Here is a 57,671-nt window from a genome sequence, read left to right on the forward strand (position 1 = left end):
ATCATTTTTTACTTTTTTTTAAAATAAAATAACATAAACAACTGGTTGTATTTCAATACATTACACTAAAATAAAAAGCGTATAAAAAGTTCCTTGCTAGATAACAGCGGCTTTCAGATTATAATACCCCTCCCCTCACAACGATTGCAACTTTTCTTACATATCACAATAAGGCTAAAGATAGAGTACATATTCTATAATCACCATTGCATAAACCTCTTACACGCTTTATGCTTTGCCATAAGAGCAAAAGGAAGATGTCAATGTCATCTAAACTGACGCGTAACCAAACATTGGTTTTAAACACTTTAAAAAAAGCAAAAGGGCCTTTAAGTGCTTATGCGATTCTCAATCACTTACGCGAAGAAGGTTTTCGTGCACCTCTCCAAGTTTATCGTGCGTTAGAAAAACTCGTACAGTTAAAGTGTATTCATCGTCTTGAAAGTGTAAATGCCTTTATGGTCTGTTTACACCCTGAAAACTGTCAACATGAACTTACAACGTTTATAATTTGCGAAAACTGTGGTACAGTCAATGAAATACAAAATCAAACGATTGTATCGAGTTTAAAACAGATGGTTCAAGCTGTTGACTTCCAAGCCCACAAAAGCACCCTAGAAGTACGAGGCCTTTGTAAAAAATGCGTAACAAAATAAGACCTTGAACTTGCAAGTTCATATTTTTAGCATTATGTTTCAAAAATCATCTTATTGCTTGAAAAGCTCTTATCGTCCTTGCATGTATATCACCCTAGTCTATAGTGATGGGTTTATTATACTCAGTGGAACATAAATATTGAAAGTATAAAATCATGTCCGTAACTGAGACAATTTTTTCAACCAAAAACTTCAATAAAACGCAACAAAAGAAAGTAATCAAAGCTCTTCTTATTGTCTTTGCACTTTCTGTGCTTTGGTTTAGCTATAAGTATATAACGCAATGGCGTTATATACTCTCCACTGACGATGCCTACGTGCAAGGGGATATAGCAGCTATTGCGACTAAATTAAATGGATATATTGAAAAAATTGCCATTAAAGCCAACCAAGTTGTAAAAAAGAACGATGTTTTATTTTACCTAGACAACGGTGATTATCAAATAGCCTTGGATCAAACAGACGCACATCTTAACACACAGAAAAAAACACTTCTACGCATTGATGCACAAATCACAGCCGCTCATAGTGCTTTAGATGATGCAAAAGCACAAAAAGCAGCCGCTTCAGCCATAGCAACCAATGCACAACTCACCTTAAAACGTGTAACAGAACTGAAAAAAAATCGTTATGCTCCTCAATCCGAGGTTGATGATGCCAAATCAGCTTATGAACAAGCCGTTGCGAATGTTAACAGAGCGGACGCACAAATGGCTGCAGCACGTGCGAATATCCGAGTGCTAGAAGCGCAACGAAGTGAAATAGAAAGCCAAACAAAGAGTTTAGAACTCACGCGTGAAAAAGCACAACGTGATCTTGATTCGACCGTTATACGAGCGCCATTTGATGGCGTTATAGGAAATTTAACAGCAAAAACGGGAGATTTTGTTGTAAATGGCCAACGTCTTGCGGCGTTAGTCCCCATACATGCACTTTATATTGAAGCCAACTATAAAGAAACACAGTTGCAAAATATTCACGCAGGACAAAAGGCTTATATTGCTATTGATGCATTCAAAAAGGAGTTTTTTACAGGAAACGTGCTTTCTATTTCGCCCGCAACAGGCGCTGTTTTTTCTCTTTTGCCTCCACAAAATGCTACTGGTAACTTTACAAAGATTGTCCAGCGCATTCCCGTACGTATTTCTATTCCAGAAGAAGTCTTAAAAACCGGACATATCCGAGCAGGGATGAGTGTTTCAGTGAAAGTTGATACACGTACAAAGCCACAAGATAAAAGTCTCTTATAACAAAAAAGTAGAAGATCTTACTATGACATCTTCCATACCAGAGCCCATACAATCTCAAGAACGCATCGGAATGCACAAAATTATAGTTTTTATTGCTATGTCTTTTGGCATGTTTATGGCAATCTTAGATATCCAAATCGTTTCCTCTTCTTTAGCTGAAATTCAAGCGGGTCTTGCAGCAAGCTCTGAAGAAATTTCATGGGTTCAAACTTCCTATCTCATCGCTGAAGTCATCATGTTGCCGCTTTCTGGATTTTTAGGACGATTGCTTTCAACACGTGTTTTCTTTACCTTATCAGCTATCGGTTTTACGATTACTTCTGTTCTTTGTGCAACGGCAACATCTATTGGAGAGATGATTTTGTATCGCGCACTACAAGGTTTTATTGGTGGTGGAATTATCCCTAGTGTTTTTGTTGCCTCCTATGTCCTTTTTCCTCCTTCCAAACGTCCCATTGTTACCCCTATCGTCGGACTGGTCGCAACATTAGCCCCCACCATTGGTCCAACCGTGGGAGGCTATATTTGTCATCTCTCATCGTGGCATTGGCTCTTTCTCATCAATGTGCCCTTCGGGATTATCATCTCAATTCTCGCTTGGAAATTAATTGATTTTGATAAAGCTGATCCTTCTTTAATGAAGAAATTTGATTGGTTAGGCCTCATTTCTATGGCTACTTTCTTGGGAACTTTAGAGTATGTTCTAGAAGAAGGAGCTCGTCATGATTGGCTGAGTGATAGGCTGATTCGGAATTTTTTCATTATCATGATTCTTGCTGCAGCCTTATTCTTCTGGCGTGCTTTTACAGCAAAAGAACCCATTGTAGATCTCTCTACTTTTTCTAATTTTAATTTTTCTGCTGCATCCATTTTTTCCTTTGCACTGGGAATAGGTCTTTATGGACTCACATATCTTTATCCTGTCTATTTAAGCCAAATCCGCCATTATGATGCCCTCATGATTGGAGAAACATTGTTTCTTTCAGGATTCGCCATGTTATTAACTGCTCCGCTTGCTGGATTTCTTTCAGCCCGAATGGATGCACGTTTAATGATGGCAATAGGACTTTTGGGTTTTGCAATAGGCACTTGGATGGCGAGCTCTATCACAGATAACTGGGATTTTTGGCAACTCTTTTGGCCGCAAGTTTTCCGTGGTGCTTCTGTGATGTTATGTATGGTTCCTGTTAATAATATTGCCTTGGGAACACTCCCGCCAGAACGAATGCAAAATGCTTCTGGACTCTTTAATCTCACACGGAATCTAGGTGGTGCTGTAGGGCTTGCGATTATCAGCACTCTCATGACAAAACGCACAGACTTCCATTATGAACGAATAGCCGAAACGCTTAACCACGCAAACAGACAAGCAACTGAAATGCTTTCAAAGCTTACTTTATTTTTCAAAACAGAAACCTTTGATTCGTATACTCTTGCTCTTTCTCAATTGTTTGGTATGGTACGCATACAAGCAACGATTATGGCTTTTAGTGATATTTTCTTTATTATGACCATTATCTTTGTTATTTTGACATTTATGACCATTTTTCTTAAAAAAATACCACCTCTCATGGATGCACCACCAAGTCACTAAGCTTAATTAAAATTGAGAAATATTTTTTATCTTTATCACCTTCCTCGCTTCCTATGCACTTTATCTCTTCTCAAGAGACAGTATAAATCAACATATGATTCTAAATGATTCTTCTGATAAAAATTCTTTTCAATGCGGGCTCTTTACGCACTTAAAAATAACTTCTCGCATACAAGAATTGTTTTGGATGATAATAAACAAAGAGCTTATCTAAAGTGCTCCACACCATAAAGATAAAGCAGCTATTTCTATAGGATTTTTGATTTACCACCGTAGGGCAAAAAACATTAAAACAATATTTGCGCCTGTCATTAAATCTCTCATCTATCTACCCCCCCTTTTACGCTACTATCCTCATAAAAACTATTCTGTAAGATTCTTTGCCCTTCACTCTTTTGATTCTCACAAGAATATTCATAAAAGATTGATGATTCTTGTGATTTTTATTCATTCACCTATTTCCCTTATAATATGTAGGAGAACATTTTTTTGATTCTGGATACAAAATTTTACATGAGAAAATCATTTTGTATTTGATACTCTCATGCCAATTGCAAAACGATCTACCTTTATAGCAAAAAAAAATAATGATATATTTTTTTCAAAAAAGTTGCTTTTGAACATATAATTTTATTTTTTATACTCTTTGAACAAGCGCTAAAATTGTATAAAATTTCTCAAAATGTCTCTCTATTGAATCAATCAAAACTATTCCCTTGCACATAAAAAGCAAAGAGATAAAAACTGCTTAAGAAAAAAGTAAAATATCCAACCGTTTCGATGCATGATCTACCAACGATATTGAAAACTGGAAAACTGCATGATGATACCGGCTTTAAAAGAATACAAGACCACTCAAAAATCCGGTTCCTTAATATTATAAAACAGGACGCTATTCCAAAAAAATGAGCTTTAAATATATTCCTACTCACTTAACTGAAATTATCAAAAATAAGAAACCAGCCACATAAAGAAAAAGCCATATAATAAAATCGCAATACAACTCCCCAAAACTTTGTACCGCTAAATACTTTGGCACTAGTCAGAATAGTATGCTCTCCTCAACGCCAGCTGTTGAAAAACAAATTTAAACACTATCTTCAAGCCACTTTATGATGCTGAAAACGATTCGAAACTTCTCGTTCTCCACTAGGAACTAAAGTGCCATAACACCCAGAAAGATAATGTGGTATCAGTTCCAACGCTTGAAAGCGATGCTTTTCATAAGGACCAGGCATTGCCAAATTTTCTGTTAAACTATTTGAAAAGCCAAAACGTTGATAAAATTCAAAATCCCCTACCAGCAAAATGGCGCCATATCCCAATTTTTTTGCTGTTTCAATTGCGTGGCGGACTAAAATTGATCCTATTCCCAGACCAGCACATTCAGATGCGACAGCCAAGGGACCCAAAAGTAAAGCATGTTGTGTTTTATTTTTTCCTTTAGAAAAAGAAACATGCCAAAGACGGACACTTCCCACAAGCTCTCCAAGCGCATTTTTAACCACAAAAGAAAGTCCTTGAGCAGCTAACCGACCACGACGTAAAGCCTCTGATGATTTACGTTTACGTCCATACCCCATCGTTGAATCAAGCAAAATTTCTCGATAAGGCTTATCTGCTTCTTGCTCCAATAAAAGTGTAAAACATGCCCCATCTTTTGTTTGAAAATTCATCATGTTCATCTCAATGACCGCCCTCTTATAGCGCCATGACGAGCATAGCAAAAAATCTAAAAAACCTATAGTTAAAAGGAAACCTCAGATCACATATGATCGTAAAGGCTCAAAACCATTAAAAGCAACCGATGCGTAAGTTGTTGTGTAAGCACCCGTCCCATGAATCAATATTTCATCTCCTATCGTTAGGGATAGAGGAAGCGGATAAGGTGTTTTTTCATAGAGAACATCTGCCGAATCGCATGTTGGTCCAGCCAAAATACAAGGCTCCATAACCTTATCATCATGAGGTGTCTCAATAGGATAACGAATGGCTTCATCCATAGTCTCAGCAAGACCATTAAATTTTCCAATATCAAGATAAACCCATCGTACATTATCATTATCAGCTTTTTTAGATATCAGAACCACTTCTGTACGAATAACACCAGCATTACCAACCATCGCACGCCCAGGCTCAATAATCGTCTCAGGAATACGATTACCAAAATGCTTTTTCAATGAATCAAAAACTGCTGTACCATAAGCTTGTTCTGTAGGGACATCTTTCAAATAACGCGTTGGAAAACCGCCCCCCATATTCACCAACCTCAACGAAATGCCTTCTTGTTCCAAACGCTTAAAAACTGTAGCAGCATCCGATAAAGCACGATCCCACGCACTCAGATCAACCTGCTGAGACCCAACATGAAAAGAAACACCATAGGCTTGCAAACCCAATTGGTGTGCCCGTCTTAGAACATCAACCGCCATAGCAGGGACACAACCGAATTTGCGTGACAATGGCCACTCTGCACCTTTTCCATCGGTAAGAACACGGCAAAAAACACGTGCTCCTGGAGCAACACGCGCAATTTTTTCCACTTCTTCAACACAATCAACTGCATAAAGTGAAACACCCAATGCATATGCTCGTGCAATATCACGTTCTTTTTTAATCGTATTCCCAAAAGAAATACGCTCTGACGTTGCTCCTGCTTTTAAAGCCATTTCAATTTCTGCAACAGAAGCCGCATCAAAAGAAGATCCTAAAGAAGCAAGCAAACGCAAGATTTCAGGTGCTGGATTTGCCTTTATTGCGTAAAAAATACGCGACTGCGGCAGAGCTTTTTCAAAATTTAAATAGTTGTCACGAACAACATCAAGGTCAACAATTAAGCATGGACCTTCAGAACGATGTGTTGCAAGAAAATCGCGAATACGTTGCGTTGCCATCTGCAATTCTCCTTGAGGGAAAGCTCCCCCACTCTATGCTTGGACAGCCAAAACTGCCAAAAGCTAAAGGACAAAAAACACACAACAACTATCCCCATTCTGATTACAAAAAACCAGAAATTAGCATTGTATGCAGCGAAAGAACAGCGCGAAGCCGCGTCATTCTATTTTATCTGCCTTTTTGATTGGAGTTGAGAAAACCACTTCCGCACTGAAGGCAATGAGGTGTGCCTCTATAGTTATCCCAGTATTTAAAACTGGAAGACACCAGAAAGGCCCGCACCGTCGTTGCTTCAAGATGTCCTCATTCTTGCAATTGGCTGTAAGAATGACTGGAGCGGTTAGTTCCAGGTACCGTACCGGTTAATCTCACCATTTGAGAACCAGCGGACACCCACAGGCACGTGCGACTTTGGGCAATGCATCCTATAAAACGAATTCTTGCTCATTTCAATCATTTTTTTAATTTTAAACATTTTTTAATTCTTAAAGATAAAATGATGCGAAAAAACAACACTCTCTTCCACCAGACAAAGCTATCCATCCGCTTTCATGAGATGACACCCCTTACATCATCCGTGCAACATAAATCACTGTCTTGCTTTTAAAGCCCCTCATTTCTTTGCCCTATTCTATCTCCTAATATCCGCAGCAGAAAATAACGCAAAGTAAATTACTCAACACATTAATTTATAATGATAATTTATTATTTTGCCCTTAAACAACAATCTCATCATAAAATTCTCTTATTTCAACCCTCTTACAATGAATTCGTTAAGATCATTCTTTTGCGCATTACAAATAAAAAACAACTGAAAAAAGGGGAACCTCTTATATATCCTCTCAAATGCAAGGATGACCAACATTGAAAACTGGGGATAGTAACGACTGAAGCACTATCATTTTTAAAGATAACGATGTCCTTCCTCCAACAAATACCATTATCTTTCTTATTGACATCCTAAAAAAACATCCCTGTTTCCACATTCATTTCACAGCATCGCTTAAGCAAAATATCATGAAAATTCCCCATATAATATAGCTTGTGTAGTATAGATTAACTACATCGCACCCTCTTTATACTTATGAAAGTACAAGCCTGTGCCCCCATTCTATCTGCCAACTCCCAATATTGCAGAAACTCCTACATTGAAATGTTTCATAACACCTTATCTAAAATGATTTTTGTCCACACGTTTCTCCCATTTGTAACGTACAGGTGAATGAGTTTTAGGTGATTTGTTCTCATCTAATTTGAAAGCAATAAAGTTCACAATATTTAACTCTTTTATTCAAATAAAAATAATTTATCATTATAAATTAATGTATTATATTAAACTTTGGAATCATAAACTCCTATTATCATTTTATTTTTCCCACCTAGCATCTGCTTTTTCATCTCCTCTTATTAATCACATCTTATTCATACGCTTTTCTCTTAAGCTATGAATCTCCCTCCCCTGCGCTGTTGGTGAAGAAAGTTTCTATTTTAAAATGAAAAGTATTTAAAAACTCAATCCTATAAAATGTAAGGAGAGCAAACGATCTATAATGATTATTTATAAATCAAATAATTTAACATAGACAAAAAGACCGAATAATATCCGGTCTTATAGAATATTTTTCTACCAATATCAAAAAACTCTTTTCTCTTAAATTTAAGAGAAAAACGCTAAAATTTACAGCCCTACACTGCGCTATCCTTATGTCCCTTGATGAGAATCAATAGCACGCAACTTCAACAATTGAAACTGCCTATGGCGCTCACGAAAGCGCTCTCTATCGGCTTCACTACGCGTGTTATAACAAGCATCACAGGAAACACCTTCCTCATAATGAGACGATAATTTGCTTTCAGCATTAAGAGGAGAACGACACGCGCGACATAATTCGCGTCCACATTCTTCAAGACCATGTTGAACAGAAACACGCTCATCAAAAACAAAACACTCACCCCACCATAAACTTTCCTCTTTTGGAATTTTTTCTAAATATTTTAAAATACCTCCTTTTAGATGGTACACCTGCTCATAACCAAGTTCACGTACATAAGCTGTTGATTTTTCACACCGAATACCGCCTGTACAAAACATAGCAATTTTCTTTTTCTTCTTTAAATCAGCTTCATGTTGACGCACCCATTCAGGAAATTCGCGAAATGTTTTAATCTGCGGATCAATCGCTCCTTGAAAACTCCCAATCGCATATTCATAATCATTACGCGTATCGATCAAAATTGTCTCTTCATCTTGAATAAGAGCATTCCAATCTTCAGGATCCACATAAGTACCAACAACTTTTAGCGGATCAACACCTTCAACCCCCATTGTCACAATCTCTTTTTTCAACCGCACTTTCATGCGATGAAAAGGCATTTTTGATGCCCATGAATATTTAATCTCCGGCGTTTGAAACGCTGGCTCAGCCGTAATAAAATCCACCAATGCCTCAATCGCAGCACAAGAACCAGCAACCGTTCCATTAATTCCCTCTTGTGCTAAAAGCAGAGTGCCTTTGATATCCTTTGCTTGACATAAATCCTGCAAAGGTTTTTGTAATTGATGATAATGCTTCAAATCTGCAAAGCAATAAAGTGCAGCAACTTTAAAATTCTTTTCCATGTGTTTTGCCATAACGCGCGTTTCATTCAATTTCAAGATTTATTCATGTACTCTTTAACATATTGTGCTTAATCAAACGATACAAATAATATCATCTCCAAGAAGAAAAAATATCATGTGCCAAAAAAGAGAAAAGCTTTTAATATATCTCCAAGGACAAACTGTTATACCTGTTTTACTCATTGACAATCTACAAAGTGCTGTACCCTTAACACGTGCTCTTGTCAAAGGTGGATTAAAAACAATTGAGATCACCTTGCGAACACCAAATGCCCTCAAAGCAATTCAGAAAATTACACAAGAAGTCCCTGAAGCAATTGTTGGAGCCGGAACAATTCTCAACACAACACATTACGAAAAAGCCGAACAAGCGGGAGCCAAGTTTATTGTAAGCCCCGGATTATCAAATGAATTAATCAATTGTGCAAAAAATAGTGAAATTCCCCTTCTTCCCGCTGCAATGACCCCAAGTGAACTCATGCAAGCATTAAACAAAGGCTATTCATATCTCAAATTTTTCCCAGCTGAAGCCGCTGGAGGTATTGCCTTCATCGAAGCTTTAGCATCTCCCTTCTCTGATATCCGGTTTTGCCCAACAGGCGGTATTACACAAAAAAGTGCAACACAATGGCTCCAACTGCCTAACGTCTTCTGCGTTGGCGGTTCTTGGATAGCGCCCCAACAACTCATTGCAATAAGTGATTGGGATTCGATTACTGCATTAGCATATACTGCATCACAACTTCCCTCTCCCTCGAAAAAAGCTCTTTCTACAATATAATGTAAAATGCAAGAACATCAGCCCCTTCAACAAGACCAAAGCTTTCACACATCCTTGCGCAATCTTTAACATTGTCATAAAATCACAAATCATCACCCGATCTTCATCGAGATGAATTTAGGAGAGTGCTATTGTTTCAAAGCCGCTTGTTTCAAAAAAGCACCTACTCTCCATAACAGTCGTAATACGCCCCATATGCTCAGAAAGCTCACGAGTGGTCATAAAATAAAATTTCAACTGTTGTGCATATACTCCAATGAGTGGATCTTGTTGCAAAGAGGAAAAAGATCTTTTGCATAAATTAACTCATTCTGCTCACGCATTATTTAAAGTAAGGACAACTTCTGAAAATTTTTCATAAGTGCCAAGATCACGAATAAAGCTTGCAAAAGGAAAAAAACCGTACCGGTTTGAAAGAAGATAAAGCCTCAACTTTTCCACTCATTACTCCACAAAAGCGCGCTCTACAACATAAGTAGCAGGAGCATTATTAGCCCCTTCAACAAGACCAAAACTTTCACACATCCTTGCGCAATCTTTTAACATTGCCATGGAACCACAAATCATCACCCGATCTTCATCAGGATGAATTTTAGGAAGTCCAGTTGTTTCAAAAAAGTCCCCACTTTCCATAACAGTCGTAATACGGCCCATATGCTCAGAAGGTTCACGAGTAGTCATAGGATAGAATCTCAACTGTTGTGCATACTCTCCAATGAGTGGATCTTGTTGCAAAGAGGAAACAAGATCTTTTGCATAAACTAACTCACTCTGCTCACGCGTTGTTTGAATAAGGACAACTTCTGAAAATTTTTCATAAGTTTCAGGATCACGAATAAGGCTTGCAAAAGGAGCAACCCCCGTCCCAGTTGAAAGAAGATAAAGACGTTTTCCAGGAATAAGAGCATCAAGAACCAGTGTTCCTGTAGATTTTTTACGCATGAGAACTGTATCACCAATTTTAATTTTTTGGAGATGCTCGGTTAAAGGTCCCTCTGGAACTTTTATCGAAAAAAACTCAAGCTGTTCGTCCCAAAAAGGACTTGCAATCGAATAAGCGCGATAAATCGGCTTTTCTGCATTTGGCAAACCGATCATAACAAACTCACCCGAACGAAAACGAAAACTATCCGGACGATTCAAACGGAATTTAAATAACCGATCTGTATAGTGACAAACCTCTTGGACAGTAAGGGCGAACACATTCTCAGGAATCGGAAAATTTGCAACGCTACTGATGTTTGACGGAACATTGGTAGCAGACGTATTCATACTCTTCCCCATATCTTTATTGAACGTTAAATTTCGAATCCTTGACGTGATATAGTACTTGCATAACCATCTGCCAACAATTTTCTTAAAACAAAAATCTCAAGATTAACACTTTATTAAACGAATGAGGAAAATACGAATACAAATCACATTCAAAGAAAAACAAAAACATTGAGTATTAAACAATCACGGTACTCTTTTCCCCTTTAACACATAATGCATATTTCCATTGTAACGCTATAACACTCTCTCGCTTAACAAAACTTATGACCTAAAACCTTCAAATAAGAGAGATAAAATTTTTGTTGATTGAACGATAACCGCACGAATCTTCAACAAGATTTCCGGCATTACATCTATTGTTTTCGTTACTGACCTTTTTACACTGCGCTTTCCATAAATATCCATAAATAAAAGAGTCTAACGCGCTCTATAAAGCGATAAAATTGATTTCACTAAAAACCAATCAAACAATAGAAAGTAAATATTGGATACCCAATCCATCTTGAAAATCGACAATATCCAAATCAACGGGCTTTCTAAATCAACAGTTTTTAATATATCAGAAAGTGTTTACACACTGTTTTCTATTTAACAAAAATAACTTTAAGTGCATGAGACGACATCCAAAATTGCACAGATAAGTGATCTTCCCCCCATGATAGAAAACTTGTAATGCATTGATTTAGAGTGGTTAATTTAATCATTTTACCTTCTCTGAATAAGCAGCCAATGCAATGTTTAATCAAAACAATCGCACCAGCAACAACAGCCTAATATTGCACTCTTCAAAATGATACAATACAATAAACTATGTTCTATTTTTATATGCCTCAACTAGGGAAAATAAGTAAAAAACAAAAGTCTATGTCTTACAAATTATTAGAAGATACCGTGTTTCTAACAACACAAATAAAACTAAAATATCTCTTATATCCAGAGTAGCATTTTACATAAAAAAACGACTTTAATGGTGCGTAATTCAGTATAAGCTCCTTATGATTTTAACCATAGAAAGTAGTGTCTTTCCCTATATCGTAAAGAACCTCAATGAAATAACCAAAAAACTCCGTATTTCACGAACACAGATAAGCTTTTAAAATGAAAAAATCCGTTAATGATGAAATCAATACATCACTCTATGTAGCTGTAGCAACCATCAATGTCAGTGCCATTGTTTCCAATTATATCACTTTAGCCAAACGTGTAGCTCCAACACAATGTTCAGCAGTTGTAAAGGCAAATGCCTATGGATTAGGAGCTCACAAAATTGCTCCTGCCCTTTATCAAGCTGGTTGTCGCACTTTTTTTGTCGCCCAAATCATAGAAGCCCTCCAATTAAAAAGCATCTTACCACCACATGTCACGATTGCCGTTCTGAATGGACTTCCACACTTAGCAGAAGAGTTTGTCGCACAATCTGGTATTGTTCCTGTTCTAAACTCTTGGAATGCCATTGAAAATTGGCAAAAAATTTGTCAAAAAAAAGATAAAAAATTTCCAGCAATTGTTCAAATCGATACCCATATGAACCGATTAGGACTGGATCAAAAAGAATTACAAAAACTCATCAAACACCCTACAATTTTCGAAAAAGCAGAAATAAAATATATTCTCAGTCATCTTTCTAACGGAGAAGATGATACCCACCCATCCAATTATGCCCAATTGGCTACTTTAAAAACCATCCTTGCGCAATTGCCTGCTTGCAAAGTTTCCTTTGCCAATTCTGGAGGTATCTTTCTAGGATCAGATTTTTATTTTGATCTTGTTCGCCCCGGCATTGCACTTTACGGAGTTGATCCGCGGGGGAAACACCCATCACCTCTGAAACCTGTTTTAAAACTTGAAGCCCAAGTCATTCAAAACCGCGTTGTTGATATAGGCACACCTGTTGGTTATGGAGAAAGCTTTATAACCAACAGACCAAGCACTCTTGCAACCATTTCTATAGGCTACGCAGACGGCTGGCTCCGTGCTCTTTCGAATAAAGGAACAGTTTATTTCAACGGGTATAAACTTCCCATGGTTGGGCGGGTTTCTATGGATTCCATTATTGTAGATACGACCGATCTTGATCAAAAACCTCAAACAGGTGACTGGGTAGAACTCATTGGACCCCATCAAACACTTGAAAGAGTATCTATAGATGCCGATACCCTTCCCAATGAAATTCTAACATCTCTTGGCTCCCGCTATAAATACATTTACACATAAAAACTCTTTAAAGAAATAAATTGATAAAAATCATCATTTTAGAAAATTGAGGGTTTTTTATGAAAGATTTTACAACAATCAATCACATAGAATGATCATAGACACCGCACATTCACAGAAATCTCAAAATAGACAAGTTGATGAACTGTTTTATGGAAGTAGCTTTCACCCAAAATACAAAAGCTTAGCCTTTTTCCCACAAATTGACAAAAAAGAATCTACTGCAAAGTTTTTAAAATTAAATGCCCAATTAAACTAAAGTATTAATTCTCTATATATCAAACAAAACATCCAGTCTCATAAGTTTCTCTTATTTTCAGTTTTGTTCATAGTGAAGCAATCAAAATCATTCGCTTGCATACCACAAACTGGACTATGTATAGATAAAAATGATTTAAAAAAGGAATAATACCTCTTATGAACCATCTCAAGTACCAAGAGCTATAACATTAAGCGGCTGGCAAAGTGTATGATAGTGCCAACTTCTTCCTTCATAGAGCGTAAAGATTGGGAGCTCTCTCAATAGATTTATCGTTGTACCATTCACGAGCGCCGTCGCGAAATGGGATTGGGAGCGAAATGTCTCTTTAAAACAAACACGTGAATTAACAACCAAAGTATATTCTTTTTGGAGTGTTCTGTTTTACATGAGGGTATCCCATTAAGAACACAATAAATAAAAGCATGGGACAATATGTAATCCCCATTATAAAAAAACATTGCTTTAGATGCTTCTGAAAGCCGTAAAGCTGAATTAAAAGGAGATGACAAACTGAGGATTGAGTTTCACCTTTACGGCTTTATATTTCTCTGAAATTAGATTGTCTTCCAGTTTCAAAGATTACGTCAACAGAAATACGCAATCCCCTCGCCATCATCTGGCATACAAAAGCTTGAACTACTCATAAAGCTCTTTTTTGTCTCAATCTCTGACTTAAAACATGTCGCTGCGTTAAGTTTGGATGTGGATTTACAGGCAACAGCTAAAACACACGGGCTCTTAGGAAAACAACGCCGTAAAGTCACAAACTGACCTACAATGGATTGGAAAGATGTGCCGGCTTTTTATAAGACACCCTGTAAAAAAACAACCATAATACATTTGGTTTTGCATTTACTCATTCTGACAGGTATTCTTACGTATTTTTGCGTCATATTTATAAAAAGCAGATTAAAGAGAAATATTTAGACAATGCTTGACTTAAGAATATGCAACAACAGAGTTTCGCGGGGCTTTATCATCAGATAACACTAAATTTGATTTTATTCTTTCTGCAACCGGTCGTAGTCACCTTAGTGAGAGTCGTATGTCACAACACATGCAACAGACTGGACCCTATCCCCCGTAGGTTTCACTCTCGTTTACGTGAATTAGCTGGCTAGACCGATGCGCCTAGTCACTAAAACCATGTCATACGGTAGAAGGCAAAGGAGAGCATGCCTATTGCCCACAAAACACAGTTTTTTGTCGACTTTTCCGATTTTTCTCATGTTATAAAAAACTATGCAAAATTCTAGAAAATAGACAAATAACTCCATAATAACATGATCAATAAGTAAAAAACCCACACAAAATGTGTGGGCTTTTTTGTTTATGTAAATAAACAAAGTAAATACATATTTGTTATTTAATAGGTATTTCCCAATGGCGGACACGAACAAATGAGCATTCTGTCTCCCGCAACATTATCAATACGCGATACAGGAGGCCAATATTTACTGGCTGGATCAAGAGAACTGTTGGGAAAAGCAGCTTCTTGTCGCGAATAGGGTCGTTCCCAAGCATCATCTAAAGCATCTGCCACTGTATGAGGGGCATTAACCAACGGATTATTGTCTTTTGGCCAAATCCCACGACCAACTTTCTTCGCTTCTTCAGCAATAGAGAGTAAAGCATCACAGAAACGATCAATTTCTGCTTTTGGTTCTGATTCCGTTGGCTCAATCATCAAAGTTCCCGGAACAGGGAACGACATCGTGGGCGCATGGAATCCATAATCAATGAGACGTTTTGCAATATCATCAACACTCACCCCATACTGCTCTTTCAACACACGTGTATCCACAATACATTCATGAGCAACACGTCCATGCTTGCCCCGATAAAGAATGGAATAAGCGGGTGAAAGACGTGCAGCAATATAATTGGCATTTAAAATGGCTATTTGTGTTGCATATTTTAAGCCATCAGCCCCCATCATTCGAATATACATCCATGTAATCGCAAGAATAGACGCACTTCCATAAGGAGCTGCCGAAACCGCATGTGTTGTCCCATCCTGTTCATGCCCTGGTAAGAATGGTTTGAGATGCGCTGCAACTCCAATTGGTCCCATACCAGGACCACCACCTCCGTGGGGAATGGCAAATGTTTTATGAAGATTCATATGACAAACATCAGCGCCAATATCTGCAGGACGAGCAAGCCCCACAAGCGCATTGAGATTAGCACCATCGAAATAAACTTGTCCGCCATTTTCATGAATAATAGAACAAATTTCCTTAATGCTTTCCTCATAAACACCATGTGTTGAAGGATAAGTAATCATGAGAGCAGCCAATTTATCCTTATGCAATTGCGCTTTCATTTTGAGATCGTCTACATCAACATCACCATCGCTTAAACATTTTACCACAACGACTTCCATACCTGCCATATGTGCCGAAGCTGGATTGGTACCATGCGCAGATGCAGGAATAAGACAAACTGTACGTTGATGTTCTCCCCGTGATTGGTAATATCGTCGGATAGCTAAAAGCCCCGCATATTCACCTTGAGCACCAGAATTTGGCTGAAAAGAAACTTGCGCAAATCCTGTAATTTCACACAACCATGCATTTAACTGATTAATCATCTCTAAATAACCCGCTGCATCCTCTTGTGAAACAAAGGGGTGTATATTGGCCATACTAGCCCAACTTACAGGCATCAATTCAGCCGCCGCATTAAGCTTCATTGTACAAGAGCCAAGAGGAATCATAGCACGATCCAGCGCCAAATCCTTATCCGCCAAACGACGCAAAAAGCGCATCATATCTGTCTCTGAATGAACCGCATGAAAAAAAGGCTGGGAAAGAAAAGCAGCATTCCGCTTTTTGCCAAAGAGTCGTGGAGAAACCTGATCGCCTAATTGTGCCCCAAAAAGCTGCGCTAAAGCACAAGCATCTTCTTCTGTCGATAATTCATCAAAATTGATTGCAATGGTGTCATCATCGAGAACACGAATAAGGCGTCCACTCATTTTGGCTTGATGTGCAATCTCTTTCGCTTTTCCCTTCACAACAATGCTTACACAATCAAAAAAAGATTCTCCTTCACAAAAAACACCTGCAGCCTCTAAACCAGCAACAAAACGACATGTTAAATGATGAATTCGCTGCGCAATTTCTTGTAAACCTTTCGGCCCATGCCAAACAGCATAAGCGGTTGCCATATTAGCCAACAAAGCCTGTGCTGTACAAATATTTGACGTCGCTTTATCGCGCCGAATATGTTGTTCACGTGTTTGCAAAGCTAAACGAAAACCAACACGCCCTCTCGTATCCACGGATTGACCAACAATACGCCCTGGAATAAGACGCGTTAACGCATCACTCACTGCAAGGTAACCAGCATGTGGACCACCAAAGCCCATTGGAACGCCATAACGCTGCATAGAGCCAACAACGATATCTGCCCCCCATTGAGCAGGTGGCTCCATAAGGGTAAGCGCTAAAGGATCAGCCACAACGATAACTAAAGCTCCTTTTTCCTTTGCCTCTTTTATGATCTCACTGTAATCATGAAAAGCACCTTTTGTATCTGGCCAAGACAAAACAATTGCCGCTGTATTAGAACAAATTTTCCTCTCTTGGCTGATACAAATACCTTGTGTTTCAGCACGCGTTTGCGCAACACTTAAAGTCTGAGGATGTAAAAGACTCTGAAGAGAAATCTTCGTCTTTTTCTCACGGGAAAAGCGAAAAGCGAGGGCATTGGCTTCAGCTAAAGCTGTTGCTTCATCAAGAAGGGAAGCAGCAGCAACAGGCAAACCTGTGAGTTCACTCACCAATGTCTGAAAATAAAATAAAAGTTCTAAACGACCTTGGCTAATTTCTGCTTGATAAGGCGTATAAGCAGTATACCAAGCAGGATTTTCAAACAGATTTCGTAAAATAACTGGGGGCACATGAGTTCCATGATATCCTTGCCCAATAAAACTTTTGTGCACACAATTACGCTCCATCATCTTGGAGAGTTCTTCCAAGGCTTGTCCTTCACTAGCAGCCTTTGGTAAATTAAGTGAACGTCCCAAATAGATAGAATGTGGAACAGCTTGAGAAATGAGTGTATCAACACAATCAAGCTCTAAAACATCAAGCATTTTTTGTGTTTCATCAGGACGCAGCCCAATATGTCGAGAAGAAAAAGAACGCTCGATCATGATACTCATCCAATCAAAGCCTTATAAGCATCTTTATCCAACAACCCTTCCAGTTGTGTCTCATCCTGCAATGTCATTTTCCATAACCAGCCTTCTGTTTCGGCTTTCTGATTTACCAATTCAGGATTATCAGCCAATGCTTCATTTATTTCGACCACTTCACCATCAAGAGGAGCATAAACATCTGAAGCGGCTTTCACCGATTCCACAACAGCAGCTGCCTCTCCTTTGGAAAGTTTTGTCCCACTTTGTGGTAAATCAACAAAAACCAAATCTCCTAATTGCTCTTGCGCATAATGCGTAACCCCAACAGTCACCACTTTTCCTTCAACGCTAAGCCATTCATGGTCTTGTGTAAAATAAGTTTTAGACATAAAAAATCATCCTTTAAAATAACGTTGTTCAACAAAGGGAAGTGAATGAACTGATAATACAATCTTTTTGCCTCGCAGTTCTGTAAAGACTTGTGTCCCTTCAACTTTACAATCAACAGAAACATAACCCATCGCGACAGGACCATCAAAAGAAGGACCAAAACCACCTGATGTTACAACTCCAATCTCATTACCTTGATCATCAAGAAGCACCGCACCAGCACGAATAGGTTGGCGCGTTTGCGGTTTTAATCCAACACGACAACGAGCAGGTCCTTTTTGCAGCGCTTCAAGAAAAGCCTTCGCGCCATAAAATTGTGCTTTTTCTCGAACACTTTTAGGAACAGCCCATGTTAGAGCCGCATCAATAGGTGTCGTATCAGGGGTAATGTCATTTCCATGCAAACACAGCCCTGCTTCCAACCGCAAGCTATCGCGTGCTGCAAGTCCAATCCACTCAACACGAGAATCACTCAGCAATTTTTCAGCCAACATATGCGCATGCCCTATAGGCAAAGCAATTTCAAAACCATCCTCTCCCGTATACCCAGAACGCGTTATAAACCAATCTTGTTGTGGTTCGAATCCTTGCATAAAGAACAATTCATTCCCTGGCAAATCGGCATCAGCAAGAACAGCGGCCGCTTCAGGACCTTGAAGAGCAAGCAATACCCTTTCAAGAGCAATCACTTGACATTCAAAATCAACCGCACGCTTTTCCAATTCTACAAAATCAGCCTGTGCATTCCCAGCATTGGCGACCAACATAAAACGGTCCTCTTCCAAACGGGTAATGATAAGATCATCAAGAATACCAGCCTGCTCATTAAGCAAGTAATTATACCGTGAGTGCCCAATCTTTAAAGCTGCTGCATCAATGGGAAAAGCATAGGACAAAAATTCCACGGCTTGTGCCCCTTCAACGGCAATCAATTTCATATGAGAAATATCAAAAAGTCCCGCATGTGCACGCGTATGAAGATGCTCTTTCAAAACGCCAAGAGGATACGTTAAAGGCATGTTCCACCCCGCAAAAGCACCAAATTTTGCTCCTGCTTTTTCATGCATATCATATAAAGGAAGTGTTTTTAAAAAAGATGTTTCTTGTGCTGTGCCCATAATAACTCCAAAGCTGCGCTAACGCCCACAGAATATGACCGTCTCTGCACCCCTCTGTCATCAACCTGAGAGACTCGCGAAAAGATTTTTCGCTTACACCTTCGGCGCGGGCTCTCCCGACTTTCCAGATCTGCCTTCTTCCTTTTACGGTCCTTAAAGCCTGAGAGATTATGGGCTATTTCCCCTTCGGCGGCAATGCGAAAATTCGCAATCTGCACTCTCCCGCAAAAGAATGAAAGAAACGATAACGCTCTTTCCAGCATGCCCTAACCTATAACCTATCTTTATCACACTGTCATTAGTAAAGTGATGAAAATGTTCTCATTTTAAAACTTGCGTAAGCTGCTTCAAAAGATTTATAATAGTATCCTTTTGAACCTTACAAAAATTGCAAGGAACACATTTTAGGAAATTTAAGACAAAATCAAAAGCTATAAACAAAAATACCTCTTGAAAATCATGCAAAACGTCACACACTAAAAAGATCGCAAAGCAATATTCTTTCTCGCGCAGTTCAACCTTAAAGATAGGGTTTCATATTCTTTTTTTAGAATAAGGACTTCAAGTATTTTATAAGTATGATTTTAATGTACAAGAAGTAGGTTTTCTGCTTTCTCAATAGTGTCATAAATTGCGACTATTTACAGACTAAAACTACCGAACAAAGGTGACAAAATACTCATGAAAGCTGGTAATATCTCTTACAATTGCGAAAATGATCTTCCAAAGCAAATTGCCCTTTTTCCTTTAGAAGGTGCACTCTTACTACCCGGCGGTTTTTTATCACTCAACATTTTTGAACCAGAATCACTTGAAATGATTGAAACCGTTATGGTAACTGATCGTCTATTGGGCATTATTCAACCACTTTCATCGAATACAGACCGCTTTTCTACACAACTTTATAAAACAGGCTGTATAGGACGCATTACAAACTACAGTGAAACAGGAAATGGACAACTGTTCATTATCTTACAAGGTGTTTGCCGCTTCACCTTAGAACAAGAATTGACAAACACAAAATCCTATCGAACAGCTCTCATCCAATCAAACATAAAAGATTTGCAAGAATTTGATGTTGAAGAAAGCATTAACCGAGAGAGCTTACTCGACGTTGTAGAAAAATATCTAACCATACATGAAATGGAATATAATTGGAGCAGTATCATAGAAGCCCCTACACCTATATTGGTTAATGCTTTTTCAGCTCTTATCCCCTTTACACCAGCAGAAAAACAAGCTCTCCTTGAAGCTCCAGATATCGAAAGCCGTGCCCAAACTCTTCTTGCATTAACAGAACGCTCACTCATGAAACAAACAGGTACAGATTACCGTTTAAACTAATGAACGTCCAAACATGAAAAAAATGACCACAGATCCCAAAATGCTCGAATTGCTCGTCTGTCCGATAACGAGAGGCACACTCTCTTACAACCGAAAAAAACAAGAGCTCATTTCTCTCAAAGCCAAACTTGCCTATCCTATTCGTGATGGTGTTCCCATTATGCTTGCCTCAGAAGCACGCCCTTTGCAAAACAATGAAAACGTAGCGTATAAAAAATAAGAAAATTTCGTTCATTTTTTCTGGAGAAAGCTGTTATCAATCACTGCTCTATGAAACGCTCTCTTTTGCTCATGCAATCTTTTTAATATTGGTATTTTAAACGCTAATCCATTACACGCCAGCACCAGCATTCTCTTTACCAACTCCCCTCTTTACCAACTTCCAATGTTATACTTACTCTAAAAAGTCTTTTGTTTCTGAATGCGAAAAGAAGCTTCCGTTTCTATACACAATAAATGGATAAAAGTCATATAGTTACAATTTTAAATATTCCCCATAATGATCACCAAGAAATTGTCCTAAATTTCATCAAAATAAAGGGATGCATTGCAACAGTTGCATGTAAACTTTGCAAAAAACAACCAAACCAACTGCTGTCACTCTGGTTGACGATTTAAAGAAATTATCCTATGAATGAACTTGTGTTTTTGATCGTATACGCAGCGATCAATAGGGCCTGGAAGCCCTAAAACCGAGTATAAAATAAACCCGCTTTTTGCGGATATCCCGGAATTTCCGGGGGCTCTTGTTATGTCCAAGTGCTCTCAGCACTAAAAGCAAGAGGCTGGCTCGGTTTCAGCACTTCCAGACCCCGGAATACTAATGCGAGGGCGCTCGCAACCGGAGGGGGAGCAAAGTGCGAGCCAAAAATTTACATTTTTATGACATTTCTTTAGGCAAAAAAATTCGCTTTAGAAGAAACCTCATGGGTTTTTCTCAAAAACAATTAGGGAGTCATTTGGGCGTAACATTTCAACAAATTCAAAAGTATGAGAAAGGTTTAAATCGCGTAAGTGCAAGACGTTTACAAGAAATTGCTCATATATTAGATGTTCCCGTTTCCTTCTTTTATGCTGATAACACAAAAAAAGAAGATCCCTTCTATCATTGTGATGACAGAGTAGAAAGCAAAGCAGAATATTTACTTTTGCAAAGTTTTAGAATGCTGACCCGCAAAAAACAAAGGGCTATTTTGCAGTTGATTTCTGGTGAAAAAAATGACCCCTTATTTTCATAAATTCACTGAAAGAACAATCAACATCCTTAATAACATTGAAAAGAATTTTGACTGTCTCCCCACACCTCATGAGAACGAAATTTCTTAAATCTAATCTGGTCTGTAAATAGTCCGAATTCTAACGAGTTTAACTTAGCTATAGCGCGTTGATTTATAATGATAATCTAACGTTATGTATATTGAATGAGTGTCTCGAATATCGTAAAATTCTTTCATTTCAAACTTGTTCTATATTGAATCAATCAAAATCACTTATTTGCACATTACAAGCAAAGTTGGCATGTAAATAAACGTGAGAGTAAAAATGTACAAAAAGGCATACCTCTTAATTGAATCGTCTCACATACCAAGAACTGTAGCCACATTGAGTGCTGGAAAATGTATGATGGTGCTAACTTGCTCTTTTATTAAACATTAAACATGGGGGTGTTCAACGGCTTTCCACTCATATAATCCACTTGAAACAAAAAGCTCGCCAAACAAGCCTAAGAATATTCCCACACACTTAAATATATCAAGAAAGCTTAAAGATCACCATACTTCAAATGACGATATTTTATAGCATAACAGGATTAAAGTAAAAATAAGACACGAAAAAACTATATGTATAACTTTCATAAGAATTTATTTATATAATGGATACTTAAGTTTATCTTGTTGTGCCATAAATTCTATCATTTAAGGAATGAGAATATGAAGCATGCATACCTCCTTGAAACATTCAAATGTTTTTTAGGTGCCAAATGTCTTTTTAAATATTTTTAGGCTTGCTTGTTGAGCCTTAAGTTCAAGTGAAAAATGGGAAGTTGCTAAAAGTAACCGCTAGAATCTGGCTGTTTACAGACTGTAATAGGAAGCTTCGCTTTTAAAGGCATAGGGAGAAGATCAAATACTTCAACACTTAACAGATAAGGTATTAAAAGATTCCCCCAACGCAATACGTAATAGCATCCTTAAAAAATTCAAAAGTGTGAAGGTAAACAATTGACAGAAGATATGGAATTCACTTAATTAAAGTGCTCTCTAAAAGAGATAACAGTTTAGCGTACAATATTCAATTTTTCAATTCTGAAAGATTAAAAAGACGTATCATTTGAAATAAAACAACTTATTGTGCTGCTGATGGTGATTGATGTGTACAAAATTGAGTTGTTGAAAATCAAAAATATAATTTAATGATGTTCCTTGACCAACTCACTCTCTCCTGAGTATAGCACGGGGAATAAACGTGGAGAGACATGAGGAGTATATAGAAAATGAGTTTTAAAGTTGCAATTGTCGGCGCAACCGGAAATGTTGGTCGTGAAATGCTTACAATTTTAGAGGAACGTGGTTTTCCTGCGCATGAAATTGTCCCTCTAGCATCACGACGCTCATTAGGACAAGAAGTTTCTTATGGAGATAAAACTTTAAAAGTAAAAGCACTGGATACTTACGATTTTTCTGACACAGATTTTTGTCTGATGTCTGCGGGAGGAAGCATTTCCAAAGAATATGCTCCTAAAATCGCTGCCGCTGGCTGTGTCGTCATCGATAATTCCTCCACGTGGCGCTATGATTCCAATGTTCCGTTGATCGTCCCTGAAGTCAATGCCGAAGCTATAAATGCCTTTTCTAAGCGTAATATTATAGCAAATCCTAATTGTTCAACAATTCAACTGGTCTTAGCTTTAAAACCTCTCCATGATGCTGCAATCATTAAACGTGTTGTTGTCTCTACATATCAGTCGGTTTCTGGAGCTGGTAAAGAAGGAATGGACGAACTTTTCGAACAATCACGTGCTGTTTTTGTTGCTGACCCAATTACATCAAAAAAATTCACTAAACGCATTGCCTTTAATGTCATTCCTCATATCGATGTTTTCATGGAAGATGGTTATACAAAAGAAGAATGGAAAATGACTGCTGAGACGAAGAAAATTCTCAATCCGAAGATTAAATTAACAGCCACTGCTGTTCGTGTCCCTGTCTTTATCGGTCATGCCGAAGCTGTCCATGTTGAATTTGAAAAACCACTAAGCGTATCTGAAGCACGAGCGCTTCTCCGCGATGCTCCCGGTTGTCAGCTTATCGATAAACACGAAGATGGTGGCTATACCACACCTTATGAATGTACCGGAGAAGATGACACCTTTATTAGCCGTATTCGTGAAGATATCACCGTTGAAAATGGTTTAGCTTTCTGGGTTGTCGCCGATAATTTAAGAAAAGGAGCAGCATTGAACGCAGTTCAAATTGCTGAATTGCTCATTTCTCGTAATTTGATAAAGCCTAAGTCCGTAAATTAACGCCCTGTCCGAAAGGATGAAGAGCCCTAGCCGGTCTGTCAAAAGTCCGGCTTCTCTTCAGCAGGATCTTCCCCTGCTGGGGATTCATACCGCCAGTCTAAAGGACTGTAATTCGGGGTATTGACCAATTTTACTCTGAATATCCATGAATACCTCGCCACCTTAATTAATCATCGCAGTCTTAATGCCATTTTACGGTACAATAGGATCGGCAGCATAAGCATTTTTTGCTTCATGCTGCTGATCCTTTTTGTCATTCCGGTTGTGAAATTAACTTTACCCTTATCGAGCAGGATAAGTCACAACACGGTAACGTGTTTCATTACGTTCAAAATTTTTGTAATTGACATTATCAGGAAAGAAGGGGTTATAAGCATTTACGTGCTTTACAGAAACTCCTTGTGCTTTGGGCGAAGGATTTAAAATTGTCCGTTCATCTCTTTTTTTGACACCTGTAGAATCGATAATCATATCTGTTCTGTAGAGTTTTTGTATGTTTTTCCGTGTTTTTTGAATCGCCGGAAGAGCTTTAAAACCAGAAACAACCTGTTTTACTTTTTCTTTTTTTACTTTTGGCGATTTTCTCATAGCATTTGGCTTTACTGGCATCTTTGTAAAAGCAACGGTAGGAACATTGTTGACATTGACATAACGTGCAGATGCCCAACCAACCTTTCCGTGATAACCAAGAGAACACCAAGTTTTATTGGATAGACAGCCATAAATTTGCACTTTTGCTCCCATTGGAACCATTGAGATCACTTTGTAAGCTGTCGCAGGACCTGTGCGTAAAGATACCTGACCTGAAGTAACACGAGCAACTGTTCCTGCAATGGTTCCAGCTTCCGCGTGAGAAGCAGTCACAGCCACCCCCGACGCTCCCAAAGCCCATAAAATCATTGTTGTTGATAAAAATTTCTTTCTTAACATTATTTTTCTTCCTCTCTCAAAACATGTGAAAGGCAAAATTTCGCCTTTGCAAAAATTTGCCGCGTTTAAATCCAATGATCCGCAACTTTTATTTCCCGCCCAAAAGACCCCACAACATTGTAACAAAATCTCTCTTTATTCCCCCTCTACACGAACACGGACTTTTGATCTTGATTGCGCAGTATGCTCCTCATAAATTTACAGCTAAAGCATCATCTGATTGTCTGGTTCTTCAACCAATCGTCCCTTAAAGAAGTTTTTCAAGTGTTATTGGTTCCCTCAACAAATGATTACAATAAAAGAATTGATTTCCTGAATTTCAGAGAATTACTGAGAATGAATGATGATAAGCCCCCAAAATACTAAAAATAGAAGGAAAAATAATACTCTTTTAAAAATAAAAGTGATTGAATATTCTCTAAAGCTTGTATAACTTTAAATCTCCTTAGAAAAATACAGAGTATATTGAAACTTCCCTCAAAAAATCTCTTGGAAAAGAAAGTTAAAAGCACATGACATTAAAATTTTTTTCTCGTAGTCGGATTATAGGATTATTCCTCTCTCTCTTTGCACTTTTTTTATCTACGGTTTTTGTCATGGCTACAGACAAATCAAAAATCAAACTTGGTATTATGGAAGGGCGGGATGCGATTATTTGGAAAACTGCTGCTGAACAGGCTAAAAAGGCCGGCTTAGATATTGAACTCGTTTATTTTTCTGATTACGCTTTGCCTAATGACGCTGTTAACGCAGGAGAGATCGATGCGAATGCTTTTCAGCACGCTCCTTATCTTAATGAACAAATGAAACAACGTGGCTATAAACTTTCAATTGTCGGCTATACATTTATTGCTCCAATCGGTGTTTATTCGCACAAAATCAAAGACTTAAAAGATCTACGTGATGGTGCACATGTTGGTATTCCAAACGACCCATCTAATGGTGGAAGAGCCTTACTTCTTCTCAATTCTTTAGGTCTCATTAAGTTAAAAGACCCCCATAATATTCTTGCATCTCCACTTGATATTATCGAAAATCCTAAAAACCTGCAAATTCGTGAGCTCGATGCTGGTATGTTAGGGCGAGCTATTGACGATTTTGATCTTGCAATTATAAACACAAACTGGGCTATTGTTTCCGGATTAAACTTCGAAAAAGATGTCGTCGCATGGGAGAGCGCAAAAAATAATCCTTATGATAATATCATCGTTGTACGCACGAGCGAAAAAGATGAGCCATGGGTTAAAAAATTAGTTGCCGCTTACAACAACGATCTTATCCGTGCAAAAATCAAAGAGATTTTTGGCAAAACCGCCCAAACTTCTTGGTAATTGTGCCAAATATCCGAGTAATTGTGAATGGAAAAACCTACCCTTATCTCCTTAAAAAACATCAGCCGTTGTTTTAACAAAACGGCTGGTGTTCCGGTAATTAATAATCTCTCTTTAAATATCCATGCTGGTGAAATCCTTGGGATTATTGGGCGCAGTGGAGCAGGAAAATCAACACTTATCCGCTGTTTAAATGGGTTAGAGAAGATTGATGCAGGGTCCATTTTTTTTGAAGGTGTTGATATTTCAAATCTATCAGAGATAGAGTGGGCGCCTTACCGTCAACGAATTGGGATGATTTTTCAACATTTCAATCTTCTCTCATCGCAAAATATTCTTGATAACATTGCATTGCCGCTTAAATTAAGTGGTGTAAGTAAAAAACAACGCCACAAACGTGCCCTTGAACTGATTGAATTGGTTGGGTTATATGGAAAAGAATATTGCTATCCGGCACAATTGTCAGGGGGGCAAAAACAACGCGTTGGCATTGCTCGTGCGCTCGCTGCTAATCCTAAAATATTGTTATCAGATGAAGCCACCTCTGCTCTTGACCCTGAAACAACACAATCTATTCTAGAGCTCCTTGCTGATATTAATAAACACCTCAATCTCACGATTGTGCTCATCACCCATGAAATGGAAGTTGTGCGCACCATAGCGCATCGCGTTGTTGTTCTTAATCAGGGGAACATCGTAGAAGAAGGACGTGTGAAAGACATCTTTACATCACCGCAAGACGATACAACCATAGCCATGCTCAAGCTTGTCACCCCGCAACTTCCTGAAAAATTTGCGAAAAATCTCAAACCAATCGGGCGAGAAGCTGTCATTGAAATCAATATTGCCGGTGAAATTGCCCAGCAGCCTTTTCTTCATCTTCTAGAAAATGAGAGTGGTTTAAAAGCACGTATTTTGCATGGTGGCATTGATACAGTTCAAGATGAAACCATCGGGCGACTCTTCTTGGCTCTTCCTGGAGAAGATAAAGAAGCTTTAGAAAAAGCTGTTCAATGGTTAACGAAAAAAGGACGATATTGTGAGGTGTTAGGCTATGTTTAATGTTCTGTCTCATGAACTTCCCCAAGCTGTTATTGATACAATATTGATGACACTTAGTGCTTCTTTTATGGCATTTATTATAGGACTTCCCCTTGGTCTTCTTCTTCACACAACAGCACGCGGGGGGATTTTTTCCTCATCTCTCATCAATCGCCCTTTAAGCATGATCATTGACAGTATTCGTGCCATTCCCTTTATTATTCTTGCATTTTATCTTCTTCCCGTTACGCGTATCGTTGTAGGAAGAGGGATAGGAATGCCTGCTGTAATTTTTATACTGACCATTTCAGCTATTCCTTTTTATGCACGCATGGCGGAACTCTCTTTTAAAACCGTTGAAAACGGTCTCATTGAAGCGATCCGCTCTATGGGTGCAAGCCGTCTTCAAATTATCAGACATGTTCTTATTCCTGAAGCTCTCCCTAGCCTGATTACAGGTTTTACAGTCATGGTCATTTCTCTCATAGGAGCCACCTCACTTGCTGGATATCTTGGTGGAGGCGGTTTAGGGGATATGGCAATCCGCTATGGCTATCAACGCTATAATACCTTCATCATGACCATTGTCATCATTCTTTTGATCATGCTCAATATTATAACCCAATGGACTTCTGATAAAATCGTACAAAAACTTGATAAAACAAAACATTAAAAGACTTAGAATTTCACATACCAGTATCATCATCCTCTTTGCCACTTTCCAAGTGCAACAACCCTTGGTTATCGAAAACGTTCATAAGAGATTAGGAACTTTTTTCTTAAACCGTTTTTATCTCTCCCCATCCGTTTGTAACATGAAAGAAAATAGTTTTAACTGATTGAATATAAAAGGAAATGAAATGAGAGATCTTACAATATTTGAAACTCTCTCTTAACATAAAAATGATAAATTATCATGTCAAATTAAGACATTGGTCACGACCTTTCCCAACCTTAGACAACATATTGAATAAGAACTCTGAATACCGTAAGGTCCTCTCATTCCCAATTTGTTCCATATCGAATTAATCAAAATCTCTCGCTTGCATGTTACAAGCAGGAAGAGCCGTGTGAGTAAAAACTATACAAGCAAGGAAGGCGTGCCTCTTATGAATTGTCTCAAGCACCAAGACCTGTCTTAACATTGGGTGCTAGCATATAAGGTGCTAGCATATAATATGATAGTACCGGTTTTCTTCTTCACAAGCATAAAGATATGGGGTGCTCAATGGCTTTACCGTTATACTATTCACAGGCGCCATTGCGAAATGGGTGTGACGAGCGTTGAGAGATGTTTCTTTAAAATAAGCCCGTGAATTAGCAACGCAAGTATATTCCATTTGAAACATTCTGTTTATGTGAGGGCTATGATCCCATTAAAGAATGCTATAAACAAAAGCGTGAGGCAATGCACTATCTTCACCAAGAAACTCCTCTTCAAAAAGATCTAGGAAAGATAGCAATCTGCTATAGCTATCAACGCTATGATAGCTCCAGCATATCTATCACCCTATAGATTATTCTCAATATTATCATTGAAGAAACTTCTCATAGAATTGTACAAAAATTTTATAAAATAAAGTACTCAAACTAATCTAGATATTGGAAGATTTTTCCCCCATCACTGCCACAATAAGCCACTGAGCCGTAAGAGCTGGTTTTTTTAACTGTTCAATTTCTACCGTAACCCCATAATGGAAAACCACTCGACCAGAAGGGCGAATTTCTGCATCATCTAACACAAAACGCGCACGTACCCGTACCCCTGTTTTCACAGGACTCATGAAGCGTACTTTATCGAAACCATAATTAATCCCCATTGTGCTCCCCTCCAACTCTGGAAGTGCCTCATAAGCGAGCGTAGACAAAAGCGATAATGTTAAAAACCCATGAGCAATTGTGCCTCCAAAAGGTGTCTTTTTAGCCTTTTCCTCATCAACGTGTATCCATTGATGATCATCTGTAGCACATGCAAACTGATTAATCATATCCTGTGTAACAAGACGCCACCCCGATAATCCCACTTCTTTCCCAATAAAACTGGTGACATCTTGTACTGCTATTTTTTGCTGCATAACGCTATTCCTATTTTATTTGATAAAAACAACCACCCCTCTTGCTTTTATAAAATCCATTGATTAGAGCATCAAGAATAAAAGATTAATTGTCTTAAAAACAAATGCACCTTATGAATGAGAAAAGCTCTTTAGCAGAATAGTTTTCAAATGGGAAAAAAGAATGGCAAGCAATGTGAACCTAACAGGTTTAGCGCATGATTTGAAACAACGTGCAGAAAAGCATCCCCCCATCCGTATTGGACTGATTGGTTGTGGTGAAATGGGCACAGATTTATTATCAAGTATTGCGCATATGGATGGTATAACAGTCGCTGCAGTAGCCACTAGGACGCCGTCACGTATTTTTGATGCCGCTACAATGGCCTATGGCGAGGATGGACATGTCTGTGAAGTTGAAAATACTTATGCTCTCACGCAAAGCATTGAAAAAAATTTGATTGCAGCAACAGATGATATTAACCTTGTTTTACGTCATGAACAAATTGATATTATCGTTGATGCAACAGGCTATCCCGAAGCAGGAGCAGAAATTGGTATCAAAGCGCTTGAGAATAACAAACATCTTGTCATGATGAATGTTGAAGCAGATGTTACAATTGGCGCTTATCTCAAACATGAAGCAGAAAAACGAGGGCTCATTTATACACTTGGTGCCGGAGATGAACCAACTTCTTGTATGGAACTCATAGAATTTGTTTCAGCCCTTGGACATAAGATTGTTGCAGCAGGTAAAGGAAAAAATAATCCTCTGCGCTTTGATGCTACACCTGATGCTTACGAAGAAGAAGCATTCCGGCGTAATATGAATGTGCGCATGTTGGTTGAATTTATTGATGGTTCCAAAACGATGGTTGAAATGGCAGCAATTGCCAATGCCACTGGACTTCTCCCCGATTGCCCAGGAATGCATGGACCACAAGCGGCGCTGCAAGATCTAAACAAAGTGCTTATCCCAAAACAAGATGGAGGCATTTTGCAGCGATATGGTATTGTAGATTATTCAACAGGCCAAGGTGTTTCCCCAGGTGTCTTTGTCATTGCAGAAATAGCGCACCCACGTTTACGCGAACGTATGGAAGATTTAAAAATTGGTCAGGGGCCTTATTTCACCTTTCACCGTCCCTATCATTTAACAGCAATGGAAGTTCCCCTCACCTGCGCACGCGCTATGCTTTATGGCAAAAAAGATATGGTTCCTCTTAGCCATCCCGTAGTAGAAGTCTGTGCTGTTGCTAAAAAAGATTTACATCCAGGTGATCAGCTAGACTTTATCGGTCTTTATACTTATCGCGCTTGGATAATGAACATCGCAGAAGCACGCGCTCACCACGCCATTCCTTGTGGTCTTTTAGAAAAAGCAACAGTAACAGCTGCAATTAAAAAAAACGAACTCATTACAATACATAATACTGCTATTCGTGAAGATCAATGGATTGCGCGTCTTCGTGCTAAACAAGACCTTTTACTTCATGTCCCTTCTTCCGCTAAGCTATAAACACTCCTTAATTACCTTACTTAACAGCATCTTTCCCTGACACGACAGAACAACCCAGAATACACTTGTATCGCAAATAAAAGTATTTATCTTTTAATAAAGGCATTTTCAACGATGCATATCACCACTTCCTTCTCACAATATGGCGCGTAAATGCTACAATATAAACCACCCCATGAGATGGCATAAGATTCATTGTGTATCACTATCTTTACTCTATAAAGATACAAACCGGCATCATCATTTTATTTGTCAATATTACGACAGCCCTTGAGCCTTTGAGATGATTCATGAGAAGAATTTTTACTCTTTTTTTGATAATCTTATCCATACACGAACGCAACTTGTTCTATGTAAAAAATACTTTTGATGGATTTAACATAAACAAATTTGAAATAATAATTTATCATTTTTCTTATTGCATAAGAGCCATGAATAAGGGATATTTTTTATTTTATCCTCTTATAAAAGATAAAAAATTTTAAAAAGGATAAAATATGCCTTTAATGAATAATCTTCATATGAGAGAAGGTAAACAATATTAAAAGGCTGATAAAGATAGTAAGTATACTAGCCTTATTACTAGGAAATAACCATAAACTGTAAAAAATGAGGTTACACTATTTTGTAAAAAAACATAAATGTAGGACATTGAACTTTAATAATGTTAATAAAAGCTACATTTGGTATTAATAATAGTGATTTTTCCATCCAATACAGTATAAATAAGTTCAAATATTTATTTTTTCAAAATCATGAAATGAACAAAAAAATCATCGACTTTGTCGATGAGCTTTCTACTAAAGTGTAGTGAATATTCCCCAAAGAGATACAACAGCACCTAATACATCCCCAATACATAAAGAAGCAAGAAGTGATATAATACCTATTCCCCCCCAAAAAGCTGCACCTGAAAAGGCAGCAGTTTTTTCAGCTTTCCCCAAAGCAATAGCATTTTGTTCCTCAACGCCTTGAATAACAGCTCTATCCACAGCTTTAATAACTACATTTTTTTCTAGTGTAGAAATAGTAACTGCCACACTCTCTTGAAATTGATTTTTTACAAAACTTGCATTTCCCTCTATAGTTTGTACAAAAAAAAGAATAAATAGTGTAAAAGTAAATGAACATACACGATTTTTAAATATTTTAAACATAGCTTTCTTTGCTCCTCTTTTCTTCACTGAAAAAATGAAAGAATATTCACATATATAAAAACCAAAACTTATATTTAATTATTTATATAATTACACATAATAAAATATTATCTGTAATTATATTACAGATATAACACATTGTGTATTGAATGTAAAGACACAAAAACAACAAATGATAAAAATAATTTAAAATGTAATTAAATTTTAAAGAACTATAACATTTAAAACTGTCAATCTAATGATAATTCTTCTATATTATTTCAATAAATATAAAAATGAAATATTACTTAATGAATTTTTATTATATCGCTCATCAATAAACTTGAAAATAAAATTGATAGCGAATAAAAACCTCGATCTAAAACAAATCTATCCTAATAAATAAACCTTAAAATAGTGTATTATTTTTCTATAAAACAGTTATAAAATGTAAAAATAAATCAAGATCTCTATTTTCAAATAGAAAAGACGTTAATAAAATGATTCTCAACTTTTACTGATATATAAAGAAAAATAGCGCATAGCATCTTCAAAAAGGTAATTCAGCACCTTTATCTCATACAGCATAAAGAACTTAAATATTGACTTTAAAACCCAATAAAACAAACGCATAAAATAAGTAAATCTATCAGATTTACAAAAACATTATAAGCAACACTAGAGCACCAACAAACTACCTAAAATTAAATAAAAAGAGAGTCATGAAAAATGAGATGATCCCCCAAAATACTGAAAAGCAATTTTCTTTCTTAATTCTCATAAAAGTTATTCCATATTTTTCGTCAATATTGTAGAGCGCAGCCCTATTTATCTTTTGAGTAATTATATTTACTCTGTATTAGTAAAAAATAATTCTCTTTGAAATAAATTTTTGGCAATATTCACATAACTGTCTGCAATTTGTGCAAAATAAATAATTAATCAAATGCTTGAAAGAAAAGTGGTAGAGAAACTGACTAAAAATTGCATTTTTGAGATACCAACTTAAGTAAGCGCATTGAAAAAATAACGCCATGAAAACTGATATTGAATGATAAATTTAGCAATCGATCATTTTAATAGCAGGATACTAATCTATAATAATAATTTCTTGTTTTGCATGTTGAATGAGAGGGCTGATTATTATAAGACTCTCTTAATTTTAACTCTGTTTATATTGAATCAATCAAAATTCTTCGCTTTCAAATCACAAAAGAAAACGATGTGTGTGTAAACACACTTGAAAAAAGGAAAATTTCACTTATGAGATATTTTAACTATCAAGCGCTGTTAACACAATATTGAAAACTGGCAAAGTGAATGGTGGTGTCGCTTTTTACTTTAAAAAAGTAAATATAGTGAAGTACAATATATTTTATATTATGAGGATTTACCGTTATACCCTTCACGAACAGCGTCGCAAAATAGGCTTGGATACCTTAGGAAAGGTTTCTTTAAAACAAGCATATCAATGTGCAACACAATGGCGTTCTGTTTATCATGTATCCAACGGTGTTTCTTCTTGAATCATCTTATAAACTCATCGAGCTCTCTGAGACTGCAAGTTTATCTTACGTGAATCCTTCCCTTTATATTCATTTTTTCTCATGAGCACTAAAGTCTATTAAGACACTATCCAAAGTAAAATCAATCAATAAACATTTCTATTCTTTTGTAATATACAGATACTTGAATTAAGAATTTAGAACTTCTGATTGCAACCAAAGTCTGTACTATTGCAACAATAGAAATAGTTTGGTTATCCTCGCTCCATAGTAAAAAGAAGAATATGCAACTTACAGAAAAAATTGTGTTTTCAATAAACAATGAAAAATTATTTTTCATTACATGATGTTAAGTATTTAATCTGTATGAATATTTACTTATTAAAAATGAGAATCTTCATCAGAAAGTCTTACCAAAGATAGCTATCTTTAGAAAGTTCGCCTCATATTACAAAAAAATTGAGTTGGCTTTGCTCAATAAAATCTTCACTATTTTTAACAAAACTCTCATTTTTATAGCATCCATATGTGATGTAAAAAAACGCCTATTTGCGTTTCTCTTATAGATAGATTAAATAGTGATAGCACTTTTGATCACTTTATCTGTGTTAACTTCTCTTTTGGGCAATAATTTATGATATCTAACACGCCTTTTCTCGCTCTTTTACCTTTGGGCGCACACGAATATCACGGAGAGCACCTTCCCTTCGAAACCGACTGGATCATTGCTGAAGCTTTTGCAAAAGCCCTCACTTTACAAACAAAAGAGCAATTTCATATCGCACTTTTACCGGTTGAAAAGATTGGCTATTCTATAGAACATATGGATGTTACAGGCACACAAACCCTCACCTTTTTCGAGGCTATTGAGCGATGGATAAGCATTGGTGAGAACTGCTATCGCAAAGGAATAAAGCGTTTTCTTCTTCTCAATGCCCACGGAGGCAATTCGCCTTTAATGAGCATTGTTATCACCGAATTACGGAGGCGTTTTTCAATGCTTGCGGTAGCAACAAGTTGGAGTCGTTTTGGCCTACCACAAGGTTTAATGGCACCGTCTCAACAGCATCTTGATATCCATGGAGGATTTATAGAAACCTCTTTAATGCTCTATTTAGCACCCGAAAAAGTGCATATGGAGAAAGCAGAAAATTTTCATAATAAGCAAGCTGATATGATTGCCAACTATCAGTATTTACGCGCTTATGGTCCTCATGCCTTTGGATGGACAATGCGTGACCTTAACAAACAAGGAGCAGCAGGCAATGCAAGTGAAGCAACACCGCAAGCCGGTGAAGCAATTTTCTCTCATGTTCTTTGTGGGCTTCATGGTTTACTTGATGATATCAATCGATTTAAAATAAACACATTTCAATAAAAAGGCATGAACCATGGAAAAGACGCAAAACACTCCCACAAAACTTCCTGTTACGGTTCTCACAGGCTATCTTGGATCAGGAAAAACCACTCTTCTCAATCGCATTCTGAGTGAAAACCACGGCAAACGTTACGCAGTCATTGTCAATGAATTTGGTGAAATTGGCATTGATAATGATCTTATCGTTGAATCGGACGAAGAAATTTATGAAATGAATAATGGTTGTGTCTGTTGCACCGTGCGCGGCGATCTTATTCGCATTTTGGAAAGTCTAATGCAACGCTCTCATCGATTTGATGCTATCATTATAGAAACAACAGGGCTTGCTGACCCAATCCCCGTTGCACAAACTTTTTTTATGGATGATACGGTCCATGAAAAAACCGCTCTCGACAGTGTCATCACAGTCGTTGATGCAAAGCATTTTTCACACCAACTTAAAAAAAGCCGAGAAGTTGAAGAGCAAATTGCTTTCTCTGATATTGTTCTCTTAAATAAAATTGATCTTGTCAGCGAAGGAGAACGTGCACACGCGCAATCGCTCATTCTTGCAATTAATCCCAGAGCCATAATTTACGCAACAGAGCGCGCTAACATCCCTCTTGATAAACTCCTCGATCGAGGTTCCTTTGACCTCCAACGCACTTTAGATAATGATCCCCATTTTCTTGACCATCAGCACGCAGACCATGTCTGTGGTCCCGATTGTAATCATGATCATGCACATCACCACAAATCCACCATTCATGATATTACAATAACCTCTGTAAGTTTAAAAACAGGTGCCCTTCAACCAGAAAAATTTTTCCCATGGATTCAACAGATCACGCAACAACAGGGTCCCGATATTTTGCGTTTAAAAGGCATTATCGCATTTCAAGGAGACGATGATCGTTATGTCATTCAAGGCATACACATGATCCTTGAAGGACAGCACCAACGTCCATGGCGTGAAGATGAAAAACGTGAAAGCCGACTTGTTTTTATTGGCCGCACCCTTGATGCCGAAAAACTGAGAACGGGTTTTGAAAATTGTGCATAAGCGAGTAACAATGCCAAGCATTACCAATTACAATTTACAAAATTATTGTCTTTCCTCCGGTTTTATTGATAACAAACCAGCTTTTGTCTCGGTTGAAGGTTTTATTGTTTTTTTTAACCCAATCCCACAAACCATTGAAGTTCACCAAGGAATAATTTCTAGCCATTTTTCCCATGATAACACAGCTATCATTACAGGTGGAGAAGACGGAAAGGTCTGTCAAACAACAGCAGATGGTCATACAAAAGTACTGGGCAAACAGGAAGGCAAATGGATAAGCAATGTTGCATTTGGACCACGGAAAGTTTTTGCTTTTTCCTCCTCACGTATCACACTGGCAAATGTTGGCAAAGAACTGCAAGAGCTCACACATGAACGCAGTATAGAAGGTCTTGCTTTTGCTCCAAAGGGATTACGCCTTGCCGTTGCCCATTACAATGGTGTTACTCTTCATTGGTTATCAACACAAACATCTCCCACCACATTGGTCTGGAAAGGAGCACACTTTGGTGTCACCTTCTCACCAGACAACCGCTATGTCATTTCTACCATGCAAGAAAATGCCCTCCATGGCTGGCGTCTCACTGATAATCAGCATCTCCGCATGAGTGGCTACCCAAGCAAAGTCAAAAGCTGGTCTTGGAGCGCGAAGGGAAAATGGTTAGCAACATCCGGTGCATCAGCAGCCATTGTCTGGCCCTTTCATACAAAAGATGGCCCCATGGGAAAAACACCATTAGAACTGGGCACACGAGCAAATGCACTTGTCAGCACCGTTGCATGCCATCCAAGCGAAGACATTGTAGCAATAGGCTTCAATGACGGAATGATTTTGTGTGCACATTTTCACGATGGAAAAGAGGTTCTTCTAAAAGGCTATGGAAAAAGCGCCATTTCAGCGCTCAACTGGGATCAGACAGGACACAACCTTGCCTTTGGTAGCGAAAATGGTGAGTGTGGTATTATCAACATCTCTGTTTAAGAAAAAAACAACAACCATTACAGCTAAAATAGCCGCACAATCCTCCAGAAGCAATTGCGCATGAAACCCATCTTCCTCTCTAAAAAATAAACACACTTACGAGGCATTTTCAATCACAAACCAAAGAAATCATATATTGTGGACCTTTTTCATCAAGACAAAAGAACCATTTAGAAAAAATAAGAGAAGATTTTAATAAAGTAAAAGGCAGCATTTTCTACTGCCTTTTTTATAAAAAGACATATCATACTTTGTCAAAAAAGGTGGCGCAAACCAGCAGAGAAACTTGCTCCAGAAAACCCTGCTTTTGTCAGTCTATGCTGATAATTTATATCTCCATAAAGAGAAAGTTTTGAAGAAAGACGCGCATTAAACCCAAGACCTGCTTCCAAAGAAGAACCAAAAAAACCTAATTGGAAATCGTTTTTAAAAGAAACAAATCGCTTATCTTCAAAACTATGCAAATAAGAAAGCTTACTATAAAAAGAAACGACACGTCCCTCTTCAGAAACATTAAGTGTCTTGCTTAAACGCCCACCAACACGCCCCACCCATTGATGAAATTTTCCTAAATCAACCTCAATATTATCAACATCATGTGCCGGATTAAACTGAAGATGCTGATAAACAACCTGAATCTGCGGATCAAAAACAACACCTTTATACCCTGTTGCAAACGTTCTGCCACTTGTTAAAGAACCGCTAAACTGTTTACCCTTTAACGCAACAACCTTGCCCCGTGCTAGTGTCAAAACATCTCCCTTAAAAAGTCCATACGATAATACTCCATCGATATAAAAACCCGTATCATGCTGTAAACTTCCATAGGCTCCAACAGACCATTTATCAAATGCGCTTTTTTTGCTCTGTTCAACATTTAGAGGATGGAGAGAGAGTTTTCCATAAGTTCCCGTGACCCCAAAGAATGTGCAACTCTCTGAACTCTCAATTTCTTTCAGCAAAACACCTGCTTCCAGTGCACTATAATCAAGTTCTGCTCCATAGCCATATTCAAAAGCAGAAAGATTTGAAGCATAGTGGTAGCTTCCACCATAACCACGGATAAAAAATGCTGGATTTTCATCACTTTTCAAAGAACCTCCAGAAAAGCTTCGTATTGCCTTCAATTTTTTATTTTGAGAGGCAAAATCCATCAAGCCGGCATGGAATAAAGCATTTGGTAAAAGGAGATAAGTTGGCAACTGTGGGACAACCGCCCTAATTCCCATTTCGGGCTGAATATCAGGCTTAACAGGAACAGGCGGAGTGGGGACAGGATCTGTAGGTGTAGGATCACTTGGATCAGAGGGCTCAGACGGAGCAGGTGTTGGTGTAATAGGCACAGAGGAAGAAGATGAAGGATCTGCAGGTGTAGGATCACTTGGATCAGAGGGCGCTGACGGAATAGGTGTTGGTGTAATAGGCACAGAAGAAGAATGTGAAGGATCTGTAGGTATAGGATCACTTGGATCAGAGGGCGCTGACGGAGCAGGTGTTGGTGTAATAGGCACAGAGGAAGAAGATGAAGGATCTGCAGGTGTAGGATCACTTGGATCAGAGGGCGCTGACGGAATAGGTGTTGGTGTAATAGGCACAGAAGAAGAATGTGAAGGATCTGTAGGTATAGGATCACTTGGATCAGAGGGCGCTGACGGAACAGGTGTTGGTGTAATAGGCACAGAAGAAGATGATGAAGGATCTGCAGGTGTAGGATCACTTGGATCAGAGGGCTCAGACGGAGCAGGTGTTGGTGTAATAGGCACAGAGGAAGAAGATGAAGGATCTGCAGGTGTAGGATCACTTGGATCAGAGGGCTCAGACGGAGCAGGTGTTGGTGTAATAGGCACAGAGGAAGAAGATGAAGGATCTGCAGGTGTAGGATCACTTGGATCAGAGGGCGCTGACGGAACAGGTGTTGGTGTAATAGGCACAGAAGAAGATGATGAAGGATCTGCAGGTGTAGGATCACTTGGATCAGAGGGCTCAGACGAAACAGGTGTTGGTGTAATAGGCACAGAAGAAGATGATGAAGGATCTGCAGGTGTAGGATCACTTGGATCAGAGGGCGCAGACGGAGCAGGTGTTGGTGTAATAGGCACAGAGGAAGAAGATGAAGGATCTGCAGGTGTAGGATCACTTGGATCAGAGGGCTCAGACGGAGCAGGTGTTGGTGTAATAGGCACAGAAGAAGAAGGTGAAGGATCTGTAGGTATAGGATCACTTGGATCAGAGGGCTCAGACGGAGCAGGTGTTGGTGTAATAGGCACAGAAGAAGAAGGTGAAGGATCTGTAGGTATAGGATCACTTGGATCAGAGGGCTCAGACGGAGCAGGTGTTGGTGTAATAGGTGTAGGTAATGGAGTGAGAACAGGGTCTGTAGGTGTAGGATCTACCGGCGCAGAAGGTGAAGGTGGAATAGGTAAAATCGTAGAAGAATCTTGTTTAGGACTAATATAAATACCCTCGAGACGAAAATCCCAAAAGTCCCGATCTCCTGCAACTAATCTATTCATAGGATCTGCTTTTCCAAAAGAAGAACTTGGTCCATAAGCACGAAGACGATATTGATAAGGCAAACCATTTATTGCAGTATAATCGCCCATTAGTTTAAAAGAATCTTCACGCGCATATCCAGAAACTTGGATAAGTGAAATACTGTTGCTTCCTTCACCGCTTACTTTCTTTTCTGAAGTTTTGGAAAAATTTTCCATCACAAGCAATGTAGCGCCGGAAACATCTCCATCGATCAAAATACGATCGGTTTTTTGAGAATCAAACAAACCATCATCATTTAAAAACGTACTGAGCTTAATCTGAACATTACCCTCCGCATTGTATGCCTCCTTGTATCGTTCATTCCCGATACGCAATGTTTGATAACCGCTGGATACATCCCGATTGAAAATAAATGTACTATCAGAAAGACTCACAGATGAAAGTGATGAATCTGTAAAAACAGAACCCTGCAAACCTTTATATTTGCTTTTTGTGAGATACCAAGTAGAACCACGCGTTAATTCTAATCTAGCAGTAGAAGTATCTTCAACGTGCGCCCCCCCTGTAAGGGAAGAAGCGCTTGCTTTAATAGATATAGAAGAGTTCTTTTCAGCTTTTAATAACAAATCACCAGAGATCTTTGTTGCTTCTGATAAATCAAGAGAAACACTGGCTCCATAACCGCCCTGCCCAGTAACATAAATAGCTGTACCATCTGGAACTGTGAAAGTTGTCTGTTTTAAACGAACAGATGCCTTTCCCACAGTGATTCTTGGCTCTTTTGAAACACCTTTTTGTCCATAATATTCTGCCACTGTGTTTGGATCTAATAGATTAAAATATAGACCATAAACCCCCTTTCCCTGCACAGAAATATTTGAGCTCTCAATCTCAATATTTGTCTTCTTAAAAGCGTCTGATAGATCATAATTATGAATAGGCTGGCCTCTACTATTTACAAAAGCTGAAAAATTTTTAACCAAAAAGCCATGCATATCATTAAGCACAATAGAACTACTCCTCAAATAAACAGCACCACCTTGCAATATGTCAAAAGCCTCTGGTAATTTATCGACACTTTCATTATCAACTATAGCAGTGTATTTTTTTCCTTTTCCCTCAATCGTCATGGTATCGAGAAGATATCTCCCCCCAAACTTTGTTGAAAACGCGCCAATCTCATTAAAAGTAACAGTGCTACCTGACATCCTAACAAATGCATTAAGACCACTTACAATCCCTATACCATTCGCATTCAAATTGTCTGGTTTAATCTCAACATTGACACGAACTAAAGCAACATCCGTCTCTTTCCCCGATGCATAAATAGCGTGCGAAGTTCCCTCAATCTTCCCGTCATTCATCTGAATAACTCCATTTAGAACACGAAGACCGGGGATATCCTTAAAATTTGAATCCGTTAGAATAAGCTTTCCGCTATCTTGTACGAATGCACCATATTGAGATATTTCATCTGGATTATCACCCGTAACAGTTATACGAGACGCATTAACAATTGTGCCTTGCTTTGCTACATATATAGCTGCAATAGGCGCAGCCTCCTGAGAATTTTTTAAGTAATAAACTTTATCTGCGAGAAAGTGTGTTTTTCTATCATCGCATTTATAAAATGGAGCCTCTGGATCACATAAACTTCCAGCAGCTTCAAGATGGGAAATTTGCAAAAAATAAAGAATAGCTGTTGTAAAATTATATAAAAATGCATGTTTGTAAAATACATTTATCACCATTCTTCCTTACCCCTATTTATTAACGAAGAACAATCAAATAATGTATATTACAAACTTCTTAAAATAAAATAAATATACGATAAATATTTAACTTAATTATTAATATAACTCTTATATACTTATATATAAATTATTCTATATTTCATGGATAACTAAAAATGATATTGTAATCTACCAGAAAAGCTCATTCCAGAAAACCCTGCTTTTGTCAGTCTATGCTGATAATTTATATCTCCATGAAGTACAAATTTCGAAGATAATTTGGCATTAAAACCAAGCCCCGCTTCTAAAGAAGAACCAAAAAAACCTAATTGGAAATCGTTTTTAAAAGAAACAAATTGCTTATCTTCAAAACTATTCAAATAAGAAAGCTTACTATAAAAAGAAACGACACGTCCCTCTTCAGAAATATTAAGTGTCTTGCTTAAACGCCCACCAACACGCCCCACCCATTGATGAAATTTTCCTAAATCAACCTCAATATTATCAACATCATGTGCCGGATTAAACTGAAGATGCTGATAAACAACCTGAATCTGCGGATCAAAAACAACACCTTTATACCCTGTTGCAAACGTTCTGCCACTTGTTAAAGAACCGCTAAACTGTTTACCCTTTAACGCAACAACCTTGCCCCGTGCTAGTGTCAAAACATCTCCCTTAAAAAGTCCATACGATAATACTCCATCGATATAAAAACCCGTATCATGCTGTAAACTCCCATAGGCTCCAACAGACCATTTATCAAATGCGCTTTTTTTGCTTTGTTCAACATCCTGTGGGTTTAGAGAAAGATTTCCATAGTTCCCCAAAGCCCCAAAGAATGTACGACTGTATAAACTCTCAATCTCGTTTAACAAAACACCTGCTTCGAGTGCACTATAATTCAGCTCAGCGCCATAGCCATATTCAAAAGCAGATAAATTGGAAGCATAATGATGACTACCACCATAAGCATGCAGAAAAAAGGCTGTCTTTTCATCATCCTTCCAAGAGGAATGAAAAGCATTCCGCATTGTTTCTACCGTCTTATTTTGCGTGGTCATATCCAATAAACCAGCATGAAATAAGGTATTTGGCAAAAGAAGATAAGTTGGCAATTGAGGAACAACAGCTCTAATTTGGAGATTAGACTGAACATCAAGCGACACAGGAAGATTAGACGAAGGATCAACAGGATCAGAAGATGTAGAAGAAGCAGGTGCGGCAGATGTCAATGACGTAGGAAGTGGAGTGGAGGGAGAAGGTGGAAGATCAACAGGATCAGAAGATGTAGAAGAAGAAGCTGTGGCAGATGTCAATGACGTAGGAAGTGGATTGGAGGGCGGAGGGGGAAGATCAACAGGATCAGAAGATGTAGAAGAAGAAGCTGTGGCAGATATCAATGACGTAGGAAGTGGATTGGGGGGCGGAGGGGGAGGATCAACAGGATCAGAAGATGTAGAAGAAGAAGCTGTGGCAGATGTCAATGACGTAGGAAGTGGATTGGGGGGCGGAGAATCTAAAGGACGAGATAATGAAAACGAAGCCGGTTTAATAAGTGGACCATTATAAGTACCTATTCTAGAAGAAATATAGATACCTTCAAGACGGAAATCCCAAAAATCCCCCTCACCTTCCACTAATCTTTGCTTAATATCCGCTTTTCCAAAGGGCGAATTCGGACCATAACCACGAATACGATATTGATAAGGAAAGCCTTTCACTGTAGTATAACTATCATAACCATTGGCGAGTTGAAAAGAACCTGCCTGCGCTGTTCCAGCAACTTGAATAAGTGAAATGCTTTGATCTCTTCCATCATAGACTTCTTTATTTGCAGCTTTCGGAAAATTTCGCACATGAATGAATGTCGTTCCCGAGACATCACCAGAAATCAATATACGATCGGTTTTTTGGGGATCAAACAAACCCTCATCACTCAAAAATGCACTCAACTTAATCTGAGCATTTCCCTCAGCACTGTAGACTTTTTTATCTTTTGATGCGAGAATTCTATCTCCTGCGTCTATATCCGCCCTTTTTCCAATGCGTAGCGTTTGATAACCATTCGATATATCTTCATCATTAAAGATCAGTGTACTATTGGAAAGACTTAGAGAAGAAAGTGATGAAACAGATTCCCGTAAACCGTTGTATTTACTTTTAGTAAGATACCATGTTGAATAGTGGGTTAACTCTAAATCAACAGTTGATTTATCGTCAACACGCGTACCTCCTGTAAGAAAAGAAGCACTTGCTTTCACCAATAGAGAAGAGTTATTTTTAGCTTTTAGCAACAAATCACCAGAAATCTTTGTTTCATCAGATAATTCAAGAATACCTTCAGCCCCATAGCCTCTATTCCCCTTCGCATAAATCGCAATACCATCTGGAACTGTCATATTTGTCTGTGATAAATAAACAAATGCCTTCCCCGTGAGAACTTTTTGGATTTCTAAAACTTTTTCATCATCTCGTTGCCTAATCATCTTAGCAAGCTCTTCTGGAGCTAAAACATTAAAATACAAACCATGTACTCCATCCCCTTTCACAGAAATATTATTTTTTTCTATCTTAATATTTGTATTCTTAAAGCCATCTGGCGAAACATACTTTTGAATTAATTTGCCATTATCGTCTACATAACCTGAAAAATTTTTAATCAAGAATCCATGCATATTGTTAAGATGAATAACATTTTTTTTCAAATGAACATCACCCCCTTGAAAAACCTCAAAAGCTTCAGGCAATACCCCCATAGCGCCATCACCATCTGTTCTAGCTTCCTCCCTCCTTCCTTGCCCCGTAATACACATAGTATCAAGAATATAGCCCCCCCCAAACCGAGTTGAAAATGAGCCAATCTGATTAAAATTAACGGTACCTTCTGACATTCTAACCATTGCATCAAAACCACTCATAATACCGATCCCTTTTACCTTCAAATTATCTGGTTCAATATCGATATTCACACTCACTAAAGAAATATCCGTTTCTTTCCCCCATGCATAAATAGCATGTGAAGCCCCCTTAATTTCCCCTACTGTCATGCTAATAACTGCATTTTGAGCACGAAGAGCAGGTATGTCCTTAAAATCTGCAGCTGTTAGATTAAGTTTTCCACCATTTCTTACATACGCCCCATAGGCAGATATTTTATCTGAATTATCGCCATAAACTGTTATCTGAGAGGCATTAACAACAGTGCCAGCTTTTTCTACATATATAGCTGCAATAGGCGCAGCCTCCTGAGAATTTTTTAAGTAATAAACTTTATCTGCGAGAAAGTGTGTTTTTCTATCATCGCATTTATAAAATGCCTCTCCTGCATCACTTGAAGATCCTGCAGCACTAACATAAGTAACCTGCAAAAAATAAAGAATAGCTGTTGTAAAGTTACACAAAAACACATGTCTTTTAAATACATAAAACATAACTCTTCCCGACTCCTATTCCCCTATTTTTATTCATTTAAGAATAATATCTATATTTAAACTAACGGAATTCTTAAAATACAATAAATATAAAACTAAAGAGCTACTTTTAATACTTAATATAACAATATATACTTATATATAAGTTACTATATAGTTTATGTATAGCTAGAAATGATAGTGTAAACCGCCTGAAAAAATGGTTTCTGAAAAACCAGCTTTGCTAATTTGCTAAGACGATGTTGATAAGTTACATCTCCATGCAATGCAAAATGTGAGAACAACAGAGTATTCAACCCAACTCCAGTTTCTAGAGAAAAACCAAAAGCCCCTCATTGGAATTCATCTCCAAATTGTACACGTTGTTTTCCTCCAAAACTATTGGCAAGATGAAGCTTGCCATTGAAAGAAACAACAATGCCCTCTTCAGAGACAGAAAGCATCTTTCTTAAAGACCCACCAACACGCATCACCCACAGATCAAGTTTTCCATTTCAATATCAAAACCATCAATATCAGACGCCTTATAACCGCACCTTTTGATAAATAACCTAAACCTGCGGATCAAAAATAACCCCTAACTATAATTGTAATTGTAACAAATATGAGTGTTCGGAAGAATCTGAAGACATTTAAATTAACGACATGACCTTCGGTCATGAAAAAAAGGCTTATGAAAAAATAGAGAAAGGCAAAAACGAACTATCCCCTTTATGTCTTGTCATAAATGACTTACCCGCAATCAAATGAAGCATTCAAAGGTGTTCCTCTTCAATGTTGTTGTCTTGCCTCTTGCTTGCATGAGAACATCCCCCTTAAATAAACCATAGGAAAAAAGGACATCTATACAAAAGCCTGTATCATACTGTATGCTGCCATATGCTGTAATAGACCATTTATCAAATGTACTTTTTTGTTTTCTTCAAGATCTTGAGGTTGTAGAGAATTTTTTCCATCATTCCCCATTATTCCAAAGCTCAAAGTGTGATGTATATCCTCAATCGCATTGAGCAAGACGCTTGCCTCTATAGCGTTATAATTCAAATTTCCGCCATAGCCATATTGAAGCTCAGGTGGTCAGAAACATAATGATAACTTCCACCGTAACCTCGCGCAAAAAGTGCGAGATTTTTTACCATTTTCCCCTAAAGCCCCAGCAGCGATACGCAATGTTTCCAGCTGTTTTTTGTGATTGTTCATATCCATCAAACCAACCTGAAACAAAGCATGGGGCATCGACAGATATGTTGAAACTTGCGGGACCACCGCTTTAACACCCTCTTCAGAATAAAGAACAAAAGCATCATGATCAGCGAAAACATTATTATGATGAGTATAAGTGCTTAAAGAACGAGACACATCATTTTCCAACCGAATATGACGCAGATGAGAAAGTTTCTGAACATATTCAACTTCAAGTCGATAATTCCAAAATTTCCATTATACTCAATATTTTTCTCTTTAACGGATTCATTCCCACCTTTTACCTATCTATAAGAAGAATTTGGACCATTAGCACGAAAACACTATATCGATAAGGCGCTCCTCTTAAAGCAACATAATCTGTTGCCAGTTTAAAGGCATCCTCCGCAGCCTTTCCATAAACCTGAACAATTGAAACACTGAGGCTATCTTTTTATCGTCTTTTTGCTTACCTTTGCTATGGTTCTTTATTTTTTTTGAAGCCACTAAAACATCGACAATATGCACCTTAGTTTTTCCATAAACATCACCATAGATTAAGAAGTTTATCAGCTTTTATTCCCTTGCTTTTACCATTTGCAGCAAGATGTGCACTAACATATAAACGTGCGTCCCCCCTGCAACGTAAGCATAATCTAAACCACGATCATCATCCAATCTCCTAATACGAAGTGTCTAAAAAAATCATTTCTTGGTTTTCTGAAAAAAATAGAACTATCAATAAGCCTTACCAATGAAAGAAATGAATCTACAAAATATAGAACTTTTTTATGATTATTTTTAAGCGCATTTTTATTTGCTCTTACAGTCCATTGAGATCGATTGAATAACGCAACACTACCATAAGAACCTTTCTCAATATGTGCTCCTCCTGCAAGAAAAGACGCATAGGCATCAAGCGCGACAAATGAATTATTTTTGACATCTAATAACCGATCAGCAAAAATACGCGAATCCTCTAATATCGTAATATAAGGAGACCTCCTAGCATCGTTACTATAAATAGCCCTACCATAGGGAATATGAAGAGCAGTCTTTTTAAACCAAAATTCACCTAAACTTGTAAGAAGCTCTCCCTCTTGATATTCATATTGCGAAGGAGCTCTTCTAAAATGCAAACCGTGAACCCCTTGTCCTTTAATAAGGATCTCTGTGTTTTCAAAAAAAAATCCCAGACATAAGACCATCCTGCAACTCATATGATCTTTCCTTAAAAACAGGATCGGCACTTTCAACCGCTATACCATGAACATCAGAAACCTGAATCTTACCTTCATCAAAGGAAAAAAACCGCCCTGCTTCACGCCAACCACAGATTGAGGTAACGTGGTATTTCTATCACTTTTCTTTTCGCCATTCCCTATAATAAAACTCTTTTTAAAAGAAGTTTTATTATCTTTTGACACAATCACTGCTGATGTAATCTTCTCAGATCTATTTAATTCTAAAATTCAACCAGTTCCTGAAACGCCTTTTTCCCCTTTACTTTTTTCCGGCTTAATAACTATGTTATGAGATTGTATTGTAAAAATAACATCTGTAGTTCTCTTATCCAATCCACTCATATATAACTTATCACGACTTTCAAAAGTACGAGCAGCATCAACTGTATCACACGAATACGATTAAAAAAAAGAATTATATGAAGGTTTATAATCTTCTGCACTCGCATCTATATTGTACGCGAAGAAAAAAATAGAGGTCGTAAGAGAACACACACACACATGGCATTTTAATACTTTAATCATAATTTAGTCTAAACTTTCTTTATTTTATCTTTATAAAAAACCGAAAAGACAGATCTGGTTCATGCACTAATTATTCTTATTACATGTCGTCCACATAATTTGCTTTATATTATATATGAAAATCAAAAATCAGAAAAACAATACAATAAAACCATGTTTTGTGCTTATAATTTTAACAAAGGATGTATTAAAAAAATACAATTAAAAATGATAGCTTAATCCACCAGAAAAATGCGTTCCAGAAAAGCCAGCATTCGTAAATTTATGCTGATAAATCAGATCACTATGAAAAATAATTTTTGGAGATAGTTGCGAAAAAACACCAAATCCAGCTTCTAAAGAAGACCCAAAAGAACCAAGCTGGAAGGCATCTTTAAAATACACAAATTGTTTATCATCAAAACTACGAATGAAATGAAGCTTACCATAGAATGAAAGAACATGTGCATCTTTAGTAAATGTAAGTGTCTTCGTTAAATACCCACCAACACGCATCCCCCAATGATCCGGGCTTCGCATATCAATATTAAAATTATCAATATCACGAGTCTTATGAAACTGGAGATTTTGATAAACAAACTGAACCTGTGGTTCAAAAACAAAATATCGGCTGCCTATCATAAACGTTTTACCAGCAGTTAAGGAAACACTTAGGGGCTTACCTCTCAATGCAGCCGTTTTACCTCGCTCAAGTGTGAGAACATTTCCATTAAACAAACCATAAGAGAAGAGACCATCCATATAAAGACCCGTATCATGCTGCATGCTTCCATATGCTGTGATTGTCCATTTATCAAATATACTTTCTTGACTTTGTTTAATCTTTCGAGGCTGCAAAGAAAGCTTGCCATAATTTCCCATAATTCCAAAGGATGTCGTACTATATGCACTTTCGATTTTCTTGAGTAAAATACTTGCCTCTAGTGCATTATAATCAAGCTCACCGCCATAATCACCATATTTAAGTGCAGATAAATTTGAAGTATAATGATGATGTCCACCGTAACCGCGCAAAAACAAAGCGGAATTTTCATCATTTTTCAACAACCGACCAGAAACAGTTCGCAGCGCTTGCAACTGCTTGTTTTGATTACTGATATCCATCAATCCAGCATAAAATAAGGTATTTGGCACAAGAATATAAGTCAGAACCTGTGGAACAATGACTCTCACATTTGGTTCAAAATGAGAAGAAGGCTCAAAAACAGATGGCGGAACAGGTGAACCAGACGCAACTGGAGCAACAACAGAAGTGGGGCGAGAAACAGGCGGCGGAACAGGTGAACCAGACGCAACTGGGGCAACAACAGAAGTGGGACGAGAAACAGGCGGCGGAACAGATGAACCAGACGCAGGTGGTACAACTGGTTTAGATTCAGCAATAGCGGGAACAACAGGCGCAAGAGAGGAAGGAGGGTTGGGGATCTCAAGCACAACAACATCAGGTACATTAGGTGTGGTAGTAAGATGGAAGTCCCTATCAGAAGAATCTACAGAAGAAGAAAGACTTGGCTCCTGAGGTTTTTGCCTCGAATTAGAATCAATAGAACCATCCTCACCTCCAGTCATATTAGGATGAATTTTAGGAAAAGAAGGAATATCATCAGAAGAAGGAGGGACAACCAAATCAAGAACAGGAAAAACTTTAGTGGTATCGAGAGAAGTAGAATCAACAAATTGACTTTCGAGGCGAAAATCCCAAAATGTTCCAGTATTTTTAAGCACTCTTTGATTGGAATCTGCCGCCCCTAAAGCAGAGCTTGGACCATAACTCTTAAGATGATACTGATAGGGAGAAGCTTCAAGTGTGACATACCCCCCATTTAACTGAAAAGAATCTTCAGCGGCTTTTCCATAAACCTGAATAATGGAAATCCCCTGATCATTACCACCATCTCCCGTCAATGCCCCTGAGCTTCCAGGAACACTATACACATGGACTGTCGTTTTTCCTTCAAGATCACCATTGATTAAAAGCCTATCCGTTTTTTGCTCTTGCAGAGCTCCTCCTTTATCCAAATATGTATTAAGATAAAGACGCGCATCGCCTTGTGCACGATAGACAGTCCCTGCCCCTTTTCCGATAAGAAGTGTCTGATAACCATCTGTCGTTTTGGATTTTAGTTCTTCAAAAACAAGAGAACTATCCGTAAGATTGACCGATGAAATGAAGGAATAGTCCCCTAACTTAGAACTAGAAGCATCAGAGTTGTGCAATTTGTCAACTTTTGGTCGCGATAAAATCCACTTTGAACCATTTTTTAACTCTATCTTAGCTGTAGAACTTTCATCAACATGTGCAACTCCTACAAGAGTAGAAGCATCAGCCTCAATCTTTACATTGGAATGCTCAACAGCTTTAAGGAGTGAATCTCCAGAAATTTTTGAATATTGTGAGAGTTTAACAGAAGTTTCAAATTGGCGGCTATAAATAGCTGTACTTTCTAGAGCCATAACAGTTGTCTTTGTCAAATGGACAGACCCTTTTCCAGGTATAATTGTTTTTTTATCATTGAAGACAGCTTCCCAAAAAAAGCGCATGCTATTAAATGCATTGCCTCTCACAAAAATATTGGAATATTTGATATGAGCATCATTATTATCATTCCCCTGCAATATAATGCCATGAGCATTGCTAACATTAACGTTTCCCTTCTGGAAATTAAGAGAGCCTTTCCCCTGAAGCATACTAAAAGCAGAAGCTTCACGATGATTATCTGTATTTGTCCCCTGTTTCCCCCTCCCAGTAATAGAAACACCATCTAAATTAATTTCTCCTTCTCCTCCTGTTTGAACACCAATACCATCAGCAAAGTTAATTTTCCCTCCTTTCATATAAATTTTTGCACCATTATAACTCAAAAGACCTATCGCATCAGAAGATGTCTTAATCTCTGTCTTGGTCAAAGCAACAAACGACCCTTTACCAGCAACACTGATCCCCATTCTGGTTGCTTTAATCACCCCATCCTGCATCTCAAAAGCTCCCTCATCATTAACATCGGCCCCTATCGACACATCGTTTAACATGGAATAAAATAGAGCAACGCCTCCCCCATTTGAGGACTTTACAGCTGTTGTCCAAGCATTTGCTCCTGAATAGCCATTTGCATTCGAAACACCGTTAATGATTATAGCCTCTCCCTCAATGACTGTATCTTCCCCTGATGCCTCTATGGCAGCATCAGAACTTTCACCCGTAAGTCGATAAGTTTTCTGGGAAATTTCATGCGGTTGACCATCATTACAGCGATAAAATGAGGCACTTTCGTTACATGAATATGGCTTCTTCTCAGCAGGAATCTCACCTGCATCAGCATTGTATACAAAGAAAAAAATAACCGTTGTAAAACGACATAAAGAGAGATGATTTTTAAGCATAATTTTCTACAAACTTTCTTCCCCTTCTCTAAAAACAAAAAAATACGCGTTCTGTTTAATAACTTTGGTTACGCGCGATAATTTAAAATACGTTTTGTATTTTATATATCCACTAAATGTTTTATGTAAAGCCAGAACCCCAAAATATCACAATTTAAAATTGTATTATTTATAAAAACGCGTAAAAATATAGATAAAAATAAAAAATCCACCCCAAAGCGGTGATTTAAAGAGAATTTAATAAAAATACACTAAAGGAAGAAAAACAGCATAAGAAGCAAGAACTGCAAACCAGAAATCCTTATCTCGTTTCTAAAAAGAAACAAACTTGCTCATGCAAAAAACATTTTTTAAAAAAGCTTATTTTAAAAGTTGCAAACAAATAATAAAAAACCACAAGCTATGCTTGTGGCTTTTTAAACAACTTACCCCAAGATGATCATTCTAAAAACGATAGCGCAACCCACCAGAAAAACTGACCCCAGAAAAACCACCTTTGCTCAACTTATGCTGATAAACCAAATCACCATGAAGCGCAACTTTTTGAGACAAGCGAGCATTAAGACCTAATCCAGCCTCTAGAGAAGAACCAAAAGCCCCTAACTGGAAAGAATCTTTAAAGCGCACAGCTCTTTCTTTGCCAAAATCATGAGCAAAATGAATCTTTCCATAGAAAGAAACATCACGATCTTTTTCAGACGCAGTCAGAGTCTTCATCAAACGCCCCCCCATACGCACCACCAATTGATCAAGTTTATCCATCTCAATATTAAAATTATCAATATCACGAGCCGTATTAAATTGAAGATGTTGATAAACAACCTGAACCTGTGGATCAAAAACAACACCTTCATATCCTGTGGCAATTTTCTGACCACCCATCAAGGAAACACTTAAAGGGTTACCCTTTAATGTTGCCGTCTTACCCCGTGCAGTTGTCAGAACATCTCCCTTAAACAGACCATAGGATAAAAGACCATCAACATAGAATCCTGCATCATGCTGCATACTGCCATATACTGTAGCAGTCCATTTATCAAATGTACTTTTTTGGCTTTGTGCAACATCTTGAGGCTGTAAAGAAAGCTTTCCATAAGACCCCATAACCCCAAAGGATATAGTACTGTCAACATTTTCAACAGTTTGTAGCAAAACACCTGTCTCTAGCGCATAGTACCCTAGATCCCCTCCATAACCATATTCAAGCGCAGATAAATCTGAAACATAACGATAACTCCCACCATAGCCACGCAAAAATGAAGCAGGATTTTCACGAATTTCCAACATTCCACTAAGATTAGTCCGTACTGTCTCCAGCTGCTTATTTTGATTGCTAATATCTATCAAACCTACATGGAACAAACTATTTGGCAAAAGGAGATAAGTTGGTAGCTGAGGAACAACAGATCTTACACCTCGTCCAGATGAGGGAACATTTTCAATTTTAGAAAGACTATCTGCAGAAGACGCTGACACAACACCCGCAGAAGACACCGGAATAACACCCGCAGAAGACACCGGAACAACATCCGCAGAAGACACCGGAACAACATCCTCAGAAGATTCTGGAATAATATCCTCAAAAGAAGCACGTGCAGGAGGTGTACGTTTAGAAACCATAGGAGTTTCTCTATAATCAGTAGTTTGAACATATTCATTTTCTAAACGAAAATTCCAAAATGCTCCTCCATTCAAAGCAAACCTCTGTTTAACATGCTCCTCCTCTCCAGTAGCTTTTGGTCCATAAGAACGAAGAACATATTTATAAGGCGCGCCATCCAATGCAACATACTTCCCATTCAGTTGAAAAGAGTCATACGATGCATCTCCATAAACTTGAATAATTGAAACACTATGCGCTTTTTCGTTTTTTCCTTTTAAACCTCCAGCAACCCCTTGTATATGGACTATGGTTTTTCCCCAAACATCACCATGAATGAGAAGCCGATCCGTTACCTGATTACCACTTGTATCACTAGGATTTAAACATGCATTCAAATGAACCCAAGAACCACTACCAGCCTGATAAACAAGACCTTTTCCTTTTCCAATATGAAGCGTTTGATATGTATGATCAGTACTGGACTTTGGTTTTTTAAAAATAATAGAACTATTAGAAAGATCTACCGATGAAATAAACGAAACATCTCTATAATGAGGATTTTGTAATTTTTTATGTCTTGGTTGTAATAAAACCCACTGTGAATTATTTTTCAATTCAAGGTCAACTTTAGAACTATTATCAACCTGAGTTTGACCGACAAGTGCAGAGTCATCAGCAACAACCTTTATAGAAGAGTTACTATCAGCCTTCAGCAACAAATCTCCAAAAAGCTTTGTTTCCTTTAAAGATATAGAAGATTTTCCAGATTTACTGCTATAAAGAGCTATGCTATCTGGAACAACAAAACGCGTTTTTCTCAAATCAACGCGCAATGATTCCCCCTCTGACGAACCACCTGATGTTGCCTTACCTTCAAAATGCATACCATAAAATGCATTACCTTTCACTGTAATATTGGAATCTCCAATATTAATCTGAGAACCTTTATTTCCCTGCAATAAAAGCCCATGAGCATCAGTAACATCAACAGAACCTTTCATAAACTCAACATAACCGTTTTCAGATATGTGAAAAGCTGCTTGACGACCTGTATCCAGCCCTTGATCATCCTTGCCAGTACTCCCCTTGCCGGTAATAGAAACACCCTCTAAAATAAAATACCCTTTTTCTCCTGCTTTAACCCCAACACTCCCTAGGCTAATTTGCGTATTCGTTAAATCAACTCTACTTTGAGATTTTCCTTCTGCAACAGCCCCCACTTTGATTGCATCAATTGATCCACCAGATATTGTGAGGGAGCCACCTTGAGCTTCCACCCCCACTAAAACGCCACTCAACGTAGAATCGCTCAGATAGACCTTCGCCTGTTCTGATGCCTTTACTCCATATTTCCAAAAAATCTTTTCCGAATTATTCTTTTCATCCAAAATACCCTTAACAGTTATATTCTTGCCTCCAATAATTGTACCTTTCTTAGACGCCTCCATGGCTCCATAAACATCATTAATATTTTTATTCGTTAGTGAATAAACTTTATTATTAATTTCGTGCTCTCCACCATCAGAACACTGATAAAATGCTGCATTCTGATCACATGAAGACTGCTTTTTTCCAGAGGAAACTTGAGATTCAGCATTGTGTGCAAAAAAAAGACATGCTGTTGTAAAAGTACATAAAGAGAAACGATTTTTAAATAGATTTACCATAATTACACCATAATTCTGCCCCATCATAGAGCAATGCATAACGTATCAAGAGATTTAACCAGGAAATTTAATACGTTTTGGTTTAAAAATAGGAAGTCTATTAATATTTTTTGTGTTTTATGTAAATATGGAATTAAAAAATTACTCAAAAATACAATCTAAATCTTTTGCTTTTACAAAAAAATTGCAAAAATATAACTGAAGAACGACAGAAAAATCACCTTTAAAATTGTTATTCAAAAATAGCCTTAATCGGTTGACATGCATCAAAAACGCCTACTTTAACTGCTGTCTCCCCCCCCCAGAACGGACATAATAAACATCCTTACGATAGAGATGTTATATTGAAACAATATGTACTTTGTAAGCAGACAAAACATATGCCAAAATTGAAAAACAAGAGTTTACATATACCTTTTTAGACAATCTTCATGGCAAGACAGCCTAATAAAGAGTAGGAACGTGTAAAAATCAGTTCCTATTTTTACTATCTCCTTTTAATTCAACTTGACAATATTCAAAAACATTCAGAGCCATATTTTAAAAAGTGAAGATGACACATGACTTTATCTTTTTATTTATGCATTTAAAGAAAACACATTTTCCAAAAACAATATGTCATTATGTTTCTCATTCATCAGTTTTCTCAGATAACTCTCATTTTTTCCATCCCCATTTCACAACAACAGCGGATATAATATAAAGTTCATCAGATATAGCCCTCATTGCGCTTGAGTATCTTCTTTTCCTTTGCCAATTTCTAATATTGTAAATCCTCTCCTCCTAAGGTAATTTCCTAAATTATATTGACTCCTTTCTCAGACAATTATCCACTTGCCAATCTTACATAATATGCAAAGGAATGCTTTTTATGGGTTCATCATAAGAGCATTGAAAATATTTCCGCATTCTGAATTAAAAAATATCTTTATCAATCGGCATATAATAAATAATATAATAATCACTCTGAAATACGCGTTTTGAAACCATAACGTACAAACTCTTCAAACTTTTCAAAAAAATGAAAGAAGTCCAACCCAAAAGCATATTAAAGATATGCGAAGTTACACTCTCGTAAAAAAGCTATAACACAAAATGAATAGAGAATGAGAAAAAGCCACAAGTTATACTTGTGGCTTTTTCAAAGATTAATCAGAAACAGCAACAACTCTAGAAATGATAACGCAAACCACCAGAGAAACTAGTTCCAGAAAAACCAGCTTTCGTTAGCTTGTGCTGATAAACCAAATCACCGTAAAGCGCAAAGTTTTGAGACAATTGGGCATTAAAACCTAATCCGGTTTCTAACGAAGAACCAAAAGAGCCTAGCTGAAAAGCATCTTTAAAATGCACAAATTGTTTTCCTTCAAAACCGTGAGCAAGATGAAGCTTGCCATAGAAAGAGACAACTTGAGCCTTATCAGTTGCGACCAGCCTCTTTGTTAAACGCCCTCCAACACGCCCTATCCACTGATGAAGCTTTCCCAGCTCAATATCAAAGCCATCCACATCAGGCACTTTATTAAATTGAAGATATTGATAAACAACTTGAACTTGCGGATCAAAAACAAAACCGTCCTCCCCCACCATAAACGTTTTACCAGCAGTCAATGAAGCGCTTAAAGGATTTCCCTTTAATGTTGCCGTCTTGCCACGTGCAGTTGTTAGAACATCACCTTTAAACAAACCGTAAGACACAAGACCATCAACGTAAAAACCCGCATCATGCTGCATACCACCGTATGCTGTAACTGACCATTTATCAAATGTACTTTTTTGACTCTGCTCAACATTCAAAGGTTGCAAAGAAAATCTCTCGTAGGCCCCGATAATTCCAAAAGAAGTGGAACCATACATATTTTCGATTGCTTTCAGCAAAACACCTGCCTCTATGGCATTATAATCAAGCTCGCCGCCATAACCATATTCAAGCGCGGAAAGATTTGAAGTATAACGATGATTGCCGCCATAACCGCTCACAAAAAAGAAAGGATTTTCACGACTTTCTAATAAACCCCCAGAAGGAATTCGTAAAGCTTCTAATCGCTTATTTTGATTGCTCACATTCATCAAACCAATATGGCGTAAGGCATTAGGCAAAAGGAGATAAGTCGGAACCTGCGGAACAACAGCCTTAACTCCCGGCTTAGGATGAGGCTCCGGAGAAGGTGCTGGAGAAGGTTCTGGTCCTGGAATTGGGTCAGGAAAAGGCTTCGGAGCAGGATCTGGTTTAGGTTTAACATCAGAATCTATAGATCTACTTTCAAGGCGAAAATCCCAAAATTCTCCGTTCCCTTCAACTAATCTTTGATCCATGTTTGCTTTTCCTAAATGAGACCTTGGACCATAACTATAAAGCTTATACTGATAAGGTAATTTATCTAATGCTACATAACCACCTTCCAACTGAAAAGAATCTTGCTCTGCTTGTCCAGAAACCTGAATGACTGAAATACCTTCATCATTTCCTCCCCTTCCCGTGTATCCTCCTGGACTTCCTGAAACCCCATGCACTTGGAGCTTTGTTTTTCCCGAAACATCACCATGAATTAAAACACGATCAGTCTTTTGATGATCAAGAGCACCACCACTATTCAAGTATGTATTAAGGGAAATAGAGGCACCGTCCCGTGCTCTATAAACTTCACCCTTTCCCTTTCCAATACGAAGGGTTTGATAATCATCAGCAGAAGAAGATTCATGTCTTTTAAAATTAATAGAGCTCTCACCCATAAGACTAACGAGTGAAATAGAAGAATCATGGGCAGCCTCATGTTGATCTTTTTTCAACGGTTGTTGTAAAATCCATTTAGAACGGCCTCCCAAATAAAGTTCGGCATTAGAATTTTTATCAACATGTGTGCGACCTTCAAGAGTAGAAGCATCAGCCAAAACTGTTATAGAAGCACCTTCCTCAGCTTTTAATAAAAAATTCCCTGAACGAAGAGTGCTGTGCACCAACCCCACCGCACCAGAAATAATGTTTCTACCATAAAGAGCCGCATCGTCTAAAACAGAAAACTCTGTTTTATCCAAATTAACAACTTCTAATCGTGGTAAAGCTTTTTCTTCCTCTGATGAAATTTCTTCTTTTTTATCCCCACCTTCACTCCATGGCTTCTCTCCCCGCAAATAGATACCATAAGATCCCTTACCCTTTACAGTAACAGAAGAGGATTTCATATTAACTTCAGTCACAGGAATCTTTGAATCAGAATCTTCATTTGATAAATCTTTAACTTCCTGCAGAGGAATAGAATTGACTGTATTTTCTAATAATATGCCATGGACATCCATAGCACGAATAGTCGTACCCTCTAAATTAACCACCCCCCCTAAATCCGTATGCACAACCGCACGATCCTTACCTTTGTCACCTTTCCCAGTAATTTTAACATTCTCGAGATTTACTTTTC

The 57,671-nt window shown here is 37.8% G+C and carries 35 protein-coding genes, 1 pseudogene and 1 riboswitch (1 of these 37 running past the window's edge); of the genes and pseudogenes, 17 read left to right on the plus strand and 19 right to left on the minus strand.

All coding sequences use genetic code 11. The features are described 5' to 3' along the window. The first annotated feature begins 263 nt into the window (after positions 1–263). The 3 genes from ACFIK8_RS06520 to ACFIK8_RS06530 all read left to right on the plus strand — a co-directional run bounded on the left by ACFIK8_RS06520 (position 264) and on the right by ACFIK8_RS06530 (position 3,500). Positions 264–656, plus strand: a complete 393-nt coding sequence (locus tag ACFIK8_RS06520; protein WP_375636470.1) for a Fur family transcriptional regulator — start codon at positions 264–266, stop codon at positions 654–656. Between the two features lie 155 nt (positions 657–811). Then, positions 812–1,906: an HlyD family secretion protein gene (locus tag ACFIK8_RS06525; RefSeq protein WP_375636469.1), complete on the plus strand. Its 1,095-nt coding sequence runs from the start codon at positions 812–814 to the stop codon at positions 1,904–1,906. A 22-nt stretch (positions 1,907–1,928) separates the two neighbouring features. Further along, positions 1,929–3,500: a DHA2 family efflux MFS transporter permease subunit gene (locus ACFIK8_RS06530; RefSeq protein WP_375647635.1), complete on the plus strand. Its 1,572-nt coding sequence runs from the start codon at positions 1,929–1,931 to the stop codon at positions 3,498–3,500. 1,100 nt (positions 3,501–4,600) lie between these two features. On the opposite strand, the gene ACFIK8_RS06535 is transcribed toward ACFIK8_RS06530, so the two are convergent. From ACFIK8_RS06535 to ACFIK8_RS06545, 3 genes are all read right to left on the minus strand, one after another. Continuing rightward, positions 4,601–5,185, minus strand: a complete 585-nt coding sequence (locus ACFIK8_RS06535) for a GNAT family N-acetyltransferase (RefSeq protein WP_375636465.1) — start codon at positions 5,183–5,185, stop codon at positions 4,601–4,603. Between the two features lie 75 nt (positions 5,186–5,260). After that, positions 5,261–6,394 carry a type III PLP-dependent enzyme gene (locus ACFIK8_RS06540; protein WP_015856754.1) on the minus strand — a complete coding sequence of 378 codons (1,134 nt, stop codon included), beginning with the start codon at positions 6,392–6,394 and terminating at the stop codon, positions 5,261–5,263. A gap of 1,703 nt (positions 6,395–8,097) precedes the next feature. Continuing rightward, positions 8,098–9,015, minus strand: coding sequence for a rhodanese-related sulfurtransferase (locus ACFIK8_RS06545; RefSeq protein ID WP_375636464.1), 918 nt, complete (start codon positions 9,013–9,015; stop codon positions 8,098–8,100). A 115-nt stretch (positions 9,016–9,130) separates the two neighbouring features. On the opposite strand from ACFIK8_RS06545, the gene eda reads away from it, so the two are divergent. Continuing rightward, positions 9,131–9,796, plus strand: coding sequence for a bifunctional 4-hydroxy-2-oxoglutarate aldolase/2-dehydro-3-deoxy-phosphogluconate aldolase (gene eda / locus ACFIK8_RS06550; RefSeq protein ID WP_375636463.1), 666 nt, complete (start codon positions 9,131–9,133; stop codon positions 9,794–9,796). Here eda and ACFIK8_RS06555 read toward each other — a convergent pair. Together ACFIK8_RS06555 and ACFIK8_RS06560 are read right to left on the minus strand one after the other, a co-directional pair. Further along, a pseudogene (locus tag ACFIK8_RS06555) lies at positions 9,775–10,225 on the minus strand (ferredoxin--NADP reductase); the annotation flags it as partial. The gene eda and the pseudogene ACFIK8_RS06555 overlap by 22 nt on opposite strands. A gap of 15 nt (positions 10,226–10,240) precedes the next feature. Continuing rightward, a complete protein-coding gene (locus ACFIK8_RS06560; RefSeq protein WP_375636462.1) occupies positions 10,241–11,068 on the minus strand; it encodes a ferredoxin--NADP reductase in 828 nt (275 codons plus the stop codon). Positions 11,069–12,169: 1,101 nt separating this feature from the next. Between ACFIK8_RS06560 and alr the strand changes: the two genes are divergently transcribed. Continuing rightward, positions 12,170–13,285 carry an alanine racemase gene (gene alr, locus ACFIK8_RS06565; RefSeq protein ID WP_375636461.1) on the plus strand — a complete coding sequence of 372 codons (1,116 nt, stop codon included), beginning with the start codon at positions 12,170–12,172 and terminating at the stop codon, positions 13,283–13,285. A gap of 1,628 nt (positions 13,286–14,913) precedes the next feature. Here alr and gcvP read toward each other — a convergent pair. The 3 genes from gcvP to gcvT are packed head-to-tail and all read right to left on the minus strand — an operon-like array spanning position 14,914 to position 19,202. Next, the gene (gene gcvP, locus ACFIK8_RS06570; protein WP_375636472.1) at positions 14,914–17,709 is read right to left on the minus strand and encodes an aminomethyl-transferring glycine dehydrogenase; all 2,796 of its coding nucleotides are present in this window, start codon (positions 17,707–17,709) and stop codon (positions 14,914–14,916) included. A 5-nt stretch (positions 17,710–17,714) separates the two neighbouring features. Continuing rightward, on the minus strand, positions 17,715–18,083 hold the full coding sequence (gene gcvH / locus ACFIK8_RS06575; protein WP_273723568.1) for a glycine cleavage system protein GcvH: 369 nt from the start codon (positions 18,081–18,083) through the stop codon (positions 17,715–17,717). A 6-nt stretch (positions 18,084–18,089) separates the two neighbouring features. Beyond that, the gene (gcvT, locus tag ACFIK8_RS06580; RefSeq protein ID WP_375636460.1) at positions 18,090–19,202 is read right to left on the minus strand and encodes a glycine cleavage system aminomethyltransferase GcvT; all 1,113 of its coding nucleotides are present in this window, start codon (positions 19,200–19,202) and stop codon (positions 18,090–18,092) included. A 137-nt stretch (positions 19,203–19,339) separates the two neighbouring features. Further along, positions 19,340–19,437: riboswitch (glycine riboswitch) on the minus strand. A 446-nt stretch (positions 19,438–19,883) separates the two neighbouring features. Here gcvT and ACFIK8_RS06585 point away from each other — a divergent pair. The 4 genes from ACFIK8_RS06585 (at position 19,884) to ACFIK8_RS06600 (ending at position 24,072) form a co-directional block, all read left to right on the plus strand. Beyond that, positions 19,884–20,546, plus strand: a complete 663-nt coding sequence (locus ACFIK8_RS06585) for an LON peptidase substrate-binding domain-containing protein (RefSeq protein WP_375636459.1) — start codon at positions 19,884–19,886, stop codon at positions 20,544–20,546. A gap of 13 nt (positions 20,547–20,559) precedes the next feature. Beyond that, positions 20,560–20,766: a Trm112 family protein gene (locus ACFIK8_RS06590; protein WP_375636457.1), complete on the plus strand. Its 207-nt coding sequence runs from the start codon at positions 20,560–20,562 to the stop codon at positions 20,764–20,766. A 637-nt stretch (positions 20,767–21,403) separates the two neighbouring features. After that, a complete protein-coding gene (locus ACFIK8_RS06595) occupies positions 21,404–21,784 on the plus strand; it encodes a helix-turn-helix domain-containing protein (protein ID WP_375629171.1) in 381 nt (126 codons plus the stop codon). A 1,256-nt stretch (positions 21,785–23,040) separates the two neighbouring features. After that, complete coding sequence (locus ACFIK8_RS06600) at positions 23,041–24,072, plus strand: aspartate-semialdehyde dehydrogenase (RefSeq protein WP_375669055.1); 1,032 nt, start codon at positions 23,041–23,043, stop codon at positions 24,070–24,072. 282 nt (positions 24,073–24,354) lie between these two features. Here ACFIK8_RS06600 and ACFIK8_RS06605 read toward each other — a convergent pair whose 3' ends face one another. Continuing rightward, entirely contained in the window at positions 24,355–25,002 is a 648-nt protein-coding gene (locus tag ACFIK8_RS06605; protein WP_375669056.1) for an SH3 domain-containing protein, read from the minus strand. Positions 25,003–25,514: 512 nt separating this feature from the next. On the opposite strand from ACFIK8_RS06605, the gene ACFIK8_RS06610 reads away from it, so the two are divergent. The 3 genes from ACFIK8_RS06610 to ACFIK8_RS06620 are packed head-to-tail and all read left to right on the plus strand — an operon-like array spanning position 25,515 to position 28,047. After that, on the plus strand, positions 25,515–26,333 hold the full coding sequence (locus tag ACFIK8_RS06610; protein ID WP_015856778.1) for a MetQ/NlpA family ABC transporter substrate-binding protein: 819 nt from the start codon (positions 25,515–25,517) through the stop codon (positions 26,331–26,333). Positions 26,334–26,360: 27 nt separating this feature from the next. Beyond that, positions 26,361–27,395, plus strand: a complete 1,035-nt coding sequence (locus ACFIK8_RS06615; protein WP_015856779.1) for a methionine ABC transporter ATP-binding protein — start codon at positions 26,361–26,363, stop codon at positions 27,393–27,395. Further along, complete coding sequence (locus ACFIK8_RS06620; RefSeq protein ID WP_015856780.1) at positions 27,388–28,047, plus strand: methionine ABC transporter permease; 660 nt, start codon at positions 27,388–27,390, stop codon at positions 28,045–28,047. Before ACFIK8_RS06615 ends, ACFIK8_RS06620 begins: the two co-directional genes overlap by 8 nt. A 922-nt stretch (positions 28,048–28,969) precedes the next feature. Here ACFIK8_RS06620 and ACFIK8_RS06625 read toward each other — a convergent pair. After that, on the minus strand, positions 28,970–29,449 hold the full coding sequence (locus ACFIK8_RS06625) for a MaoC family dehydratase (protein WP_375636453.1): 480 nt from the start codon (positions 29,447–29,449) through the stop codon (positions 28,970–28,972). A 163-nt stretch (positions 29,450–29,612) separates the two neighbouring features. Between ACFIK8_RS06625 and ACFIK8_RS06630 the strand changes: the two genes are divergently transcribed. Beyond that, a complete protein-coding gene (locus tag ACFIK8_RS06630; protein ID WP_375636451.1) occupies positions 29,613–30,947 on the plus strand; it encodes an NAD(P)H-dependent oxidoreductase in 1,335 nt (444 codons plus the stop codon). A gap of 800 nt (positions 30,948–31,747) precedes the next feature. On the opposite strand, the gene ACFIK8_RS06635 is transcribed toward ACFIK8_RS06630, so the two are convergent. Further along, the gene (locus ACFIK8_RS06635) at positions 31,748–32,104 is read right to left on the minus strand and encodes a hypothetical protein (RefSeq protein ID WP_375636450.1); all 357 of its coding nucleotides are present in this window, start codon (positions 32,102–32,104) and stop codon (positions 31,748–31,750) included. Positions 32,105–33,441: 1,337 nt separating this feature from the next. On the opposite strand from ACFIK8_RS06635, the gene ACFIK8_RS06640 reads away from it, so the two are divergent. The 4 genes from ACFIK8_RS06640 (at position 33,442) to ACFIK8_RS06655 (ending at position 36,990) form a co-directional block, all read left to right on the plus strand. Continuing rightward, positions 33,442–33,609, plus strand: coding sequence for a hypothetical protein (locus ACFIK8_RS06640; RefSeq protein ID WP_375636449.1), 168 nt, complete (start codon positions 33,442–33,444; stop codon positions 33,607–33,609). Positions 33,610–34,222: 613 nt separating this feature from the next. Next, positions 34,223–34,966 carry a creatininase family protein gene (locus tag ACFIK8_RS06645; RefSeq protein WP_375644969.1) on the plus strand — a complete coding sequence of 248 codons (744 nt, stop codon included), beginning with the start codon at positions 34,223–34,225 and terminating at the stop codon, positions 34,964–34,966. Positions 34,967–34,979: 13 nt separating this feature from the next. Further along, on the plus strand, positions 34,980–36,008 hold the full coding sequence (locus ACFIK8_RS06650; protein WP_375636447.1) for a CobW family GTP-binding protein: 1,029 nt from the start codon (positions 34,980–34,982) through the stop codon (positions 36,006–36,008). Between the two features lie 10 nt (positions 36,009–36,018). After that, on the plus strand, positions 36,019–36,990 hold the full coding sequence (locus ACFIK8_RS06655) for a WD40 repeat domain-containing protein (RefSeq protein WP_375636446.1): 972 nt from the start codon (positions 36,019–36,021) through the stop codon (positions 36,988–36,990). Between the two features lie 254 nt (positions 36,991–37,244). Here ACFIK8_RS06655 and ACFIK8_RS06660 read toward each other — a convergent pair whose 3' ends face one another. The 8 genes from ACFIK8_RS06660 to ACFIK8_RS06695 form a co-directional block, all read right to left on the minus strand. After that, entirely contained in the window at positions 37,245–41,237 is a 3,993-nt protein-coding gene (locus ACFIK8_RS06660; protein ID WP_375669057.1) for an autotransporter outer membrane beta-barrel domain-containing protein, read from the minus strand. A 152-nt stretch (positions 41,238–41,389) separates the two neighbouring features. Further along, complete coding sequence (locus ACFIK8_RS06665; protein WP_375669058.1) at positions 41,390–44,653, minus strand: autotransporter outer membrane beta-barrel domain-containing protein; 3,264 nt, start codon at positions 44,651–44,653, stop codon at positions 41,390–41,392. A gap of 332 nt (positions 44,654–44,985) precedes the next feature. Further along, positions 44,986–45,123 carry a hypothetical protein gene (locus ACFIK8_RS13260; protein ID WP_375636441.1) on the minus strand — a complete coding sequence of 46 codons (138 nt, stop codon included), beginning with the start codon at positions 45,121–45,123 and terminating at the stop codon, positions 44,986–44,988. Between the two features lie 607 nt (positions 45,124–45,730). Beyond that, positions 45,731–46,012 carry a hypothetical protein gene (locus tag ACFIK8_RS06675; protein ID WP_375644982.1) on the minus strand — a complete coding sequence of 94 codons (282 nt, stop codon included), beginning with the start codon at positions 46,010–46,012 and terminating at the stop codon, positions 45,731–45,733. Between the two features lie 479 nt (positions 46,013–46,491). Continuing rightward, positions 46,492–46,974, minus strand: a complete 483-nt coding sequence (locus ACFIK8_RS06680) for a hypothetical protein (protein ID WP_375669059.1) — start codon at positions 46,972–46,974, stop codon at positions 46,492–46,494. 831 nt (positions 46,975–47,805) lie between these two features. Continuing rightward, positions 47,806–50,985, minus strand: a complete 3,180-nt coding sequence (locus ACFIK8_RS06685; protein WP_375669060.1) for an autotransporter outer membrane beta-barrel domain-containing protein — start codon at positions 50,983–50,985, stop codon at positions 47,806–47,808. A gap of 444 nt (positions 50,986–51,429) precedes the next feature. After that, entirely contained in the window at positions 51,430–54,255 is a 2,826-nt protein-coding gene (locus tag ACFIK8_RS06690) for an autotransporter outer membrane beta-barrel domain-containing protein (protein WP_375669061.1), read from the minus strand. A 1,170-nt stretch (positions 54,256–55,425) separates the two neighbouring features. Further along, positions 55,426–57,671, minus strand: the 3' portion of a protein-coding gene (locus ACFIK8_RS06695; protein ID WP_375636431.1) for an autotransporter outer membrane beta-barrel domain-containing protein. 895 nt of this gene lie beyond the right edge of the window; the window shows 2,246 of its 3,141 coding nt (coding positions 896–3,141); its start codon lies off the right edge, out of view; it ends in the stop codon at positions 55,426–55,428.

The sequence above is a fragment of the Bartonella sp. MR168JLCBS genome (assembly GCF_042194175.1).

Bases quoted from the DNA above. Each gene is read 5' to 3' on its own strand.
- ACFIK8_RS06520 (WP_375636470.1), top strand. From the start codon at position 264: ATGTCATCTAAACTGACGCGTAACCAAACATTGGTTTTAAACACTTTA.
- ACFIK8_RS06535 (WP_375636465.1), bottom strand. From the start codon at position 5,185: ATGAACATGATGAATTTTCAAACAAAAGATGGGGCATGTTTTACACTT.
- ACFIK8_RS06585 (WP_375636459.1), top strand. From the start codon at position 19,884: ATGAAAGCTGGTAATATCTCTTACAATTGCGAAAATGATCTTCCAAAG.
- ACFIK8_RS06525 (WP_375636469.1), top strand. From the start codon at position 812: ATGTCCGTAACTGAGACAATTTTTTCAACCAAAAACTTCAATAAAACG.
- ACFIK8_RS06665 (WP_375669058.1), bottom strand. From the start codon at position 44,653: ATGTTTTATGTATTTAAAAGACATGTGTTTTTGTGTAACTTTACAACA.
- ACFIK8_RS06650 (WP_375636447.1), top strand. From the start codon at position 34,980: ATGGAAAAGACGCAAAACACTCCCACAAAACTTCCTGTTACGGTTCTC.
- ACFIK8_RS06645 (WP_375644969.1), top strand. From the start codon at position 34,223: ATGATATCTAACACGCCTTTTCTCGCTCTTTTACCTTTGGGCGCACAC.
- ACFIK8_RS06615 (WP_015856779.1), top strand. From the start codon at position 26,361: ATGGAAAAACCTACCCTTATCTCCTTAAAAAACATCAGCCGTTGTTTT.
- gcvH (WP_273723568.1), bottom strand. From the start codon at position 18,083: ATGTCTAAAACTTATTTTACACAAGACCATGAATGGCTTAGCGTTGAA.
- ACFIK8_RS06660 (WP_375669057.1), bottom strand. From the start codon at position 41,237: ATGGTGATAAATGTATTTTACAAACATGCATTTTTATATAATTTTACA.
- ACFIK8_RS06685 (WP_375669060.1), bottom strand. From the start codon at position 50,985: ATGCTTAAAAATCATCTCTCTTTATGTCGTTTTACAACGGTTATTTTT.
- ACFIK8_RS06605 (WP_375669056.1), bottom strand. From the start codon at position 25,002: ATGTTAAGAAAGAAATTTTTATCAACAACAATGATTTTATGGGCTTTG.
- ACFIK8_RS06560 (WP_375636462.1), bottom strand. From the start codon at position 11,068: ATGAATACGTCTGCTACCAATGTTCCGTCAAACATCAGTAGCGTTGCA.
- ACFIK8_RS06630 (WP_375636451.1), top strand. From the start codon at position 29,613: ATGGCAAGCAATGTGAACCTAACAGGTTTAGCGCATGATTTGAAACAA.
- ACFIK8_RS06635 (WP_375636450.1), bottom strand. From the start codon at position 32,104: ATGTTTAAAATATTTAAAAATCGTGTATGTTCATTTACTTTTACACTA.
- ACFIK8_RS13260 (WP_375636441.1), bottom strand. From the start codon at position 45,123: ATGCGTGTTGGTGGGTCTTTAAGAAAGATGCTTTCTGTCTCTGAAGAG.
- ACFIK8_RS06610 (WP_015856778.1), top strand. From the start codon at position 25,515: ATGACATTAAAATTTTTTTCTCGTAGTCGGATTATAGGATTATTCCTC.
- ACFIK8_RS06620 (WP_015856780.1), top strand. From the start codon at position 27,388: ATGTTTAATGTTCTGTCTCATGAACTTCCCCAAGCTGTTATTGATACA.
- alr (WP_375636461.1), top strand. From the start codon at position 12,170: ATGAAAAAATCCGTTAATGATGAAATCAATACATCACTCTATGTAGCT.
- ACFIK8_RS06625 (WP_375636453.1), bottom strand. From the start codon at position 29,449: ATGCAGCAAAAAATAGCAGTACAAGATGTCACCAGTTTTATTGGGAAA.
- gcvP (WP_375636472.1), bottom strand. From the start codon at position 17,709: ATGATCGAGCGTTCTTTTTCTTCTCGACATATTGGGCTGCGTCCTGAT.
- ACFIK8_RS06540 (WP_015856754.1), bottom strand. From the start codon at position 6,394: ATGGCAACGCAACGTATTCGCGATTTTCTTGCAACACATCGTTCTGAA.
- gcvT (WP_375636460.1), bottom strand. From the start codon at position 19,202: ATGGGCACAGCACAAGAAACATCTTTTTTAAAAACACTTCCTTTATAT.
- ACFIK8_RS06655 (WP_375636446.1), top strand. From the start codon at position 36,019: ATGCCAAGCATTACCAATTACAATTTACAAAATTATTGTCTTTCCTCC.
- ACFIK8_RS06590 (WP_375636457.1), top strand. From the start codon at position 20,560: ATGAAAAAAATGACCACAGATCCCAAAATGCTCGAATTGCTCGTCTGT.
- ACFIK8_RS06530 (WP_375647635.1), top strand. From the start codon at position 1,929: ATGACATCTTCCATACCAGAGCCCATACAATCTCAAGAACGCATCGGA.
- ACFIK8_RS06690 (WP_375669061.1), bottom strand. From the start codon at position 54,255: ATGGTAAATCTATTTAAAAATCGTTTCTCTTTATGTACTTTTACAACA.
- ACFIK8_RS06545 (WP_375636464.1), bottom strand. From the start codon at position 9,015: ATGGAAAAGAATTTTAAAGTTGCTGCACTTTATTGCTTTGCAGATTTG.
- eda (WP_375636463.1), top strand. From the start codon at position 9,131: ATGTGCCAAAAAAGAGAAAAGCTTTTAATATATCTCCAAGGACAAACT.
- ACFIK8_RS06600 (WP_375669055.1), top strand. From the start codon at position 23,041: ATGAGTTTTAAAGTTGCAATTGTCGGCGCAACCGGAAATGTTGGTCGT.